Source organism: Methylobacterium adhaesivum (genome assembly GCF_022179065.1).
Lineage (GTDB): Bacteria > Pseudomonadota > Alphaproteobacteria > Rhizobiales > Beijerinckiaceae > Methylobacterium > Methylobacterium adhaesivum.
Map to the genome: position 1 here is coordinate 1 of NZ_BPQD01000017.1, position 56,409 is coordinate 56,409.

The 56,409-nt window shown below is 68.8% G+C and carries 51 protein-coding genes (1 of these 51 only partly in view); 27 read left to right on the forward strand and 24 right to left on the reverse strand.

From position 1 onward, the window contains the following. Positions 1 to 81: 81 nt before the first annotated feature. The 4 genes from MFF01_RS13955 to MFF01_RS13970 all read left to right on the forward strand — a co-directional run bounded on the left by MFF01_RS13955 (position 82) and on the right by MFF01_RS13970 (position 5,446). Positions 82 to 1,134 (forward strand): aliphatic amidase, encoded by a 1,053-nt coding sequence (locus MFF01_RS13955; RefSeq protein WP_238226317.1) that lies wholly within the window; start codon positions 82 to 84, stop codon positions 1,132 to 1,134. A 514-nt stretch (positions 1,135 to 1,648) separates the two neighbouring features. After that, a complete protein-coding gene (locus MFF01_RS13960) occupies positions 1,649 to 3,340 on the forward strand; it encodes a methyl-accepting chemotaxis protein (protein WP_238226319.1) in 1,692 nt (563 codons plus the stop codon). A gap of 729 nt (positions 3,341 to 4,069) precedes the next feature. Continuing rightward, positions 4,070 to 4,744 (forward strand): sensor histidine kinase, encoded by a 675-nt coding sequence (locus MFF01_RS13965; protein WP_238226320.1) that lies wholly within the window; start codon positions 4,070 to 4,072, stop codon positions 4,742 to 4,744. Positions 4,745 to 4,753: 9 nt separating this feature from the next. Next, positions 4,754 to 5,446 (forward strand): response regulator transcription factor, encoded by a 693-nt coding sequence (locus MFF01_RS13970; RefSeq protein ID WP_238226322.1) that lies wholly within the window; start codon positions 4,754 to 4,756, stop codon positions 5,444 to 5,446. Here MFF01_RS13970 and MFF01_RS13975 read toward each other — a convergent pair. Further along, positions 5,410 to 6,021 carry a hypothetical protein gene (locus tag MFF01_RS13975; RefSeq protein ID WP_238226324.1) on the reverse strand — a complete coding sequence of 204 codons (612 nt, stop codon included), beginning with the start codon at positions 6,019 to 6,021 and terminating at the stop codon, positions 5,410 to 5,412. The two genes, MFF01_RS13970 and MFF01_RS13975, sit on opposite strands and share 37 nt — an antisense overlap. A gap of 244 nt (positions 6,022 to 6,265) precedes the next feature. Between MFF01_RS13975 and MFF01_RS13980 the strand changes: the two genes are divergently transcribed. From MFF01_RS13980 to MFF01_RS14000, 5 genes are all read left to right on the forward strand, one after another. Next, positions 6,266 to 6,742, forward strand: coding sequence for a hypothetical protein (locus tag MFF01_RS13980; protein WP_238226326.1), 477 nt, complete (start codon positions 6,266 to 6,268; stop codon positions 6,740 to 6,742). A gap of 335 nt (positions 6,743 to 7,077) precedes the next feature. Next, the gene (locus tag MFF01_RS13985; RefSeq protein ID WP_238226328.1) at positions 7,078 to 7,905 is read left to right on the forward strand and encodes a hypothetical protein; all 828 of its coding nucleotides are present in this window, start codon (positions 7,078 to 7,080) and stop codon (positions 7,903 to 7,905) included. A 112-nt stretch (positions 7,906 to 8,017) separates the two neighbouring features. Further along, positions 8,018 to 9,979: a hypothetical protein gene (locus MFF01_RS13990; RefSeq protein ID WP_238226330.1), complete on the forward strand. Its 1,962-nt coding sequence runs from the start codon at positions 8,018 to 8,020 to the stop codon at positions 9,977 to 9,979. Between the two features lie 92 nt (positions 9,980 to 10,071). Next, entirely contained in the window at positions 10,072 to 12,231 is a 2,160-nt protein-coding gene (locus MFF01_RS13995) for a type I secretion system permease/ATPase (RefSeq protein ID WP_238226331.1), read from the forward strand. 37 nt (positions 12,232 to 12,268) lie between these two features. Continuing rightward, entirely contained in the window at positions 12,269 to 13,624 is a 1,356-nt protein-coding gene (locus tag MFF01_RS14000; RefSeq protein WP_238226333.1) for an HlyD family type I secretion periplasmic adaptor subunit, read from the forward strand. A gap of 11 nt (positions 13,625 to 13,635) precedes the next feature. On the opposite strand, the gene MFF01_RS14005 is transcribed toward MFF01_RS14000, so the two are convergent. Next, complete coding sequence (locus MFF01_RS14005; protein ID WP_238226335.1) at positions 13,636 to 14,817, reverse strand: MFS transporter; 1,182 nt, start codon at positions 14,815 to 14,817, stop codon at positions 13,636 to 13,638. A gap of 280 nt (positions 14,818 to 15,097) precedes the next feature. Continuing rightward, the gene (locus tag MFF01_RS14010; RefSeq protein ID WP_238226337.1) at positions 15,098 to 15,631 is read right to left on the reverse strand and encodes a Ros/MucR family transcriptional regulator; all 534 of its coding nucleotides are present in this window, start codon (positions 15,629 to 15,631) and stop codon (positions 15,098 to 15,100) included. An 824-nt stretch (positions 15,632 to 16,455) separates the two neighbouring features. Between MFF01_RS14010 and flhA the strand changes: the two genes are divergently transcribed. After that, positions 16,456 to 18,564, forward strand: a complete 2,109-nt coding sequence (flhA, locus tag MFF01_RS14015; RefSeq protein WP_238226339.1) for a flagellar biosynthesis protein FlhA — start codon at positions 16,456 to 16,458, stop codon at positions 18,562 to 18,564. 94 nt (positions 18,565 to 18,658) lie between these two features. Here flhA and MFF01_RS14020 read toward each other — a convergent pair whose 3' ends face one another. From MFF01_RS14020 to fliI, 3 genes are all read right to left on the reverse strand, one after another. Further along, positions 18,659 to 19,708, reverse strand: a complete 1,050-nt coding sequence (locus MFF01_RS14020) for a lysylphosphatidylglycerol synthase domain-containing protein (protein WP_238226342.1) — start codon at positions 19,706 to 19,708, stop codon at positions 18,659 to 18,661. Between the two features lie 171 nt (positions 19,709 to 19,879). Then, positions 19,880 to 20,287, reverse strand: a complete 408-nt coding sequence (gene fliJ / locus MFF01_RS14025; protein ID WP_238226344.1) for a flagellar export protein FliJ — start codon at positions 20,285 to 20,287, stop codon at positions 19,880 to 19,882. Positions 20,288 to 20,365: 78 nt separating this feature from the next. Beyond that, complete coding sequence (fliI, locus tag MFF01_RS14030; RefSeq protein ID WP_238226346.1) at positions 20,366 to 21,721, reverse strand: flagellar protein export ATPase FliI; 1,356 nt, start codon at positions 21,719 to 21,721, stop codon at positions 20,366 to 20,368. Positions 21,722 to 22,143: 422 nt separating this feature from the next. Between fliI and ctrA the strand changes: the two genes are divergently transcribed. Then, positions 22,144 to 22,845 carry a response regulator transcription factor CtrA gene (gene ctrA / locus MFF01_RS14035; protein ID WP_019903129.1) on the forward strand — a complete coding sequence of 234 codons (702 nt, stop codon included), beginning with the start codon at positions 22,144 to 22,146 and terminating at the stop codon, positions 22,843 to 22,845. A gap of 266 nt (positions 22,846 to 23,111) precedes the next feature. Here the strand turns inward: ctrA and MFF01_RS14040 are convergent, their stop codons facing one another. The 6 genes from MFF01_RS14040 to chpT form a co-directional block, all read right to left on the reverse strand. Further along, positions 23,112 to 24,002 carry a CheR family methyltransferase gene (locus MFF01_RS14040; RefSeq protein WP_238226348.1) on the reverse strand — a complete coding sequence of 297 codons (891 nt, stop codon included), beginning with the start codon at positions 24,000 to 24,002 and terminating at the stop codon, positions 23,112 to 23,114. Next, positions 23,999 to 25,096: a protein-glutamate methylesterase/protein-glutamine glutaminase gene (locus MFF01_RS14045; protein WP_238226492.1), complete on the reverse strand. Its 1,098-nt coding sequence runs from the start codon at positions 25,094 to 25,096 to the stop codon at positions 23,999 to 24,001. The genes MFF01_RS14040 and MFF01_RS14045 overlap by 4 nt, the downstream gene beginning before the upstream one ends. A gap of 151 nt (positions 25,097 to 25,247) precedes the next feature. Then, a complete protein-coding gene (locus MFF01_RS14050; protein ID WP_238226350.1) occupies positions 25,248 to 25,631 on the reverse strand; it encodes a response regulator in 384 nt (127 codons plus the stop codon). 28 nt (positions 25,632 to 25,659) lie between these two features. After that, entirely contained in the window at positions 25,660 to 26,151 is a 492-nt protein-coding gene (locus MFF01_RS14055; RefSeq protein ID WP_238226494.1) for a chemotaxis protein CheW, read from the reverse strand. 35 nt (positions 26,152 to 26,186) lie between these two features. Next, positions 26,187 to 28,919: a hybrid sensor histidine kinase/response regulator gene (locus MFF01_RS14060; RefSeq protein ID WP_238226352.1), complete on the reverse strand. Its 2,733-nt coding sequence runs from the start codon at positions 28,917 to 28,919 to the stop codon at positions 26,187 to 26,189. A gap of 268 nt (positions 28,920 to 29,187) precedes the next feature. Further along, the gene (gene chpT / locus MFF01_RS14065; RefSeq protein ID WP_238226354.1) at positions 29,188 to 29,901 is read right to left on the reverse strand and encodes a histidine phosphotransferase ChpT; all 714 of its coding nucleotides are present in this window, start codon (positions 29,899 to 29,901) and stop codon (positions 29,188 to 29,190) included. Between the two features lie 199 nt (positions 29,902 to 30,100). Between chpT and MFF01_RS14070 the strand changes: the two genes are divergently transcribed. The 6 genes from MFF01_RS14070 to lysA all read left to right on the forward strand — a co-directional run bounded on the left by MFF01_RS14070 (position 30,101) and on the right by lysA (position 34,989). After that, positions 30,101 to 30,961, forward strand: a complete 861-nt coding sequence (locus tag MFF01_RS14070) for a 3'(2'),5'-bisphosphate nucleotidase CysQ family protein (RefSeq protein ID WP_238226356.1) — start codon at positions 30,101 to 30,103, stop codon at positions 30,959 to 30,961. Between the two features lie 134 nt (positions 30,962 to 31,095). Further along, a complete protein-coding gene (locus MFF01_RS14075) occupies positions 31,096 to 31,743 on the forward strand; it encodes a DUF1134 domain-containing protein (protein ID WP_238226358.1) in 648 nt (215 codons plus the stop codon). Positions 31,744 to 31,901: 158 nt separating this feature from the next. Then, complete coding sequence (locus tag MFF01_RS14080) at positions 31,902 to 32,633, forward strand: hypothetical protein (RefSeq protein WP_238226360.1); 732 nt, start codon at positions 31,902 to 31,904, stop codon at positions 32,631 to 32,633. Positions 32,634 to 32,803: 170 nt separating this feature from the next. After that, a complete protein-coding gene (locus MFF01_RS14085) occupies positions 32,804 to 33,076 on the forward strand; it encodes a 3',5'-cyclic-nucleotide phosphodiesterase (protein WP_238226362.1) in 273 nt (90 codons plus the stop codon). A 187-nt stretch (positions 33,077 to 33,263) separates the two neighbouring features. Continuing rightward, positions 33,264 to 33,626: a hypothetical protein gene (locus tag MFF01_RS14090; protein WP_238226363.1), complete on the forward strand. Its 363-nt coding sequence runs from the start codon at positions 33,264 to 33,266 to the stop codon at positions 33,624 to 33,626. Positions 33,627 to 33,711: 85 nt separating this feature from the next. Next, positions 33,712 to 34,989, forward strand: a complete 1,278-nt coding sequence (gene lysA, locus MFF01_RS14095; RefSeq protein ID WP_238226365.1) for a diaminopimelate decarboxylase — start codon at positions 33,712 to 33,714, stop codon at positions 34,987 to 34,989. Positions 34,990 to 35,059: 70 nt separating this feature from the next. On the opposite strand, the gene MFF01_RS14100 is transcribed toward lysA, so the two are convergent. Then, positions 35,060 to 35,635: a tellurite resistance TerB family protein gene (locus MFF01_RS14100; RefSeq protein ID WP_238226367.1), complete on the reverse strand. Its 576-nt coding sequence runs from the start codon at positions 35,633 to 35,635 to the stop codon at positions 35,060 to 35,062. Between the two features lie 180 nt (positions 35,636 to 35,815). On the opposite strand from MFF01_RS14100, the gene MFF01_RS14105 reads away from it, so the two are divergent. The 7 genes from MFF01_RS14105 (at position 35,816) to MFF01_RS14135 (ending at position 43,152) form a co-directional block, all read left to right on the forward strand. Then, complete coding sequence (locus MFF01_RS14105) at positions 35,816 to 38,434, forward strand: TIGR02302 family protein (protein WP_238226368.1); 2,619 nt, start codon at positions 35,816 to 35,818, stop codon at positions 38,432 to 38,434. Positions 38,435 to 38,547: 113 nt separating this feature from the next. After that, complete coding sequence (locus MFF01_RS14110) at positions 38,548 to 38,733, forward strand: twin transmembrane helix small protein (protein WP_238226495.1); 186 nt, start codon at positions 38,548 to 38,550, stop codon at positions 38,731 to 38,733. 144 nt (positions 38,734 to 38,877) lie between these two features. Then, positions 38,878 to 39,495, forward strand: coding sequence for an acyloxyacyl hydrolase (locus MFF01_RS14115; protein WP_238226370.1), 618 nt, complete (start codon positions 38,878 to 38,880; stop codon positions 39,493 to 39,495). 32 nt (positions 39,496 to 39,527) lie between these two features. After that, positions 39,528 to 40,100, forward strand: coding sequence for a cob(I)yrinic acid a,c-diamide adenosyltransferase (locus MFF01_RS14120; protein WP_238226372.1), 573 nt, complete (start codon positions 39,528 to 39,530; stop codon positions 40,098 to 40,100). 217 nt (positions 40,101 to 40,317) lie between these two features. Next, entirely contained in the window at positions 40,318 to 41,067 is a 750-nt protein-coding gene (locus MFF01_RS14125; RefSeq protein ID WP_238226373.1) for an electron transfer flavoprotein subunit beta/FixA family protein, read from the forward strand. An 80-nt stretch (positions 41,068 to 41,147) separates the two neighbouring features. Then, positions 41,148 to 42,101 carry an electron transfer flavoprotein subunit alpha/FixB family protein gene (locus MFF01_RS14130; protein ID WP_238226375.1) on the forward strand — a complete coding sequence of 318 codons (954 nt, stop codon included), beginning with the start codon at positions 41,148 to 41,150 and terminating at the stop codon, positions 42,099 to 42,101. A 169-nt stretch (positions 42,102 to 42,270) separates the two neighbouring features. Beyond that, a complete protein-coding gene (locus tag MFF01_RS14135) occupies positions 42,271 to 43,152 on the forward strand; it encodes a 3-hydroxybutyryl-CoA dehydrogenase (protein WP_238226377.1) in 882 nt (293 codons plus the stop codon). A gap of 72 nt (positions 43,153 to 43,224) precedes the next feature. On the opposite strand, the gene MFF01_RS14140 is transcribed toward MFF01_RS14135, so the two are convergent. The 8 genes from MFF01_RS14140 to MFF01_RS14175 form a co-directional block, all read right to left on the reverse strand. After that, positions 43,225 to 43,509 (reverse strand): flagellar basal body-associated FliL family protein, encoded by a 285-nt coding sequence (locus MFF01_RS14140; protein WP_238226379.1) that lies wholly within the window; start codon positions 43,507 to 43,509, stop codon positions 43,225 to 43,227. Positions 43,510 to 43,602: 93 nt separating this feature from the next. Beyond that, positions 43,603 to 44,613: an NAD(P)H-quinone oxidoreductase gene (locus tag MFF01_RS14145; RefSeq protein ID WP_238226381.1), complete on the reverse strand. Its 1,011-nt coding sequence runs from the start codon at positions 44,611 to 44,613 to the stop codon at positions 43,603 to 43,605. Positions 44,614 to 44,682: 69 nt separating this feature from the next. After that, on the reverse strand, positions 44,683 to 45,318 hold the full coding sequence (gene upp, locus MFF01_RS14150; RefSeq protein WP_238226383.1) for a uracil phosphoribosyltransferase: 636 nt from the start codon (positions 45,316 to 45,318) through the stop codon (positions 44,683 to 44,685). A gap of 155 nt (positions 45,319 to 45,473) precedes the next feature. Next, on the reverse strand, positions 45,474 to 45,950 hold the full coding sequence (locus tag MFF01_RS14155; protein WP_238226384.1) for a DUF2852 domain-containing protein: 477 nt from the start codon (positions 45,948 to 45,950) through the stop codon (positions 45,474 to 45,476). Positions 45,951 to 46,082: 132 nt separating this feature from the next. After that, entirely contained in the window at positions 46,083 to 46,721 is a 639-nt protein-coding gene (locus tag MFF01_RS14160) for a TetR/AcrR family transcriptional regulator (protein WP_238226386.1), read from the reverse strand. Positions 46,722 to 46,882: 161 nt separating this feature from the next. Beyond that, positions 46,883 to 47,074 carry a DUF1192 domain-containing protein gene (locus MFF01_RS14165; protein WP_238226388.1) on the reverse strand — a complete coding sequence of 64 codons (192 nt, stop codon included), beginning with the start codon at positions 47,072 to 47,074 and terminating at the stop codon, positions 46,883 to 46,885. Positions 47,075 to 47,097: 23 nt separating this feature from the next. Continuing rightward, positions 47,098 to 48,315 (reverse strand): phosphopentomutase, encoded by a 1,218-nt coding sequence (locus MFF01_RS14170; protein WP_238226390.1) that lies wholly within the window; start codon positions 48,313 to 48,315, stop codon positions 47,098 to 47,100. Positions 48,316 to 48,323: 8 nt separating this feature from the next. Then, complete coding sequence (locus MFF01_RS14175; protein WP_238226392.1) at positions 48,324 to 49,952, reverse strand: ABC transporter ATP-binding protein; 1,629 nt, start codon at positions 49,950 to 49,952, stop codon at positions 48,324 to 48,326. 67 nt (positions 49,953 to 50,019) lie between these two features. Between MFF01_RS14175 and MFF01_RS14180 the strand changes: the two genes are divergently transcribed. Further along, complete coding sequence (locus tag MFF01_RS14180; protein WP_373319760.1) at positions 50,020 to 50,973, forward strand: lytic transglycosylase domain-containing protein; 954 nt, start codon at positions 50,020 to 50,022, stop codon at positions 50,971 to 50,973. 94 nt (positions 50,974 to 51,067) lie between these two features. Continuing rightward, a complete protein-coding gene (locus tag MFF01_RS14185) occupies positions 51,068 to 51,976 on the forward strand; it encodes an alpha/beta hydrolase (protein WP_238226394.1) in 909 nt (302 codons plus the stop codon). Positions 51,977 to 51,991: 15 nt separating this feature from the next. Here the strand turns inward: MFF01_RS14185 and MFF01_RS14190 are convergent, their stop codons facing one another. The 3 genes from MFF01_RS14190 to MFF01_RS14200 all read right to left on the reverse strand — a co-directional run bounded on the left by MFF01_RS14190 (position 51,992) and on the right by MFF01_RS14200 (position 55,395). Then, the gene (locus MFF01_RS14190; protein WP_238226396.1) at positions 51,992 to 53,122 is read right to left on the reverse strand and encodes an endo-1,4-beta-xylanase; all 1,131 of its coding nucleotides are present in this window, start codon (positions 53,120 to 53,122) and stop codon (positions 51,992 to 51,994) included. Next, on the reverse strand, positions 53,119 to 53,556 hold the full coding sequence (locus tag MFF01_RS14195) for an acyl-CoA thioesterase (RefSeq protein ID WP_238226398.1): 438 nt from the start codon (positions 53,554 to 53,556) through the stop codon (positions 53,119 to 53,121). The genes MFF01_RS14190 and MFF01_RS14195 overlap by 4 nt, the downstream gene beginning before the upstream one ends. Positions 53,557 to 53,625: 69 nt before the next feature. Continuing rightward, a complete protein-coding gene (locus MFF01_RS14200; protein WP_238226400.1) occupies positions 53,626 to 55,395 on the reverse strand; it encodes a pyrroloquinoline quinone-dependent dehydrogenase in 1,770 nt (589 codons plus the stop codon). Between the two features lie 406 nt (positions 55,396 to 55,801). On the opposite strand from MFF01_RS14200, the gene MFF01_RS14205 reads away from it, so the two are divergent. Further along, positions 55,802 to 56,409: the beginning of a TonB-dependent siderophore receptor gene (locus tag MFF01_RS14205; RefSeq protein WP_373319762.1), read on the forward strand. It continues 1,474 nt past the right edge of the window; only the first 608 of its 2,082 coding nucleotides appear in the window; its start codon is at positions 55,802 to 55,804; its stop codon lies off the right edge, out of view.

The following is a 56,409-nucleotide window of genomic DNA, read 5'->3' on the forward strand; positions in this document are numbered from 1 at the left end:
CCCCTCTCCCGACCCGCTTCGCGGGCCACCCTCTCCCGCAGAGGGGAGAGGGAAGAACCTGAGCCAGGAGGAACCCAAGCCATGATGCACGGAGACATCTCGTCCAGCGCCGACAGCGTCGGCGTCGCGGTGGTGAACTACAAGATGCCCCGCCTTCACACCAAGGCGGAGGTGCTGGAGAACGCGAAGAAGATTGGCGACATGATCGTCGGCATGAAGTCCGGCCTGCCGGGCCTCGACCTCGTGATCTTTCCCGAATACTCGACGCATGGGATCATGTACGACGCGGCCGAGATGTACGAGACCGCCGCCACCGTCCCTGGGGCGGAGACGGAGATCTTCGCCGCTGCCTGCCGCAAGGCGAAGGTCTGGGGTGTGTTCTCGCTGACCGGCGAGCGCCACGAGGAGCACCCTCACAAGGCGCCCTACAACACCCTCATCCTCATGAACGACCAGGGCGAGATCGTTCAGAAGTACCGCAAGATCATGCCCTGGACGCCCATCGAGGGCTGGTATCCGGGCGACCGCACCTACGTATCCGACGGTCCCAAGGGGCTGAAGATCAGCCTCATCATCTGTGACGACGGTAACTATCCCGAGATCTGGCGCGACTGCGCCATGCGGGGCGCCGAACTCATCATCCGCTGCCAGGGCTACATGTATCCGGCGAAAGAACAGCAGATCCTCATGTCGAAGGCGATGGCGTTCGCCAACAACACCTACGTGGCCGTGGCCAACGCCGCCGGGTTCGACGGGGTCTATTCCTACTTCGGCCACTCGGCCATCGTCGGCTTCGACGGGCGCACCCTCGGCGAGTGTGGGGAGGAAGAGATGGGTATCCAGTACGCGGCCCTGTCGAAGTTCCTCATCCGCGATGCGCGTGCCCACGGCCAGTCCGAAAACCACCTCTTCAAGCTGCTCCACCGCGGCTACACCGGCATGATCAACTCGAAGGAAAACCGCCACGGGCTTTCGGAATGCCCCTACGACTTCTACCGCCGCTGGATCGAGGACCCTGATGCCACCCGCGACGCCGTGCGGGCCATCACCCGCCAGGGGGTCGGCACCGAGGAATGCCCCATCGACGGCATCCCTTTCGTCGGCAAGGGCGAAGGACCGCCTGATCCGCGCTGAGGAAACCGTTCGCGGTCATTCTCTTCCTGGCACTCGCCCTTCCTGACACGCGCAAAACGCCCGCGGCGGTGGCGCACGCGAGCGAGAACCGGCCGGGCAGGGAAGTTTAGCGAGGTGCTTCCGCAGAACGGTGGTGGGCGCGCCAGCCCCGGGGCTGGCGCGCCCACCACCGTTCTGCGATTGCCCCGTGTGCCTCGTTCACGCCCGCGAGCCGAATGGGGACGGCAGGGCGAGGGATCCAACTGGCTCTCGCAATACGCACGCTGCGCCGTCGTGCCCGGGAACAAGTGCCGGTTTCGACCGGAAGTTTTGTGGGGCACTCTTGGGATGGCGTTCGAGACAGCGCAGCCGAGTCCGACATGAAACCTGGGCGTCCACTGCCAGGACACGACATCCTCGGGCATATCTTAGTTATGCAGGATCAGGTGGAAATCTAGTTGATCGAGCGCGATATAAAACCGTTCATTAACCATCCAACTGCATAGCGAGCGAACGTCCGTTCCGGGGTTTGCTTATGTCTGTCCTGTCTAATATCAAAATATTACACAAGTTACTTCTCGTCATCGGCATGATCGGCGTTGTGGTTGGAGGCTGTGTTTGGTATTCAACCGTACAGATGGCGGTGATCGATCAGGCCTATACACACTTCATCGAAAAGGATTCCCGCGCCGCCGCCTCCGCGCGTCGTCTGAACCGGCTCGTCTATCAGATGAGCTACACGGCCTACCGGATGGTGGCCGAGACGGATCGCGAGCGCGTTCGCAGCGTCAGCGCCAGTTTCGATGCGTTGCCTCCGGAGGTCGATTCGCTCCTCACGGATATTCGAACCAACGCCCCGTACTTCGCCCCACGCATCGACGACGTCGCCGGCCTTCTCGGGTCCTATGTCCGCAACATCGAACTCATGCGGTCCCTCGTCGCTCAGGACCGCAACGCGCAGGCCCTCGCCCTGGGGCACGAGAAGGTCGATCCCGTGCAGGAGAGGGTCTTCGCGACCGTCCGTACCCTTGGTCGGGACATCGAGGCCAGAATTCATCAGGGATCGAATGATCTGACGATCCAGACCAACACCACGCGCTACACCGCCATGATCTTGTCGGCGTTCGGCGTCGTCTTCGGGGCCGTCCTGGCGATTCTCATCGTGCTTTTCGGGATCACGCGCCCCATCGGCGGGTTGACCCGCGCGCTGGAGCGCATGGCCCGGGGCGACGCCGACGCGCAGATCCCGGAAGCCGGCCGTGGCGACGAGATCGGCGCCATCGGCCGCGCCGTCGACGGCATCAAGGCCCTGGTGGCACGCAAGGCGGCCGAGGAGGCCGAGATGCGCCGGATCACCGATGCAGCGGCGATGATGGAGCGCCGGCGCACCATGATCGAGCTCGCCGACGGCTTCGAGGGCGCGGTGGGCGGCATCGTCGGCCGGCTGTCCTGTGCGGCCACGGAACTCCAGGGCACCGCCCGGACCATGAGCGCGACCGCCAATCAGACCGCGAGCCAGTCCACCACCGTGGCGACGGCGGCCGAGGCGGCGGCGGCCAATGTCGGCACCGTGGCGGCGGCGGCCGAGGAGCTCGGCGCCTCCGTGCAGGAGATCGGCCGCCAGGTCGGCGGCTCCGCCGACCTCGCCCACGGCGCCGTGACGGAGGCAGACCAGACGGCGGTCCTCGTTCAGACCCTCGCCGGGGCGGCCGCCCGCGTCGGCGACGTCGTCGGTCTGATCTCGAGCATCGCCGGCCAGACCAACCTGTTGGCGCTGAACGCCACCATCGAGGCGGCGCGGGCGGGAGAGTCGGGGCGGGGTTTCGCCGTCGTCGCCTCGGAAGTGAAGGAACTCGCCGGCCAGACGGCACGGGCGACGGAAGAAATCGCAAACCAGATCACGCAGATCCAGGGGGCTACGGGGCAGGCTGTGGCCGCCATCGGCAGCATCACCACCCGGATCCGCGAGATCAGCGGGGTCGCGACCTCCATCGCGGCCGCCGTCGAGGAGCAGGGTGCGGCGACCCAGGAGATCGTGCGCAACGTCTCTCAGGCGGCTGTCGGCACGGGTGAGGTCACGGGCAACATCACCGGTGTCGCCCGGGCAGCGGAGGAGACCGGAGCCGCGGCCAGCCAGGTCCTGTCCTCGGCCTCCGAACTCTCGCGCCAAACGGAGCACCTCGGCGTCGAGGTCCGGCGCTTCCTCGCCACCGTCCGCGCGGCCTGATCCGGCACTGACCGAACCTGCTTGGCCTTTGCGGCCCATCGTTCTCCATCAGGTCGCGCCTCACGGCGCGGCCTGATGGCGTTCAGGCGGCCGACACCGGACTTCCGGCATCTACTTGAATGCACGTTCAACGAAGATTCATGCAAGCACTACATACTCATGATTGTATTTGAGTTGTCGAGGGCGATACGAAGTTCAGCGGCGATAGACACGGGGCGTAAGGATTTCACTGACGTAGCTTTCGCGTCGAAAGATTGAATATTTTTATGGCAGTCTTCAAATATCCAGCTTAAGGTTTGCAGGATCGCCGCTTGGGATTTCAGTGTTGGCGGGGAGATTCGCAGTGGGATGAGGAATCCATTCTGCACTCGTTCGTTGTGATGCGACGGTGTCGTCCGGGGGGGCGTACTCGGTTCTGGTTTCGATGTTTGGCCGCCTATCCATCGCGCTTCGATGGAAAATGGCATTCGCCGTCGTAACGACCATTAAGGGGCTGGACATATCGCCATGGCGCAGGTTTCGATCCACTCTAATCCGCTAGGATCTGTCAAAGACGAGGCCGGGTTCTCGTCGCGCTCCAGTTCAGCGTTCAGGATCAAGGGCCATTTTTCGAGTGATGCCCCGGATCACGACATGGAGATACTACTTGCCGACCATCGCCGTACGATAGCGCGAGGAACGATTGCTTCGGAGGTGGTGGACGATACTGGATTGGATCGCGGTCTTTCCGTGCTGCGGTCGGAACAGGCTCGGCCGGGCGGTATCGGCGTAACCACCGATCTGGCGCAGGACCTCCACGATTGCGGTGGGTACCATCTGGCGTTGCTGCAGATCTCCCTCAAGCTCCTCGACGCGTTCGTCCCCGAGGGGCGGGGCCGGGCGCATCTCGACCGGACCAAGGCCCAGCTCGCCCGCTTCGCAGCCGACCTGGGGTCCATCGCGGCGCGGCAGGCGGTCATTGCCCGGGCCGAGACCGATTCCCGCGACCTCGAGGCGTTCCTGGTCGCGACTCCGGACGCGTGGTCCCTGGCCTGCGGGCTCCCCGTCGATTTCCGCTGCAACCGGCCGGGTTTGCGCCTGCCCGTGGCCATCGAGCAACCGCTCCTGCGGGTGCTGCAGGAATCCCTCACCAATGTCCTCAAGCATGCCCGCACGGCGACCCGGGTCACGGTGGATCTGAGCGTGCGGCGCGGGTTCCTCACTCTCACCGTCGCCGACGACGGCTGCGGCTTCGATCCGCCCCCTGCCCTCGCCGCCGGCCGTCGATCGACGCACGCGAAGGCCGTCGGACAGGGACTCCCTGGAATGGCCGCCCGAATGGCGCGGATCGGGGGACGGCTCACCATCGAGTCGGCGCGCGGGCACGGGACGCGAATCCGCGCTCGCCTGCGGCTTCCGGCGTGAGGGGTCACCGTGTTCGAGACCGCTTCCGAGGGAGGCGCGGACGCGATCCGGATCGTCCTGGCCGACGATCACCCCGCCATCCTGGCGGGCCTGCGGGCGCTCATCGACGGCACCGACGGCATGACCGTGGTGGCGGCGGCCAATACCGGCGGACAGGCCCTGCGCCTGATCGAGGAGTTCGCACCCGGCGTCGCGGTGGTGGATATCGCCCTGCCTGACATGACTGGCGTCGTCTTGGCCCGCAAAGCGGCCGCCCTGGCGCTGCCGACGCGGCTCATCGTCCTCACCGCTCACAACGACCGGACCCTGGTGCAGACCGCCTTCGAGGCCGGCGTGCGCGGCTATGTGCTGAAAGGCTCTCCTATCGACCACGTGCTGCACGCGGTGCGGGCGGTGATGACGGAGGGATTCTACCTCGATCCGACCATTGCCGGACAACTGTTCGATCCGCGTGTCGCGCCGGGGCGGCGACGGGCGTCGATGGACCAGGGCGCGATGCAACTCGCCCTGACCCAGCGCGAGAGCGAGGTGATCCGCCTCGTGGCCCTCGGCCACACCAACAAGGAAATCTCGGGACAGATCAACGTCACCACGAAGTCCATCGAGACTTACAAGATGCGCGCCTGCGACAAGCTCGGCATCCGCACCCGGGCGCAGATCGTGCGCTACGCGCGGCTCCAGGGTTGGCTCTGCGAGCCGTGAGCGCGATCGGGCGCGGCTGAAACCCGTGCGTCCAGGCAGGCCGCCAGCACGGGCAGGAACTGCCACAGGTCGCGGTTGAGCCGGGTGAGCTGACGGTTCACGTCCGTGAGTTCCCGTACCCGCGCGTCGTCCATGGGGCGTCGGGTACCGAGGCCGAGGCGTCCGCCGTGCTCGACGATCCGCATGGTGTTGGTATGGGTGATCTCGCCGGCCGCGTTCACCTCCGACATGGCGTGTGTGAGGTCGTTGCGGACCTTGGTGGTGGCGTTGAAGCGGCGGATCAGGCGCTCCAGGGTTTGAGCGACGGCCGGATCGGTGAGCTTCACCGAGGCGAGGCGCCGGATCAGGTCGAGGCGCGCCCGGCTCGTGTTCAGGGTGCCGAAGACGAGGGCCGCCGTGACCTCGTCCGTCCGCAACAGCAGCATCAGGACATAGACGAACAGGCTCTCGTTGTTGGACCAGCTCAAGCCCAGGTTGCCGATGAGGCTCAGGATCTGCGTCTGCCGCAGGGCGGCCTCGCCCTTCGGAGGCTGGATCGCATCGAAGTCCGGGGCGGCCGGCAGGTCCGTTCGCATGGAATTCACTCCTCCGGGCCGGTCCGCCTGAGGCGGTAAGGGCGGGCCTCGGGCATTGAACCCGACGAGGGTACGGACGATCAAGATCATTCGCGCGTTCTGGCAGTGTGAATTCTTTCGGGTCTATGTTTTCCGAGGCGAGATATCAGTTCGTCCTAAGAGATGACTTGAGTCTCCGTCCGTTCGGGGGTCTCGTTGTAACGGGCGACCCGTCGTTGCCCATGGCTTCCGAAGATTGTCCGGGATGGCCCATCTCACAGACCTGTGGTTGGCCCGGCGCGGGCGCCGAGCGGCCCTGCGCTTCGTCCGCCCCTACGTGGAACGGACGCGCTGGCGGCTCGGCTCCGATCCGGGGCAGGCCTGGATGGAGCCCTACGCCCTCGGCTTCCTCTCCGGTTTGATCACCCTCGTCGCCCGGCCGCTCATGGGGCAGGCCCGCGGTGAACTCCTCGGCCTCGTTCAGGTCGAGGTATGGGCGACCCTGACCGGGCTGCCGGACGTCGTGGCCGGCGAGCGCATCCTGACCCTGAGCCTGGGGCAGGACCTCGATTTCGCCCTCGGCTTGCGCGAGGCCCTCGATTTCCACGCCGCCGTGCAGGCGCGCGCGCGGCGGGATGCCCTCGCGGACGAGGCCGGCACGCAGACGATCCACGACCTCTGGGACAGTCTCATCGGTTTCCGCCTCGAGGCCGGTCCCGTCCGGGCGCCCGGTGCGCCGTAGTCATTAACCTGGATTTCGCCTGCCGCCCTCGGTTTTTCGCGTTTCTTGTTGCGGCGCGGCAGAATAGGTCTGTGAAAGATCCGCGCCGGGCATGTCTGCATCGAGCTTTCGGGTTTTCCTGACGAAGATTTACGTTTTTTTAACACTTACGAACCGTGGCCGTTCTGCAAAGTTCGTTTCGCTCCCAAGTGAAGCGCGCCGAACCGGCCCCGCCGGAGAGGTCGAGAGCTTCGGGAGTGCTATCCGGCACAGGTTTTATTCGATCGTCTCGCCGACGTAGAAGATCAGCGAGTCATCGATCCCCCGTGCCTCATCCAACCAACGGGAGAACGATCATGAGCGGCAACAACAACTCCAACAACGGCAACGCCATGGCAGCCCTCTTCGCCAGCCAGGCTCAGGGACAGCTTCAGGCCGAAGCGCAGGGCCAGGGTCAGGGCCAGCTGCAGGCCGCGATCCAGGATCAGGACCAGGGACAAGGGCAGAGTCAGGGCCAGAGCCAGCATTCGTACAACGAATCCGACAACGGAAATCTGAACGGCAACGGCAACCTCAACGGCAGCCTGAACGCCAACGGGAACCTCAACGGAAATCTGAACGGCAACATCAACGATAACATCAACACCGTCGACACGACGGTCACCTCGGCGGTCAACGTCACGGTTGGCGTCAACGGCGAGTGGGCCGCTCCCTCGGAGATGGGCACCATCCACCTCGACAACCTGAATATCGATCACCTCGACGGCAGCTTCTTCGTGATGCCGGACTTCTCGGCCCAGACCCTCCATGGCGATGGGAACATCTTCAACCTCGACCAGGTCAACAGCCTCGTCGACAACGACTACCTGTCCAGCCCGAGCGTCAGCCTCGGTCTCGGCGGGCTCGAGTCCTACTGCGGCCCCGAGGGGACGCTGCCGACCTTCAACTTCACCCAGAACGCGACCGGCACCGGGGGCGACGCCGCCATCAACAACAGCCTCGGCGGCGACCACGGGACCAGCGGGGCCGTCTCGTCGGCGAACGCCGTCACGGCCGAAGCCTTCACCCAGCACATCACGCAGGGGGCCAACATCCAGTACAACTCCATGCCGGTCTCCGTCGTCGGCGGCGATTCCCTCAGCGACATCGGCAGCGGTGACGGCGGCGGCCACCACAATTCCTGAGCCATGATCCCGACCCGCGCCGATGTCCGGCGCGGGTTCTTCCACGCTCACCGATCCCGGCGCGCCGGCCGTTCCCGGCCGGCGCGCGCGGGGTGTGCCGATGGGAACGATCATGCTCGCAGGTGGCCCGACCGAGATCATCGCCCATTTCGCCGGGCATATGCGTCTTCTCGATACGGTGGTGCTCCACCGCGAACTCTACGACGGCGCCCCCGGCCGCGGATCCGCGCAGCCGGCCGAGGCATCGCACGGCGACGTCGCGACGAATATCGACCTCGACGAGATGCCGAGCCGGTCCTACCCGGCCGCCCTCGCAACTCCCGATGCGCTTCGCTTCGGGCACGCGCTCGTCGGGCAAAGCGGGCCGGCACCGCAGACCAAGCTCGCCCCCGCCCCCGTACCCGTCGACGGGCGCCATCCCGTCGGTCCGGGGGGCGGTAGCGGCGGCGGCGGAGCGGGCGGCAGGGCCGAGACCGATCACGATGTGGCGCCGGATCAGGAACTCATCCAGGTTCTCCAGATCAACGAACTCCACGACGATGATCTCCTGATCATGGTCCAGGGGACGGGCGTGGAGCACCTGCACCACCTCGATCCCGACATCGCCCTCGACGGGATGCTGGCCGAGGCACGCGGGAGCCTGCCAACGGATCTCCTGCTCCACGGGACCGGTACGGGCAACCGGATCGCCTTCGTGCACGGGCGCGACGCCGCCACGGTCGCCGAGGCCGGGACGGGATTCCAGGGCTCCACCGATCTCGAGGGCGTCACCATCGATGGGGTACGCCAGCCCACCGGTACGGTGTTGCCAAGTATCTCCGCCCCCGTATCCGCCCACGACGGCGGATCGCACAACGGGCTCCTCGACCCCGGCCTCGCGGCGGTGACGGGGGGCAACCAAAGCTTCAACGTCGCCGGCATCCTCGACAACCACACTCAGCACCACGCGCTGGTCGTCGGCGGCGACGCCTTCACCACCCAGGCGGTCGTTCAGGTCAACGTCCTCGCCAACATCGTGGACATCGCGGTGGGTGGGCGCAGCGGCATCCTCGACCTCGTCACCGGGGGGGATCTCACTCGCAATGCGGCGAAACTCACCCAGCACGACACCGATTCGGGGGTGGTGACGCACCTTTCTGCCGACGCGCGCATGAAGGTCAATGTCATCACGGGCGATTTCTACGACGTGAAGAGCATCACCCAGATCAACATGCTCTCCGACAACGACGTCGTGGTGCAGGGCACGTTCGGCACCTATTACACCGCCGTCGCCGGGGCCAACACACAGGTCAACCTGTTCACCCTGGAGGAGATCGGCTCGCGCTACGACCTCATCGTGGTGCGCGGCGACTATCACACCTTCAACATGATCCAGCAGACCAACGTGCTCCTGAACGATGCCGTGGTGAAAGCCTACACCGCCCGGGCGGATACGCTGAGCCAGACCATCGTGACCGGTAACAACGTGCTGGAGAACTCCGCTGCCCTCGACCACTATGGCACCACGGCCTTCAAGAGCCTGTCTGCCGAGCAGCACGCGGCCCTCGCCGGCCTGGAGGCGGATCACCTCCATCCGGCGCTGGCGGCCCTCCTGCCCCAGGCCGAGTCCGCGACCCTGCACGTGCTTTACGTGACGGGGGACTTCTACAGCATCAACGCCGTCTCCCAGACCAACATCGTCTCGAACGTCGACACGGCGATCCAGCACCTGCCCGATCCGGGCGGCACGACGGGCCCGACGGGCGAGGCCACCCATTCGACGCAGATCGTAACGACGGGGGCCAACCACCTGGCCAACATTGCGGCGATCACCACCGTGGGGACTACGACGGCGGCCCAGTTCGTCGGCGGCGCGCATTACGATGACGCGATCCTCGTCCAGGCCAATTACGTCAGCCAGAGCGCCCGGGTCACCATCGGCGACACCCAGAGTCTTGCCACGGAAGTCGCGGCCTTCACCGGATTGCACGATGTCGCCCTGCCCGACACGGGAACGCAGGATCTGCTGGGCCCGGCCTTCCACGGCGCCACCTCCAGTCTGACCCACGATCTGCTGCACGGAATGATGGCCTGACCCACGATCCGGCCGGCGCAACCGGCCAACGAACACGGTCGGAATACCGGCCGACACGGTCGGAACACCGGCCGCAAAAGGGGGGATGCGATATGGACGATCTCGGCAGTCGCGGTGCATCCGTGGAGGGCGATGCCCCGGAACCCGTTCTCGGGACCCGGTTCGGGGCCTCGAAGACACCATTTCGTCAGGATGCCCGCGGACGCGCCCCCGCCCTGGCGGTGCCCGCCGCCTCGCCCCCTGCGGCGGCGACCGGGACGCCTGGAACGCCCGGGCCATCGGGAGGCGGCGCCGTACCGGCCCGGGATCTTGCAGGGTCTCCGGAGCCGGAGGGACGGTCGGGGTCGGCGCACGCGAAGGCGGGCGCCACGACGACCATCGCGTACGAGGCGGCGGCGCCCGAACCCGCCCCCGCTCCGCCCCGGAAGCAGGAGGGGGGCGGCTCCGGCGGCAGGGACGGCGGAGGATCGGGCGGCGGCGGTGGAGGCGGTGGGAATGGCGGCGGCCCCCTGCAGCAGCGCGCCAGCGACCGGGATTTCCGAGAAGTTCTGACCAAGGGCCTCGCCGGCTGCAGGCGCAAGCTCATCGTCGTCGGGGTCTTCTCGTTCTGGGTGAATCTGCTCGTCCTCGGAATCCCGATCTACCTTTTCAACATTTCCGACCGGGTGCTGACGAGCCGCAGCCTCGACACCCTGATGATGCTCACCCTCGTGATCGCGGGGGCCGTCGTCGCCCACGTGATCCTCGACGTGGTGCGACGGTTCATCCTCATGCGGATCGCCGTTGAGGTGGAGGTGCGCCTCGGCGCCCCCGTCCTGGCGGCGGCGGCCAAGGCCTCGCAGGCGGGCTCGAGCCGCGAGTTCCAGACCCTGGCCGACCTGCAGCAACTCAGGAACTTCATCACCGGCCCGGTGCTGCTCGTGATGTTCGATGCCCCCGTGGCGCCGGTCTATCTCCTCGCCGTGTTCCTCATCCATCCGGATCTCGGCTGGATCGTCACGGTGACGGGCCTGCTGCTGCTGTCCCTCGCCCTCCTCAACCAGAAGCTGACGGCGGTGCCGTTCGCCCAAGCCAGCGCGTACTCGACCCGAGCCAATCTCCAGGCCGACGCCATGGCCCGCAACAGCCAAGTGATCAACGCCATGGGCATGACGCCCGAATGCGTCGCCATCTGGGGCCGCGAGACCGCCGAATCCCTCAAGGCCCAGGTGATCGCACAGGACCGCAACATCGTCATCGCCGGTCTGTCGAAGTGCATCCGCCTCTCGACGCAGATCGGCATGCTCGGCTGGGGGGCGATCCTGGCGCTCGACGGCAAGCTCACGGGCGGCACCATGATCGCCGCCTCCATCGTCGGGGGCCGGGCGCTCGCGCCCGTCGAGGGCGTCATCGACGGCTGGCGCAGCTTCGTCGGCGCCCGCCTCGCCTACGCGCGGGTGAAGTCCCTCCTGCTGAACTCGCCGCTCAACTTCGACCGCCTGCGCCTGCCCCGCCCCCTCGGGCGTCTCACGGTGGAGCGGGTGCTCTACGTGCCGCCGCCGAACAAGAAGGTGATCCTCAATGGCCTCACCTTCCAGCTCGATCCGGGCGAATCGCTCGCCATCGTGGGCGCCTCGGGCACGGGCAAGTCGACCCTCGCGCGCATGCTCGTCGGTTCGATCTCGCCCACCGCCGGAGCCGTGCGCCTCGATATGATGGACCTGCGCAACTGGGACCCGCGCCAGTTCGGCCAGAGCGTCGGCTACCTGCCCCAGGAGGTCCAGCTCTTCCCCGCCAGCATCAAGGCCAATATCGCCCGCATGCAAGACGACGCCTCCGATGCCGACGTGTTCGACGCCGCCGAGATCGCCGACGTCCACGAGCTCATCTCGGGGTTCGCGCAGGGCTACGAGACCCTGGTGGGCATGGACGGCAGCCCCCTCTCGGGCGGCCAGCGCCAGCGCATCGGCCTCGCACGGGCCTTCTTCGGCGACCCTCGCCTCGTGGTCCTCGACGAGCCGAACTCGAACCTCGACACCCCCGGCGAGGTCGCCCTGGCCCGCGCCCTCGTGCGCGCCAAGCAGCGCGGCACCACGGTGGTGGCCATCACCCAGCGCCCGACCCTGCTCAAGAGCGTCGACAAGATCATGATCCTCAAGGATGGCGCCATCCAGGTGTTCGGCCCCCGCGACGAGGTGATCCCGATGATCGTCGGCCGCAGTGCCAACGACGACCGCCCCCTCGCCGGCCGGGGCGGGGCCGGCATCGCCTGATCCCCCGATGGACGAGCCTTGAGGAGCCCCGCGCGCCATGACCGAGATCGCCCCGATCAAGCCCGTCGCCCGCCGCCGCGAATGGTACGACGACATCCCGCAGGATACCCGCTTCCACACGAGCTTCGGTTTCACCTTCCTCGCCGCGATCATCGTAGGCTTCGGGATCTGGGCCAACACTGCCCTCATCGCCGGCGCCATCGTCACGACGGGCGCCTTCGTGGCGACGGGGCAGAACAAGACGGTCCAGCACCTCGAAGGAGGGGTGATCCGCGCGATCCTGGTCAAGGAGGGCGACGTCGTCGAGCCGGGCCAGCCCCTGCTCCAGCTCGACGAGACCGGGCCGAAGGCGGAGCTGCGCCGCCTCGCCCTGCGTCACGACCGCCTCTCGGCCATCGAGGCGCGTCTCCGGGCGGAGGCGCGCGAGGCCCCGGAGGTGACGTTCCCGCAAAGCCTCCTCGCCAAGGCGGGTGACCCCGACATCGACGCCATCGTGGGCAACCAGCTCCTTACCTTCAAGGCGCGGATGACGAGCCTCGCCAGCGACCTCTCCGTCCTCAACAACGGGATCGACGCCATCGAGGAGAAGATCAAGGGTAGCCAGATTCAGCTCAGGGCGACGCGGCGCCAGCTCGAACTGTTCGATCAGGAGATCGCCTCGAAATCGATCCTGCTCAAGAGCGGGATGATCCGCGTCTCGGAGGTTCTCGCCCTGCAGCGTTCCCAGGCGAGCGCCCAAGGGGAGATCGGGCGCCTCGACGGCGAGATCGGCGATGCCCGCGAGCGCATCGCCCGCATCCGCGAGCAGATCACGGGCGCGCGCAACACCGCCGTCAAGACGGCGATGGAGCAGCTGCACGAGACCCTGGCCGACCAGAACGACGTCCGCGAGCGGATGCGGGCGGCGCGCAGCCTCCTCGACCGCATCGTCATCACCGCCCCCGTGCGCGGGATCGTGGTGAAGCTGCGCTACCACACGGATGGCGGCGTGGTGGAACCAGGTAAGAGCATCATGGAACTCGTGCCGCTCCACGACGAACTCGTCATCGAGGCCCGGATCAAGCCGCAGGACATCGATCACGTGCGGCGGGGCCAATCCGCCGCCATCCGCCTCACGGCCCTGAGCCAGCGCATCGTGCCCATGGTCTCGGGCGAGGTGGTCTACCTCTCGGCCGATGCCCTGCCGGACGACCGCCGCAACCAGGCGGTGTCGAGCGATCTTTACGTCGCCCGCATCCGTCTCGATCCCAAGAGCCTCGCCGAGGTGCACAACTTCTCGCCGACCCCCGGCATGCCGGCCGAGGTCTATATGCGCACCACCGACCGGACCTTCTTCGAGTACATCTTCAAGCCGCTCAAGGACAGCATGACGCGGGCGTTCCGCGAGATCTGAAGGCGTCGCCCTCAGCCGGCGCGTGTCGACCCGGCCGGCATCGCCAGGGAAGCGGCGCTCCCCCTGCGGGCGGTGAGGACGAGACCGAGGGCCAGGGCGGCGATGCCGGCGCCGAGCCAGGGCAGGCTGGCGTAGCCCATCCCGAGCGTGAGGGCGCCGCCGCCGAGCGCCGCGCCGCTGGCGTTACCGAGGTTGAACGCCCCCTGGTTCAGGGTGGAGGCGAGATTGGGCGCATCGGTGGCCGCCTCCACCACCCAGACCTGCAGGGGCGAGACGAGGGCGAAGACGAGAGCGCCCCAGACCGGAAGGGTCAGGACCGCGGGGATTGCCGCGTGGCTGGTGAAGGCGAACAGCACCAGGATGGCAACGAGGGCGGCAAAGCTGCCGACCACCGTCGCCATGAGGTGCCGGTCGGCCAGGCGCCCGCCCGCGAGGTTGCCGAGGGTGAGGCCGACGCCGAACAGCAGCAGCGCCCCCGTCACCGCGTGCGGGGAGAGGCCGCTCACCGTCACGAGGAGCGGGGCGATGTAGGTGAAGACCGTGAACAGGCTCACGGAGGCGAGCGTGCTGACCAGCATCGGCAGCAGCACGCTCCAGCGGCGCAGGGAGCGGAACTCACCGGCAAGTCCACCGCGCGAGCCCGGCAGGCCGCCGGGTACGAAGGCCGCGATGGCGGCGGCCGCTACGAGGCCGAGGCCGAGCACCGCCCAGAAGGTCGCCCGCCAGCCCGCGGCTTGGCCGAGCGCCGTCCCGAACGGCACCCCGAGGACGTTGGCGAGGGTGAGGCCGGTGAACATCAGGGCCACCGCCTGCGCCCGCTGCGCGCGGGGGACGAGGCCGCTCGCCACCACCGCGCCGATTCCGAAGAAGGCGCCATGGGCGAATGCCGTCACGATCCGCGCCAGCATCAGGACGCCGTAGGTCGGCGCCAGGGCACAGCCGAGGTTGCCCAGCAGAAAGACCCCCATGAGGATGAGAAGCGCGGCCTTGCGTGGCAGCCGGGCGGTCGCGATGGCGACGAGGGGCGCGCCAATGGTGACGCCCATCGCGTAACCGGAGACCAGGAGGCCCGCCCTCGGCACGCTGACGCCGAAACTCTCGGCCACCTCGGGCAACAGTCCCATGATCACGAATTCGGTGGTGCCGATGCCGAAGGCTGCGGCCGCCAGGGCTAGGATCGGACGGGACAACATGCGGACGCTCGCGCTCGACGCCCCGGCCCGAACGGCGCGAGGTCATTACGCTGCATTGCAGCATGAGCGCGGGCCTAGCACGCGTGCGTGACATTCCCGATGCGTCTGCCTCGCGGGACGCGTGCATGCTGGGCATGGAACATCGCGATGGCCGATGTCCAGCAATGGTCGATCGACAGCATCCGATCCCGTCGACACAACAACGAAAGCCACCCCCGTCACGCGGGAATGGCTTTCGTCGTCATCGCATCAGGAATGCCGGGGGGCGAACCCTCGCGTCTCAGGCGTCGACCTTCTTGCGAGGACCGCGACGCTTCTTCTCGGGCGCGGCGGGCGCTTCCTCTTCCTGCGGCTCCGGCTCGACGCTCACCACCTCTTCCGGAGCGGATTTGGTGAGGCCCTTGCGGCGCTGCTGGCCGAGGCCGAGGGCGCGGGCGAGTTCGGAGCGCTGTTCGGAATAGCTTGCCGAGGTCATCGGATAGTCGGGCGCGAGGCCCCACTTGGCGCGGTACTGCTCGGGGGTGAGACCGCGCAGGGTAAGGTGCCGGCGCAGGGTCTTGTACTGCTTTCCGTCCTCGAAGCTGATCAAGTAATCCGCCGTGACGGAGCGACGGATTTCCTGGGGCGTCGCCTTGGGCGGGCCTGTCTCGGCAGCCGGCGTCCCGCTGGCCGTGACGCCGCGGATCGCCTCATGGACGTCGCTGAGCAGCTTCGGCAATTCGGCGCTCTGGACGTGGTTGTTACTGACATAGGCGGAGACGATATCCGCCGCCAGGGTGATTAGACGAGCGGCATCGGATTCTGTTTCGTTCATGAGGCTGGCACCATTCTTAACTTAAGTCACAACTCGACATGAGCCTATGCTCAGTTCTTGCCGCGATCAATGTTTTGTTGCACCGGCTTGAGATTTTTTGAGCAGTAGTTGTGGATTCGTGATCAATTTCTCTCGCTTCACACGTAGGCGATCACGTTGTCCCGCATGGGTTGCTGGAGGTCACGGCGATGAAAGGTCCCTGCTTCACCAAGGCCGATCTCGCGCGCGGTCTGTGGTGTCGATCGCCCTCGCGGACGACGGTTCGGTGTGTTGGAGCGGCCCGCCGGTGGTGGTCCCGGACAGGCCCGATTTCGGTTCGACTTCGAGGCAGCCATCGGATTCCATGATCCTCCGGCAAAAAAACCGCCTTGCGCCCATCATTGAATGAATATGCCGCGCGGAATTTTCAATACTGGCAGTGGCACGATCGAAATCTCTTTGCAACGGCGTTCAGGTGCAAGCACAGGTCCGAGTCGAAGATCAGCGGTGATGAATTTCATCGGTGCTTTGATGATCGTGCGCGATACAATCGTGAAGTTGTTTCAAGATGATCGGTGCACGCGTGCGGATAGCCTCCGGGTTCGCACCGGTTGCCTCCCTGCGCGGACGAAAGCCTGTCGCTGGCCCCACGGAGGTCGGGCGGTGGCGGTGATGTGGCGCGGTCACCATCGCGCACATCCTTCCAGGGGGAGCAGCCTGTTAACGATCCGCTAACCATGAGGGCGGCAAATCTTGCCGGGTCCCAGTCCGGGGCATCGAGGATAGCTATGAGTGAGGCCGCCGTGCCGGTTTCGGGGCAAGGATCGGGGCTGCCAGGCTCCGGGATGAGCCTTGGTCAGTTCGCGAGTTTCGCGAGGCCCAACCGAGCCAATCTCCAGGCGCTGTCGAAGCGCACCGACCTGTTCTTCGCCACCGCCGTGATGGGCATCCTCACGGTGCTCATCTTTCCCCTGCCGGCCTTCCTCCTCGATCTGCTGCTCGCCGTCTCGATCATCATCTCGGTGCTGATCATGATGACCGGGCTGTTCATCGACAACCCGCTCGAATTCACCGTCTTCCCGACCCTGCTGCTCGTGGCGACGCTACTGCGGCTGGCGCTCAACCTCGCCTCGACCCGTCTCATCCTCGGCCACGGCCACGAAGGGACGGCGGCGGCCGGTCACGTCATCGAGGCGTTCGGCCATTTCGTCATGGGCGGCAACTTCATCATCGGAATCATCGTCTTCGCGATTCTGATCATCGTGAACTTCGTCGTCATCACCAAGGGCTCGGGCCGTATCGCCGAAGTCGCGGCGCGCTTCAGCCTCGACGCCATGCCGGGCAAGCAGATGGCCATCGATGCCGATCTTTCGGCCGGGCTCATCGACGAGAAGGTGGCCAAGGCCCGCCGTGCAGCCCTGGAGGAGGAATCGTCGTTCTTCGGCGCCATGGACGGTGCCTCGAAGTTCGTGCGCGGAGACGCCATCGCGGCGCTCCTCATCACGTTCATCAACGTGATCGGCGGCATCATCATCGGCGTCGCCCAACAGGGCATGCCGTTCATGGGGGCGGCCCAGACCTACACCCTGCTCACCATCGGCGACGGCCTCGCGAGCCAGGTTCCCGCCCTCATCGTCTCGACGGCGGCCGGTATCCTCGTCTCGAAGGCGGGCGTGAAGGGCTCGGCCGACAAGGCGCTCGGCAAGCAGCTCGCGAACTACCCGAAGGCGCTGGGCATGTCGGCCGGCGTCATGGTGCTCATCTCGTTCCTGCCCGGCATGCCGATGCTGCCGTTCCTCGGCCTCGCGGCGGCTTCCGGCTACGCCGCCTGGCACTTTGCCAAGGTCGCCCGCGAGGCCCTGCCCCGCGACGCCGACGGCGTGCCCATGGACGCCACGGCCGTCGCGGCGGCCAAGGAGGAGACGGTCACGGACCTGCTCAAGCTCGACGACCTCAAGCTCGAGATGGGCTACGCCCTCCTCGCCCTCGTCAACGGCCCCGAGGGGCAGGACCGGCTGACCGACCAGATCAAGGCCCTGCGCCGCCAGCTCGCCGCCGAACTCGGCTTCGTGATGCCGTCCGTGCGCATCCTCGACAACGTCCAGCTCGACGCCAACGCCTACGTGGTGCGGGTGAAAGAGATTGAAGCTGGCACGGGTCAGATCTTCCCCGGCCTCTACATGGCGATGGACCCGATGGGCGGGCAGGTGCAGCTGCCCGGCCAGCACATGATGGAGCCGACTTTCGGCCTACCCGCCACCTGGATCGACGCGTCCCTGCGCGATCAGGCTCAGCTCAAGGGCTACACGGTGGTGGACGCCGCCACCGTGGTGTCGACGCACCTCACCGAGATCATCAAGGCCCACGTCTCGGAGCTTCTCAGCCACGTCGAGGTGCAGAAGCTCCTGCGCGAGGCGTCGAAGGAGCACGGCGAACTCCTCAAGGAGGTGATGCCGAGTCAGATCGCCTCGACGGGGATCCAGCGTGTGCTCCAGTTCCTCCTCGCCGAGCGCGTCTCGATCCGCGACATGGGGTCGATCATCGAGGGCGTGGCCGAAGTCGCCGGTCACCTCAAGAACCCGCGCGACATCGTCGAGCACGTGCGCGCCCGCCTCGGCCGTCAGATCTGCGCTCAGTATCAGGGGCCGGACGGCATGCTGCCGATCATCACCCTGTCGCCCGCCTGGGAGCAGGCCTTCCTCGACTCCATCGCGGGCGAGCGCGACGAGCGCTACCTGGCCATGCAGCCGTCCAAGCTGTCGGAATTCGTCAACGCCGTCCGGGACCAGTTCGAGACGGCCGCGCGCATGGGCGAGATGCCGGTGCTCGTCACTTCCGTCCAGACCCGCCCGTTCGTGCGCTCGATCATCGAACGCTTCCGCCGCGAGACTCCGGTGATGAGCCAGGCGGAAATCCATCCGCGCGCCCGCCTGCGGACGGTGGGATCGGTGTGATCCGGTCCCACGCCCTCCCCTCCGTTCGCCGCAAGGCCCTCCTCCCCGCGTCCCCGGAGGGATCCGTTGGGAAGACGGCCTCCCGCGCGGGCTGTCACACGGGCGTCTTGCGGATGCGTGCGTCGAGAGCCTCTGGGTTGATGCCGGGGGCGGTCAGCGGCGGGCCGGGGGTCGCTTCCACGGTGGGGCCACCCTTGATGGCGCTGGCGAGGCGGTTGCGCTCGTAGAGCAGCACGACCACGACGGAGATGAGGAACGGCAGCCAGAAGTAGAACATCCGAAACACGAGCAGCGCGGCGATGATGGACGGACGCGGCACGTCTGGCATCGCCACCACGAAGACGAGCTCGAACACGCCGAGGCCCCCCGGCGCGTTCGACACCAGGGCGGCCGAGAACGAGGCGAGGAACACGGCGAGCACCACGAGGAAGCCCGGGTTCCCGGCCTCCGGCAGGGCGAAGTAGATGATGCCGGCCGCGCCCAGGAGCTCCAGGGGGGCGGCGATCACCTGCCGAAGCATGATGCGCGGGCGCGGGTATTCGAGCTTGAACTTGCGGATCGTCAGGGGCTTCAGGTGTAGGAGCGAGCCGACGACGTAGAGGGCGACGAAGCCCAGCAACGCCGCGCCGAGGATGCGGGCGGTGGCCGGATCGGTGAGCACCGAGGGCAGGTAGCCGTTGAGCCGGGTCAGGGTGTCGGGGAGGGCCACGAGGACGAAACCGCCCAGCAGGATCGTGCCGAGTCCGAAGGTGAACGAGCACAGGGCAACGAGCACGGCGACCTGGGCCGCCGACAGGCCCTTGGCAGTGTAGGCCCGGTAGCGCACCACGGCGCCCGAGAACACCGAGGCGCCGATGTTGTGCGACAGGGCGTAGGTGGTGAACGAGCAGACCGAGACGAAGAACCACGAGATGTGACTCACGCCGAGGTGCAGCAGGGCGATGCGGTCGTACCAGGCGAGCGCCGCGTAGGCGACAAGGGTCGCGAGCCCCGCCAGCAGGAAGCGGTGGACCGGGATCTCGGCGAAGCTGCTCTTGATCTCCGCCACGGAGATGCCAGCGAGCTCGCGATAGAGCAGGTAGCCGGACACCACGACGGCGGCGAGGCCGATGAGCGGCCAGATGAAATCGCTGATCTTCTTCATGATCGACAGGTGAGCCCCACTAAGCGGGCCCTCCCTGCACGACGTGACCCCGCACCGCAAGCGAACGGCGCCGGTGAGCGAAGCCGGGAGGAGGCCGGCACGAAGGGCTGATGGCACCCGATCATGACGGTTTCGTGCCGGCCCGCCCCCTCGGGGCGCGGGCGCTTCGCCTCAGGCGCGGATGCGCGACAGGCCGATCCCGTCCATGACCGCCTGATCGCGGGCGGCTTCGCTAGCGCGCTCGGCGCTGCGTTCGCGGTCGTCCAGGATCTCGATCTTCTTCAGCTCCTCGAAGGCCTCGCCGAGTTCGGCCTTGGCCTCGGCGAGCTGCCCCTCGAGGGCGGCCGCCGACTGGCGCATGTTGTCCCGGCGCGTGGCCGCCGCGCGGGCATAGGTCGGGTAGGCGAAGTGACCGACGTCGGTGATGCCGGCGCGGCCCTCCTCATGGGCGACTTCGCGATCGAGTTCGAGGGCCATGCGGGTGAAGTCGGCCATCATCATCTCGATCTGCGTCACGCGCCGACGCTTCTCGTCGACCTGGAAACGCCGCAGCCGGATCAGCGTGTCACGCGATTTCATCTGATGGGTCCACTCCACGCAACGCACGCCCATTCCGGGACGTCCCATCCGCGGCCCGTGGACCGTGAGGACGCCGTTTTAGGAAACGCCGACGATCTCGGCGAGGCGTGAGTAACCCTCACCGATCGAAGTTGCTTCTTCCTTACCCTGACCCAGAAAAGCCTCGATATCGGGCATCAAAGCGATCGCCTCGTCGACCTCGGCCGACGCGCCGGCCCGGTAGGCCCCCAGCCGGATGAGTTCCTCCATGTCGGCATAGGTCGAGAGCACCCGGCGCGCCCGCTTGACGGTGGGCAGGTGCGCCGGGTCGCAGGCCTTCGGCATGGTGCGGGAGACCGAACGCAGGACGTTGATGGCCGGGTAGCGCCCGCGCTCGGCGATGCCACGCTCCATCACGATGTGCCCGTCGAGGATGCCGCGCACGGCGTCGGCCACGGGCTCGTTGTGGTCGTCGCCCTCCACCAGAACGGTGAACAGCCCCGAGATCGCCCCCTCGCCCGTGCCGGGGCCGGCCCGCTCGAGGAGGCGCGGCAGCTCGGAGAACACCGTCGGGGTGTAGCCCTTGGCCGTCGGTGGCTCGCCGGCCGCGAGGCCGATATCGCGCTGGGCCATGGCGAAGCGCGTGATCGAGTCGATCATGCACAGGACCTGCGCGCCCTGATCGCGAAAGTACTCGGCCACCGCCAGGGTCACGTAGGCTGCGTTGCGGCGCATGAGGGCCGGCTCGTCGGACGTCGCCACCACCACCACGGAGCGGCTGAGCCCGGCCGCGCCGAGGTCGTCCTGCAGGAATTCCTGCACCTCGCGGCCGCGCTCACCCACGAGGCCGATCACCGCGACGTCGGCGGCGGTGTAGCGGGCGAGCATGGACAGGAGCACGGACTTGCCGACGCCCGAACCGGCAAAGATGCCCATGCGCTGGCCGGTGCACATGGTGAGGAAAGTGTTGATGCAGCGGATGCCCAGGTCCAGGGGAGGCCCGACCCGCCTGCGGGCGTGGGCGGGCGGCGGATCGGCCCGAAGCGGATAGATCGCTGGGCCCGTTTCCAGGGGGCCGAGGCCGTCGATGGGTCGCCCGAGGGCGTCGATGGTGCGCCCGAGCCAAGCGGCCGAGGGCCGGATGGCGCCGGCGGCCTCGTCTCGGACATAGGCCGGGCAGCCCCGGCGCACGCCCTCGAGGGAGCCGAACGGCATGGCCAACGCCCGTTCTCCCTGGAAACCGATAATTTCGCAGGGCACGGCCCCGGCACCCGTCTCCACGGCGATGTCGAGGCGGCCGCCGAGGCGCATGGCAGCTACGGGGCCAGCGACCTCGACGAGGAGGCCCCGGATGGCCACGACGCGGCCGTAGACCTCCAGCGGCTCGATCCCCGCGAGGACGGCGCCCGCACCGGCGAGGCGCACCCGCGCGTCATGGGGAGGTCGGTCGGTCATCGGCGTCTCTCTCAACCCTTCGTTTACCTCCCTCCTTAACACTGCGGCTATCGGGCTGGTAGCAAGCCCCGCGTCCTCGGGACGGGGGATCGTTTTTTTCGGGGCGCGGCCGCATCATCGCGGCAACGTGTTTCGGAAGTGACAGCTCACGGCCCGATACGGCGGGTACGACGCTTGAGGGTGGATCTTCAGGTGATGCATGAAGCGGATCGCGGGCCTGTGGAGAACAGACCGCCAACCGTTGCGCGCATCGCTGGACAGACGTCCAAAACGCCGCTTGGCCGCTGAATCAGGTTTTGTTAACGATTAACCACTAGTGTTTTACGTCAGTGACGAGGGAGCGTCCGCCGCGGGCCGGTAGCGGACGAAGGCGGGGGTGTGCCCGTACGCTTGCACACGACCGGCTGGGCTGGGGACCGACGATGCGGGTACTTCTGATCGAGGACGACAGCGCAACCGCGCAGAGCATCGAATTGATGCTCAAGTCCGAGAGCTTCAACACCTACACCACCGATCTTGGTGAGGAAGGAATCGATCTCGGTAAGCTCTACGACTACGATATCATCCTGCTCGACCTGAACCTGCCCGACATGTCGGGTTACGAGGTGCTGCGGAACCTCCGCGTCGCCAAGGTGAAGACCCCGATTCTAATTCTCTCCGGCATGGCCGGCATTGAGGACAAGGTGAAGGGCCTCGGTTTCGGCGCCGACGACTATCTGACGAAGCCATTCCACAAGGACGAGCTCGTCGCCCGCATCCACGCCATCGTGCGCCGCTCGAAGGGCCACGCTCAGTCGGTGATCACCACCGGCGACCTGATCGTGAACCTCGACCAGAAGACCGTCGAGGTCTCCGGTTCTCGGGTCCACCTCACGGGCAAGGAGTACCAGATGCTGGAACTCCTCTCGCTCCGGAAGGGCACGACGCTCACGAAGGAGATGTTCCTCAACCATCTCTACGGTGGCATGGACGAGCCCGAGTTGAAGATCATCGACGTGTTCATCTGCAAGCTGCGCAAGAAGCTCGCCAATGCCTCGTCGGGCAAGAACTACATCGAGACTGTATGGGGACGCGGCTACGTTCTGCGCGAGCCGAACGAGGGCGAGGAGCGCATCGCCGTCTGATGAAGTGTCGGCCGAGCCGACGCTTCATCCCTCGGGGTGGGGTTTCCATAAGCCGACCACGAAAAAAGCCCCGCTCACGCGGGGCTTTTTTCGTGGTCGCTGTCCGTCGGGCTCTGGCGGTACCGTGCGGGACTGGTTGACGGAACGGGCGGAGATCGGTCGACGACCGCCGCGTCATACCGGCCCTCCGCCGCGATCAAGCGGTCGAGGGCGGCGAACGGCCCTCGGAAACGCTAACGGGTGCGTCGGCCTGCGACGGGACGAGCCTACAAGCCCACGACGCGCCGCAGCTGCGGCGCCGCGAGGGCGGCGGAGGCGACGGCCGCCGGCACAGCGGCCGCTCGCGCCGGGGCTGGGTTGTAGAGGCCGCGGTGGCGGGCATTCGGCACCAGGCGGTCGGTCAGGCCGATCACCGTCTCGGCCGCGCCGAGGAGGAGTGCACCATCAGGCGCGAGGCTGGCGCCGATTCGGGCCAGGACGTCGCCCTTGGTCGCCGCATCGAAATAGATGAGGACGTTGCGGCAGTAGACGATGTCGAAAGTACCGAGCCCATCGAACGGCTGAAGCAGATTGAGGGGCCGGAAATCCACCATCTGGCGCAGGTTGGCCGCGATGCGCCACTGCTCGCCCACCTGCTCGAAATGTTTGATCAGCAGCTGCACCGGCAGGCCGCGCTGCACCTCGAAATGGCTGTAGAGGCCGGCCTTCGCCTTCTCGAGAACCTCCGTGGACAGGTCCGTGGCAACGAGGTCGACGGACCAGCCGGCCAGACGCGGCGCGGCTTCGTGGAGCAGCATCGCGAGGGAATACGGCTCCTGGCCCGTGGACGCTGCCGCGCACCAGATGCGCAAGCGGCGCTGGGCGGCGCGCCGAGCCATGGCCTCGGGCAGCAGCACGTCGCGGAATAGGTCGAAGGGCGCCTGATCCCGGAAAAAGAACGTCTCGTTGGTGGTCATCGCCTCGACCACCGCCTTCTCCATAGCGACGTCGCGTCCGTTCTTAAGTGCGTTCGCGAGGTCGTGGAGAGTCGCGAGGTTGAAGCGGCGGCAGACGGGGCCGAGGCGGCTCTCGATGAGGTACCGCTTTTCGCCGCTGAGGGCTAAACCCGATCGGGTCTTGAGGTAGCTGCGCAGGAAATCGAACTCGACGTCGGTCATGCGCTCTTCCCCGTCAGTAGATTGCGCAGCGCGCCGCCGATCTCGCCCAGGGGCAGGATCGCCTGGGCGAGGCCGGCCTTGGCGATGCTGCCTGGCATGCCCCATACGGTGCTCGTCGCCTCGTCCTGGGCCAGCACGGCCGCCCCTGCCTCCGTCAGTGCCCGCGCACCGCCGGTTCCGTCCGAGCCCATGCCCGTGAGGACCACGGCGAGGGCCGAGGCGCCGAAGATCGCCGCGGCGTCCTGGAACAGCACGTCGACGGCCGGCCTGCAGAAGTTGACGAGGGGGCCGTCATGGAGACGGATCGCGACGTCGGGGCGGCCGGCCGCGCCGGATAGGCCCATGTGGCGCCCGCCCGGGGCGACATAGATCCGCCCTGGCTGAAGCCGCTCGTCGGCTTTGCCCTCGGCGGCCGGTAGACCGGTGCGCGCCCCGAGATGCTCGGCGAACACCGCCGTGAACACTGGCGGCATGTGCTGCACGATGAGGACGGGGAATTGGCGCAGGGTCGCGGCGCCGATCTTCTCGAGAACCTCGCCGACGGCGCGGGGGCCGCCCGTGGACGCGCCGATGAGGAGGACGCGCGGGGAGACTGAGGCCCGTGCCTTGGGGCGCAGCGTGATCGGGGTGGTGGCCTTGGGGGCTGCGGTGGCGGCCGGCACGGTCGCCGCGCCGGCGAGGCTGAGGACCGGGCCGCGCTTGCGGGCACGGGCGCTGCCGAACAGGCGCACCCGCTCAATGAGTTCGGTGCGGAAGGCGTCCGACGTGGTGACGCCCCGGTTGCTCTCGGGCTTGGCGAGGTAATCGACGGCTCCAAGCGACAGGCAGCGCAGCGAGATATCCGCGTTCCGGGTGGTGAGGGTGGACATCATCACCACCTGGACACCGGGGCTCTTGGCGAGGAGCAGCGGCAGGGCCTGGGTGCCGTCGAGTTCCGGCATGTCGATGTCGAGGAGGATCACGTCGGGGTCGTGGCGCGCCATGGATTCCACGGCGATGCGCCCGTTGGAGGCCGTAGCGACCACGTCGAAGCCGGCCTCCGCGATCCACCGGGCGACGAGGCCGCGCACCACGGCCGAATCATCGGCGATCATCACGCGGATTCGCGCGCCCGTGGCGGCGCCCGATCCGTGGGACGGGGCGGCGTAGAGTGTGTTCAATGCCGGCATGGATCCTGACGCCTCGATGGGGCGGAACGGAGAGCGGTCGTATCCGGCCGGGTGGAACGCCCGGCGCAACCCGGCGTCAGAAGGCGCCGATCTCGCTGGCGAAGCCGACCTGTGCGAGCTTGGCCGTCACGATCTCGCGATCGAACGGCTTCATGATGTACTCGTCGGCCCCCGCATGCAGGGCGCGGGCGATGGCGCCGACGTCGTTCTCCGTGGTGCAGAACAGCACCTTGGGCTTCTCGCCGCCGGGGGTCTGCCGGAGGGCCTTCAGGAAGTCGTAGCCGTCCATGGTCGGCATGTTCCAGTCGAGGAGGATGGCGTCCGGCATCGTCTCGCCACAGGCGGCCAGCGCCATCTGTCCGTCCTCCGCTTCCCCGACCCGGAAGTTCATGGTCTCGAAGATCCGGCGTGCCACCTTTCGGATCACGGCGGAATCGTCGACGACGAGACAGGTCTTCATCGGAATATCCCCGTGGGAGGCTGCAGGATCAGGCGGCACCGGCCGCAAGGTGCGGGGTGCCGAAGGCCAAGAGGGCATCGACGTCGAGGATCACGAGGAGGTGCCCTTCGAGGCGGTGCACCCCGAGCGACAGGTCGCGCCAGCGCGCGTCGAGGTTGATCGGCACCGGCTCGTGGGTGTCAGCCCCGAGCTTCAGCACCTCACCGACCCCGTCGACGATGAGGGCGAAGGTTTCGCCGCCCTGCTCGAGGCCGATGGCCATGCGTCCGGCATCGCCCTCCCGGTCCGGCAGGCTGAGCCGACGGCGCAGGCACAGAGCCGTCACCACCCGGCCACGCAGGTTGAGCAGGCCGACGATCTCCGGCGGGGAGAGCGGGACCGGCGTCACACCGGCGGGGATGAAGACGTCGTGAACCCGGTTGATGGCGAGGCCGAACATGGTCTCGCCGACGAACACCGTGACGTAGTCGGTGGTGGTGCCAGCCTCGGCGCGCGTGGCGTTGCTGTTTGCGGCCTGCATCATGATAGGGCTCCGATCGTGCGCGAGGGCCGGCGTCAGGCGGCGTTGGAGAGGGTCTGGACGTCGATCTCGGCTAGGGCCGCGATGAGACCGCTGCGGTCGAACTTCGCCACGAGGTCGATGATCGAGAGCGACCGGGCCCGGGCGATGGCGTCCGGTCCGATGGTGCCCGAGAGGCCGATCACCGGCAGGCCCGCGACGCGTCCCTCGACCTTGCGCATGGCGCCGACGAGGTCGAAGCCGTTGCGGCCGGGCATCTCGAGATCGCAGACCACCATGTCGATGCGACCATTGGAGAGCAGGATCGCCACGGCCTCGTCGGCGCTGGCCGCCGTGACGACCCCGTAGCCCGCCGCCTTGAGCACCGGGGACAGCATGTCCCGGAAGAAGGCGGAGTCGTCCACCAGCAGCACCGTCGAGGATTGCTTGACCGCCTTCTTCGAACCGCGCGCCCAGTCGTCGTAGGCGAGCGGGAGGAAGTGAGCGATGTTGATGATCTCGGTGGCGCGGCCCCGCAGGACCGCCGAACCGATGAGGTCGGAGCGCTCAGCCGAGATCTCGACGTCGAGGCGCTCCTCGACGATGTCGACGATCTCATCGACCACGAGGCCCATGGCCCGTTCGCCGTCCGAGAACACCACCAGGGCCTGCGTGCCGGTCTCGCGGATTGTGATGGAGGTGTCCGCGGGGACGAGGGGCATGAGTCGGCCGCGATACTGGATCAGCGGGCGCCCGCCGACCCACTCGACCTTCGAGGCTTCGATCTCTTCGAGGCGCGTGACGAGGGAGAGGGGAACCGCCTTGTAGCTGCCCGCTCCGCCCTTGAAGACCAGTAGGGTCGCCTTGGCATCGGCGGCCTCCGCCTCGTCGGCCTCGGCCTCGACGGGGATCGCACCGGACTGCGCGCTCTGGCTGACCTGCTGGGCGATGCCGTTGGGATCGACGATCAGCACTACGGCGCCGTCGCCGAGGATCGTATTGCCGGCGAAGAGCGGCAGGTGGCGCAGCTTCGAGGACATCGGCTTCACGACGATCTCCTCCGTGTGGAAGACTTCATCCACGAGGATGCCGAAGCGCTGGCGCCCGACTTGGGCGACCACCACGAAGCCCGAATCGATGGTGCTGGCCGGCGCCGCCTGTCCGAGGACGCCCGTGAGGGTGACGATGGGCAGAAGGCGCTCGCGCAGCCGCAGGACCGGCGAACCGTTGATGCGCTCGACCTGTTGGGCCGTGGACTTGTCGACCCGCACGAGTTCCAGCACCGCCACCTGCGGCACGGCGAAGCGCTGCTCGCCGGCCTTGACGATGAGAGCAGCGATAATCGCCAGGGTCAGCGGGATCTTGATGGTGAAAGTGGTGCCGCGCCCGAGCTGGGTGTTGATGTCGATGACACCGCCGATGAGTTCGATGTTCGTCTTCACCACGTCCATGCCGACGCCGCGGCCCGAGACCGAGGTGACGGCGGCGGCCGTCGAGAAGCCCGGATGGAAGATGAACTTCGCCACCTGGGCGTCGGTCATCCGCTCGATCTCGGCCTGACTCGCGATCTTGCGCTCCACGGCCTTGCGGCGGATGGCGGCGAGGTCGAGGCCCTTGCCGTCGTCGGCGATCTCGATGGTGATGGTGCCGCCCTCGTGATAGGCGGACAGGCGGATGGTGCCCCGCGCCGGCTTGCCGGCGGATTTACGACCGGCCGCGTCCTCGATGCCGTGGTCGGCCGAGTTGCGCACCATGTGGGTCAGGGGGTCCTTGATGACCTCGAGCACCTGACGGTCGAGTTCTGTCTCGGCGCCGCTCATGATGAGCTCGATCTGCTTGCCGAGTTCCGACGAGAGATCGCGCACCACGCGCGGCAGCTTCTGCCAGGCGTTGCCGATGGGCTGCATGCGCGTCTTCATGACGCCTTCCTGCAGCTCGGCCGTTACGTGCGAGAGGCGCTGCAGGGGAACCTTGTAGGTGGAATCGTCGTGACGGCGGGCGATCTCGAGGAGCTGGTTGCGGGTCAGCACCAGCTCGGACACCATCGTCATGAGGTGTTCGAGGGTATCGACGTTGACGCGGATCGTCTGAACCTTGGCGACGCCGCCTTCCCCGCCCTCGGCGGCGGGCGCCTCCTTGGCTGGAGCCTTGGCGGGCTCATCCTGCACGACGGCCTTGGGGGCCGGCGTCGGGGCCGGGGCGGGTGCCGCGACGGCAGCCGGAACGGCGGGCAGGGACGGCAAGGGCGGCAGCGGAGGGAGTTCGTCGAACGAATCAGGACCTTCCGCCTCCATGAAGGCGCGCTCGAGGTCGTCCAAGCTGACCTCGCCGGGTTTCAGCTCGCGCGAGACGGGCTCGGGCAGCTTGATCTCGGGGGGCGGTGCCACTACCGGAGCGGGGGCCGGAGCCTCCATCGGACCGGCGGACATGACGTCAAGGGCGTCGATGAGGTCGCTGTCGCTACCTGTCGGCTCGGTGCCGGTGTTCTCAAGATCGGCGAGGATCGACTTCAGACGATCGAGGGTGACGAGGATGAGGCTCACGGCGGGGCCGGTCACCGGCATACCGTCGCGGAACTGTCCCATCAAGGTTTCGGCAGCATGCGCCAGCGCTTCCAGGCGCGGTAGGCCGAGGAACCCGCAGGTGCCCTTGATGGTGTGGACGAGCCGGAAGATGTTCCGAAGGATCGTCTGGTTGTTCGGATCCTGTTCGAAACGCACGAGTTCGGCATCGACCGTGTCGAGATGCTCGGCGCTCTCGGTCAGGAACTCACGCAACAAGTCGTCCATGACGGGCACTCAGTCCAGAAACGCACTACGGTTTGTGCAATCCGACCCTGTGCCCGAATGGGTTAGTGAAGGGTTTCCTTGTCCCGATTCCGTCTAGACAAACTGAGCAATAGTCGCCGTCGCGCCCCTCGGGGGTCATACATGGTGAATGGATCATTGCGCCGGTCCGCCCCCGGTGGCCGATCGGTCCAATGACCGCTCGTGCCGAAGGCGCGAGGGGCGTTCGACGTCCGGTGATCCGCACCGGGAGGCTGCCCCGGCGGGGGCCTCAGGCGAGGGCGGTTTCCGGCGGCTCGTCGTCGGAGGACGCGGGCTCGATCGACGGTTCCACGGGTGGCTCCGGCATCGGCACGGCTTCGATGGTCACGGTGTCGCCGGAGATCGCGAAGTGTACGTCCATCCGGGCAGCCCGTGCCACGAGGCCGGCATAGAACGGCAGGATCGCGTGGGCGTCCACGACGCCGCCCTCGGGCGTGCCGGCGATGAGGGCCTCGACATGGGGCGGGATCCGCGCATGCGAACCCTTCGCCGTGAGGACAATGCTCGGTGCCTCGCCGTCCCCCTTCACGGTAACGTCGATGAGACCACCGCGCGGGATCGCGCTCTGGGCGATCACCACGAGGTTGAGGATGAGCTTGACCTTGTTCTTCGGGTAGAGCGCCTGCGGTGCGGACCAGGCGAGCTGGGTCTTGTCGTCGGCGAACATGCCGCGCGAGACCTTCTCGGCGTCGGCGAGATCGATGGACGCGCCGGCCGACCCCGCCGCCCCGAAGGCGATCCGGGCGAACTGCAGCCGGGCCGAGGCTTGGCGCGCGCTCTTGGCGATGAGCTCGAGGGCGAACTCGCGCATTGAGGTGTCGGACTCGTCCTCGAGCACCTCGAGGCCGTTCACGATGGCGCCCACCGGGCTGATCACGTCGTGGCAGACCCGGGAGCACAGCAGTGCCGACAGGTCGAGGGCATCGAGTTGAACGAGGGTCATCTTGCGCTCCGCGCGAGGCACTTTAAAGGGGCCGCGGGCGATCCAGCCGGATGGGCGCGGCCAATCGCCGAAGGCACCGATAGACGGCGCCCGTTGCTTTGAAAAGCCGGCGCACCGGCGATCCGTCGGTCGGAAAAGCGTCGGACGGGCCGCGCGCCGGGTCGACAACCCGCCCGCGCCGGGGCATGACGGGGCCATCATGAACCTCGACGCGCCGACGCGCGACCGTATCGCGGCAACATTGATGGAGATCGCCTGCGAGGCGGGCGAGATCCTCCGGGGGTATCACGGCGGGGATTGCCCGCACGTGCTGAAGCGCGACGGCTCCCCGGCGAGCCTCGCCGATACGGCCTCCGAAGCTCTGATTCTCGCCGCTCTGAAGCGGCATTGGCCCGACATCCCGGTCGTCGCCGAGGAAACCGCCTACGACCGCCCGCCCGCCGAGCTGTTCTTCCTCGTCGATCCCCTCGACGGAACCAAGGACTTCCTCGCGGGCAACTGCGAATACAGCGTCAATATCGGCCTCGTTCAGGGTGACCGCCCGGTGGCGGCGGCGCTAGCCGCCCCCGGCCTCGGCCGGGTCTGGGGTGGGGGCGCCACGGCGTTCGAGGCCGCCATCGTCGCCGGTCGTCCGGGCCTGCACAGGGCCATCGCCGTGCGTCCCGTGCCCGCCGACGGCCTCGTCGCCCTCGTGAGCAACCGCCACGGAGACGCCGAGACGGAGGCCTGCCTGTCCGCCCTGCCCCTGGGCGGCCGGCGCGGCGCCGCCTCCGCCCTCAAGTTCTGCCTCATCGCCTCGGGCGAGGCCGACATCTACGTCCGCTGCGGACCGACCATGGAATGGGACACGGCGGCCGGCGACCATGTGCTCACGAGCGCCGGCGGCTGCGTCGTGGTGCCCTCGGGCCAGCCGATCACCTACGGCCACCACGCCCGCCACTACCGCAACGGCCCCTTCGCGGCCCTGGGCGACTGCTCCTACGCCAGCCGCCTCGCGCTGCCGGAACGCTGTGGTGCCCCGCGTCGGTCGCTCGGCGCCACCGCTGGTCATCGCGCCTGACCGGGTGGTCGCGTTAACCATATATTGACCGTCTTTCACGTCATGATCGTCGCGGGTCGGGCGGGCGCGCGGTTTCGCGCCACGGTTCGAGGCCTTGCCGGGACGCCGCCCGGCACCGCACGCGACGAGGCACCATGCTGACATCCCCCTCCCCTTCCAGCGCCCTGGCCCGACTCGGCGCCGGCCTCGCCCTGGCTGCGTCGCTGTCCGCTGGGGTCGCGACGGTCTGTGCGACCCTCAGCCCGGCCCTCGCGCTTCCGGGCCGGACGGCTCCGCCCGCCCCGGATGAGGCCGGCCCCGGCACCTTCCGGCCCGCCGAGATCATCGACAACGGCCACCGGTTCTTCGGTTCGATGTCGCGGGGGCTCGCCCTCACCGTCGAGGAGGCGACCCGGCGCTGGGGCGAGCCCAACGGCTACATCCTCGGCCAGGAAGCCTCCGGCGCCATCGTCGGCGGCGTGCGCTACGGCGAAGGCACCCTCTACACCCGCAACGCCGGCAAGCGCCGCATCTACTGGCAGGGTCCGTCCATCGGCTTCGATGTCGGGGGGGACGGCGATCGGACGATGATGCTCGTCTACAACCTGCCGGCAGTACAGGGCCTCTACCGCCGCTTCGTCGGCGTCGATGGCTCGGCCTATTTCATCGGCGGCTTCGGCATGACGGCGGTGACGGCGGACGAGGTGGTGGTGGTGCCGATTCGCACGGGCGTCGGAGCACGCCTGGGCATCAATGTCGGCTACCTGAAATTTACGGATCGCCCGACTTGGAACCCGTTCTGAGGCGGGTGTGGCACGCGCACCCTCGCGCCGCGCGGTGAGGGTGGGTTAAGCCTTTCGTGGATGCCGGCTCCCAAGGGTCGCCCGCGCCCCCTTCCGGTCTCTCGCTCCGGTCTCTCGCTCCGGTCTCTCGCCCCGGTTCAACACATGAGCGTGTCCGCGTGATCGAAACCGTCATGATCTTCGCGCTCGGCTTTCTCGCCGCCGCCCTGTGCGCCCTGCTCCTGCTGCCGGCGGTGAACGCGCGGGCCATCCGCCTGTCCCGGCGCCGGATCGAAGCGCGCCTGCCCTTGTCGGTGGCCGAGGTCGCGGCCGAGAAGGATCACCTGCGGGCCGAATTCGCCGTGACGCGCCGTCGCCTGGAGCGCCGGGTCGAGGCGGTGCAGGCGGCGCGTCACGCCGATCTCGCAACCATCGGCGCCCGTACCCTGGAAGCCGCCGCCCTCGCCCGCCAAGTCGAGACCGGGACCGCGACACTCCAGACGCGCGAGGCCGAGATCGTCGAAACCCGGACCGCCCTCGCGGGCGTGGAGCGCGACCTCGTCACCGCGCGGGCCGAGGGTGAAGTCGGCCTCGCCACCCTACAGGTTCTCGAGGGGGCGCATCGCGAACTCCTCGACGACCTCGTGCGTCGTCACCACGCCGCGCCGGGGCCGATCGATCTCACGGCGCGATGTGCGGCTCTCGCCGCCGAACGCGAAACCCTGCGGGCGAGCCTCGCCGCCGCCGAGGAGGCCCTGGCCCAGGCCGTGGCCCGCACGGCGCCCCAGGCGGCGACGGGTCAGGACAGCGACACCGCCGCCCTGCGGCTCCGGATCACGGAAGTCGCCGACAGCCTCATGCGGCGCGAGCGCCTGCCCGCCGTCGAGGCCTACCCCCTCATGCGCTCCTAGGGTCGAATCCCCTGAACGCTCGCCCAGGTCCGCCGTTGCGTCCCGTTCAGGCCACGGCGTAGATAAACGAACTTTCCCATGCGCTGCCGCGCCTGTGCCTTGTTTCGACCACGCAAGCGCATCATCCGGTCGCGCATTCCCTCCTGATCTGAAGACGGACCGCGCCCCTTATGGCCAAGACCCTGACCTCGCTCGCCCTCGCCCTGACGGTGACCGCATCCCTGGCCGCTGCCCCTGCCCTGGCGCAGCCGGCGCCGCAGACCAAGCGCGGCAACGAGACCCTGAAGAAGTACTGCACCGGCGATTATCTGACCTATTGCGGCAATCTCTCGCCTGACGATCCGGCCATGGACAAGTGCTTCCAGACCAACTGGACCAAACTGTCGGAAAATTGCCGCCGGGCCATCGACGCCTACGAGAAGAACCCCGGCAACAAGAAGTGATCCTGTCTCGCGGGGCGCTCGCTCACTGCCGGTTCTCGCTTTGAGCGCGGCGGCGCAGCGAGGGCTTCGCGAGAGACGTCGAGCCGCCCCGGGTCACTCCCCGGGATAAGCGGAGCCGTTTCCCTCGCGTCGCGGCTCGGCAGACGCTATGGTGTCGGGTACCCGCGTGCCGGACTCCCAAGCCCAGATGCCCTTTCGCCTGCACTCCCTCACGACCCTCGCGGCCCTCGGCCTCGTGGCCCTCGCGGCCTCCGGCTGCGGCCGGCGCGGTGGCCTCGAGCCGCCACCCGGCAGTGCCGCGCCCGCACCTCCTGCGTCGCGGAGTTCGACGGGCGTCACCGCACCGGCGAGTCCCCGCGCCCTGCCCCAGAGCGTGGGGCTCGGTGGCGGCGGCGCCACGCCCGATCCGGATGCCGTGCGCGCGGGCGACGAACTCGATCCGGCCGCCGTGGCGGGTGGGAGCAGCGAAACGCCGATTCTGACCACGCGCGGGGCCAAGCGCGGCTACGTCGTGCCCGAGCAGCCCTTCTTCCTCGATCCGATCCTCTGAGGCCCGCGTTCGCTGGCTGCGAGGCCGGTCGTTCGAGGTTCGTCGTCCAAGGCCGGCACCCAAGGCCGGTGTCCAAGGCACACCGATGCACCACTTCCATTATCGCGACGGTCGTCTCACCGCTGAGGATGTCGATCTCACGGCGCTCGCGGCTGAGGTCGGCACGCCCTTCTACTGCTATGCCACCGCCACCCTGGAGCGGCATTACCGGGTGTTCGCGGATGCGTTCGCGGGCGACGACGCCCTCGTCTGCTACGCGATGAAGGCGAACTCCAACCAGGCGGTTCTCACCACCCTCGCCCACCAGGGCGCCGGCATGGACATCGTCTCGGAGGGCGAGTTGCGCCGGGCGCTGGCCGCCGGGGTCGACCCGAAGAAAATCGTGTTCTCGGGCGTCGGCAAGACCCCCGACGAGATGGCCGCCGCGTTGAAGGCCGGCATCTACTGCTTCAACGTCGAGAGCGAGCCGGAACTCGTCGTGCTGTCGCAGGTGGCCACAAGCCTCGGCCTCACGGCACCCGTCTCGATCCGGGTGAACCCGGACGTGGACGCGGGCACGCACGCGAAGATCTCCACGGGAAAATCCGAGAACAAGTTCGGCATCCCCATCGGTCGGGCACGGGCGGTTTATGCCCAGGCCGCGACCCTCCCGGGGCTCGCCGTGTCGGGCGTCGACATGCACATCGGCAGCCAGATCACCGATCTCGCGCCCTTCGACCATGCGGCGCGTCTGCTCGCCGGCCTCGCGCGCGATCTCCTCTCGGACGGCCACGCCCTCCACCACATCGATTTCGGCGGCGGCCTCGGCATTCCCTATCGTGACGACAATGCGCCCCCGCCCGATCCTGCTGCCCTCGCGGCGATCCTGCGCCCGCATTTCTCGGGGCTCGGCCTGCGTCCGGTGTTCGAGATCGGCCGGATGATCGCCGGCAATGCGGGCATCCTCGTCACCCGCGTGCTCTACGTGAAACGGACCGAGGGGCGGACCTTCGTCATCGTCGACGCGGCCATGAACGATCTCATCCGCCCGACCCTGTACGACGCCTTCCACGGCCTGCGGCCCGTCGTCGAGGCCGGCCCCGAGACCCCCCGATTCGTCGCCGACGTTGTCGGCCCCGTCTGCGAGAGCGGCGATTACATCGCGCTCGGCCGGGACATGCCCGAAGTGGTGCCGGGCGACCTCGTCGCGGTGATGAGCGCTGGGGCCTATGGCGCCGTTCAGGCCGGCACCTACAACACCCGCCGCCTCGTGCCCGAGGTGCTGGTGCGCGGCACCGACTGGGCCGTGGTGCGCGCGCGCCAGAGCTACGAGGAACTCATCGGGCTCGACCACGTGCCGGGCTGGCTGTCGGAGACGGCCTAATCCGGCCCCCGCGCGTTCCACCAGGATCGCGCGGGAGACCCCTTCGCGTCGTCTGCGGTCGCCGAAAGGCTCAGGCGGCCAGCTCCGTCTCCAGCCGGGCCACGGCGTCGCCGGGCAGATCGAGGGCGTCCGCCAGATCCTTGAGGAACGTCCGCTCCTGCAGGGTGTCGGGATCGATGGCGAGGCGCGCCGCCGTGTAGATGCGGGCCGCCTGTTCGGGCGTCGTCACGCGCTCGGCGATATCGTCGACATCGGCCGGATCGGCGAGCTCCGTCTCGAGCCAGCGACGGCCGTCGTCTCCGATGCCCGCCGCCGCCAGGGCGTTGTCGAGGCGCTTGCGCTCGCCCGCATCCACGAGGCCATCCGCCAGGGTCGCCGCCGCCATGGCGCGCAGCATGGTCCGGGCTTCATCCTCGCCAACGGTGACGTGATCGAACGGTGTGGCGCCGGCGGGCTCGACGGCGCTCGAAGGCGCAGGCGCCGTCGCTGCGTCCTTCGCCTCGGGAGCGTTGCGAAGGGCCTTGGCGGCGAGGCCCACCACGAGGGCGAGGCCGCCCAGGGCCGCCGTGGCGGCAAGACCGGTGCGGCGGGTGCGCACCAGCGCATCGACCATGTTCTGGGCGTCTGATTGCGGTGCGTCGGACATCGGATCGGGTCTCCCCCTGGGTGAAGCGTGAATCGTTGCCCCAACCGCCCACGGGGCGGGTCGGTTCGGATGGGCGCACGATTCCGGTCCACCATGGGCTGATTTGACCCGATCGACCCCGGCGGCCACCATGCTAGCTTGCCCGCCCGGCGCCGCAGGGCGCCAGAGGAGCCAGACACGATGGCCGAGGCCGACCCGGCGACTTCCGGAACGACGCGCGAGGACGACGCGGGCGAGGCGTCCGCCATGCGCGGACGCCTCGACCGTCTCGTGTCCCGGTCCCGAGCCGCCCTCCTGTGGGAAGGGGCTTGGCCGATCCTGTGGCGCGGCCTCGGCGTCGGGCTCGCGTTCCTCGTCGCCTCCTGGCTCGGCCTGTGGCTCGACCTCTCGCCGTTCTGGCGCCAGGTGGGCCTCGCGGCCTTCGCCCTCGCCCTCGCCGCCGCGCTCCTGCCTCTCGCGACTCTGCGTCGCCCGAGCCGGCGCGCCGCCCTGGCGCGGATCGACCGCGAGGCTGCCGGCGGCGACCGCAGCCTCGCCCACGGCCCGGCTTCCGCCATTGAGGACACCCTGGCTCTCGGCGTCGGCGATCCGGCGACCCGGGCGCTCTGGGCCTTGCATCAGCGCCGGTCGGCCGAGGCCGTGGCGGGCCTGAAAGCGGCTCCGCCCCGGCCCGATATGCCCCGGCGCGACCCCCTCGCCCTGCGCGCCGCCCTGGTGGTCGCCGCCGTGGCGAGCTTGTTCGTTGCCGGGTCCGAATGGCGCCAGCGCATTGCCGGCGCCTTCGACTGGACCCTGCCGCCGCCGCCCGGCCCGACCTTCCGGATCGATGGCTGGATCGATCCGCCTCTCTACACCCGCCTGCCGCCCCTGGTCGTGACCATGGACGGCGCCGAGCAGCGCCTGCGCGCGCCCGTGAACGCGACCCTCATCGTCCGGATCGCCGGGCGCGGCGAGGCGACCCTCGACGCCCGTGCCGGCCTCAAGGCCCTGCCGGGCAAGCCGCCCCATGCCGACCTGCGCGAGGACCGCTTCCAGCTCACCGGCGGCACCGCCGACCTCACCATCGCGGCGGCCGGCGCACCGCCGCGACACCTCGTGATCGAGACGATTCCCGACCTTCCCCCCGAGGTCCGCCGCATCGGGGCCCTGGAGGTCAACAGCCGTGGCACCTTCAACCTGACCTACCGCGCCAAGGATGATTACGGCATCGCCTCGGCCGAGGGGATCGTCGAACCCCTGGCCGGGACCCGCGCCCTGGTGCCGCCGCCCCGCATCGCCCTCGCCCTGCCGGGGGACGCCAGCGGCGAGGCCGATACGAAGACCCTCGTCGACCTCACCGACAACCCATGGTCCGGCGCGCGCGTGCGCCTCACCCTCGTGGTGAAGGACGAGGCCGGCCAGGAGGGGCGCACGGAGCCGGCCGAGGTCACCCTGCCGGCCCGCGTGTTCACGCAAGCCCTGGCCCGGTCCCTGGCGGAAGAGCGCCGCCGCCTCATCACCGCCCCCGACGAGAGCCGGGGCCGGGTGCAGACGGCGCTGGACGCCCTCCTCATCTCGCCCGAGCGGTTCACGCCGGAGCCGAGCGTGTTCCTTGGCCTGAAGACCGCCACGCGGCGCCTGCGGGCCGCCCGGAGCGACGCGGCGCTTATGGAGGTCGCCGACCTCCTGTGGGAAATGGCCCTCAAGATCGAGGACGGCGACCTGTCGGACGCCGAGAAGAGCTTGCGCGCGGCCCAGGACAACCTCAAGCAGGCCATCGAGCGGAACGCCCCCGACGAGGAGATCCAGAAGCTCACCGAAGACCTGAAGAAGGCCCTCGACGCCTTCATGAAGAACATGGCCGAGCGCCAGAGGGAGAAGAGCGCAAAGCCAAAGGCGGACGGGCAACCGCAGAACCAGGGGGGCAAGACCGTCACCCCCGACGACCTCAACAAGATGCTCAAGGACATGGCCGACGCCATGAAGCGCGGCGACACGGCGGAAGCCCAGCGCCTCCTCGAACAGCTGCGCGAGATCCTCGAGAACCTCCAGACCGCCGAGCCCGGCGGCAAGTCCGATCCGAGCGCCCGCGAGATGGCGAAGCAGGCGGACGAGCTCGACAAGCTTTCGCGCGAGCAGCAGGAGCTGCGCGACCAGACCTTCAAGGAAGGCCAGGACAAGGACGGCCAATCGGGCGAGCCGCGCCCGGGCCAGCGTCCCCAGCGCGGTCAGCCGCAGCGTGGCCAGAAGGGACAGCCCGGCCAGGGCCAGCAAGGTGAGCAGGGCCAGGGCCAGAAGGGGCAAACTGGCGAGGGGCAGGCCGGCCAGGGCGAGCGCCAGCAGGCCCTGCGCGAGCGCCTTCAGGATCTCCAGCGTCGGATGAAGGATCTCGGCATGGAGGGTGAGGAGGGCCTGTCCGAGGCGGAAGAGGCCATGCGCGAGGCCGAAGGGGCCCTCGGTCAGGGCCGCGAGGAGGACGCCGTCGATGCCCAGGGCCGGGCCCTTGACGGCCTGAAGCGCGGCGCCGAGGGCATGCAGAAGCAGATGCAGGAGATGGCCCAGGGCGAAGGCGAGGGCCAGCAGGAGGGCGGCAAGGACCCGAGCCAGCAGGGCCAGACCGGAAGCTCCGAGAACGATCCCCTCGGACGCCCCAACAAGGGCCGCGACATGACGGGCGGCAACGCCCGCGTGCCGACGGCCGACGAGTCCGCGGTCCAGCGTACCCGACGGATCATGGAGGAGCTGCGACGCAAGCTCGGTGACCCGAGCCGCCCGCGCGAGGAACTCGACTACTTCGAGCGCCTGCTGCGCCGGAACTGACGCAGGTTCCGGCCCGCACCTGGGCGGGGGCGGGCCCAAGCCACATATGCAAGACATCTTGTGCAAGACACCTCGGAACGCCCTGCCTCGAGCCGCGAGACCCTTACGCCGTGATCTCCTCCAACACCCTCGTCCTCCTCGCCTGCGTGGCGGTGGCCGTCGTTCTCCTGCTCGGCCTCGTCAACATGATGCGGGGCGGCAGCGCCAACGTCTCGCAGAAGCTCATGCGCCTGCGCGTCCTCCTCCAGTTCCTCGCCATCGTGCTCATCATGGGCGTGGTGTGGTGGCGCTCGGCCTGAGGCGTCCAGGCGTCTGCCCGGTGTGGCGAGGAGGCCGCACCGCCGATCTATCGCGGCCCGGGGCGTGGATTACGCGGTGGGCGGCCTGACACGCTTCGGGGAGCGCATGCTAGACCGGACCGGTACAACCGGATCGGTTCCTCGATGCTTTCCATCTCGTCCCGCCTGTTCGCCGGCGTTCTTGCCTTGGCGGCCGTCGCCCCGGTCGAGGCCGCCGACTTGCGCGGTCCGGCCCTGCCCGCCGCCTACGCGGCCCCGGCCCAGCCCTTGAGCATCGTCTCGGAGGTTCGCATCGGCGGTGCGGTTCAGGATCCCGGCAGCGCCGAGCACAACACCAACAACATCAACGGCGAGATTCTGTTCGCCAAGCCCCTGGTGAGCCTCGATCCGTTCTGGCAGGCCTTCGTGCCGCGTCCGACCGTTGGCGGCAGCTACAATTTCGGCGGCCGCACGAGTTACGCCTATATCGGCGCCACCTGGAGCGTCGACCTCTTCCCGCAGACCCTCGGCAATAGGGTCTTCCTCGAGGGCTTCTTCGGCGCCGGCGCCCATAACGGCCATACGGGTCCGAAGTCCACCACGCCATTCGGCTTCAACTCGCTCGGCTGCAACCCCCTGTTCCGTGAGGCCGCCGCCCTCGGCTTCCGCTTGACGGAGCATTGGAGCATCATGGCAACCGTCGAGCACATGTCGAATGCGGGTCTGTGCGTGAACAATCGCGGCCTGACCAACTTCGGCGGCAAGCTCGGCTATACGTTCTGACCTGATCCAATCCCCCTAGATCGGACGCCCCCTTGGTCACGCTCAACCGCATCTACACCCGCACGGGCGACAAGGGATCGACGGCTTTGGCCAGCGGCGAGCGTCGCTCGAAGGCGGACCTACGCATCGAGACCTACGGGACGGTGGACGAGACCAATGCCTGCCTCGGCCTCGTGCGGCTCCATGCCGATCCGGCCCTGGATGCGATGCTAAGTCTGATCCAGAACGACCTGTTCGATCTCGGCGCCGATCTCGCAACTCCCGAGACCGAAACACCCCTGCCCTACGAGCCCCTGCGCATGGTCGACGCCCAGGTGAAGCGGCTCGAGGCTGATATCGACGCCCTGAACGCCAATCTGTCCCCCCTCAAGTCCTTCGTGCTGCCGGGCGGTTCTCCGGCAGCGGCGGCCCTGCATCTCGCCCGCACGGTCTGCCGCCGAGCCGAGCGCCTCGCCGTCGCCCTGGCGGCGACCGACGGGGAGGTGGTGTCGGCGCCGGCCCTGCAATACCTCAACCGCCTGTCGGATTTCCTGTTCGTGGCGAGCCGCGCGGCCAACGCCAACGGGGCCGACGATGTGCTCTGGGTGCCAGGCAAGAACCGCTGATCCAACCTCCGATCCGCGTCCTGAGCTAACTCCGGCCGGTATCCCCGCGCGCTTCGACCGGGGTGCGTCCGCGCACCTGCGTTGACAAGGCGGAAAGCTCGTCGTTACGGTCCGCCGCCTCAATCGAGAGGGTTCTGGATCACCGGGCGTGCCGGGGATCCTCCGCGCGCCGCGCCGGCCCTCCCCAAAAATATCCGCGCGGAGGATAGTGACCGCCATGAAGGTTCTGGTGCCCGTCAAGCGGGTCGTCGATTACAACGTCAAGATCCGCGTCAAGGCCGACGGCTCGGGGGTCGATCTCGCCAACGTCAAGATGTCGATGAACCCCTTCGACGAGATCGCTGTCGAGGAGGCGATCCGCCTGAAGGAGAAGGGCAAGGTCACGGAGATCGTCGCCGTGTCCATCGGTCCGCAGCAGGCGCAGGAGACCCTGCGCACGGCGCTCGCCATGGGAGCCGACCGCGCGATCCTGGTGAAGACCGACGGCCTCGTGGAGCCGCTGGCCGTCGCCAAGATCCTCAAGGCCCTCGTTGCCAAGGAATCCCCGGAGCTCGTCATCCTCGGCAAGCAGGCCATCGACGACGATTCCAACCAGACCGGCCAGATGCTGGCGGCGCTGCTCGATTGGCCCCAGGGCACCTTCGCGTTCAAGCTCGAATTCGGGGACGGCGCCATCGACGTGACCCGCGAGGTCGACGGCGGCCTCCAGACCGTGAGCCTCAAGCTCCCGGCCATCGTCACGACGGACCTGCGACTCAACGAGCCGCGCTATGCGTCGCTGCCCAACATCATGAAGGCGAAGAAGAAGCCCCTCGAGGAGCTGACTCCGGACGCGCTCGGCGTCGACGTCACCCCCCGGATCAAGGTGCTCAAGACCGTCGAGCCGGCCGGCCGCAAGGCGGGCGTGAAGGTCGAGTCCGCCCGGGTCCTCGTCGAGAAGCTCAAGGTCGACGCCGGGGTCATCTGACGCCCGGTCCATCCCGTGCGTGACCCGGCGCCGTGATGGCGACGGGTCCCCGGCCCCCGATTTCCGAGGATTCACCCTGAATGGCCACCCTCCTCTACATCGAACACGACAACGGTGCGGTTCGCGATGCGAGCCTGAAGGCGCTCACGGCCGCTACCCAGCTCGGCGCCCCCGTCCACGCCCTGGTCCTGGGCAGCGGCAGCCGCCCCGCGGCGGACGCCGCCGCCCAGCTCGACGGCATCGAGAAGGTGCTCCTCTCCGAGGACGCCGTCTATGACCACGCCCTGGCCGAACCGACCGCCGCCGGGATCGCGGCCATCGCCGCGGGATACGACGTGGTGATCGCTGCCGCCTCCACCACGGGCAAGAACGTGCTGCCGCGCGTGGCCGCGCTGCTCGACGTCGCCCAGATCTCCGACATCATCACGGTGGTCTCGCCCGACACGTTCGAGCGGCCGATCTACGCCGGCAACGCGATCCAGACCGTGCAGGCGACGGAGGCCAAGAAGGTCATCACCGTGCGCACGGCAGCCTTCAAGGCGGCCGTGTCGGGTGGCTCGGCCGCGCCCGTCGAGCCCGTCTCGGCCGCCGCCCCGGCCTCCGGCGCCTCGACCTTCAAGGGCGAGGAGATCGCGAAGTCCGATCGTCCCGAACTCGCCGCCGCGCGGATCATCGTCTCGGGCGGCCGGTCGCTCGGTTCGGCGGAGAAATTCAAGGAGCTCATCGAGCCCCTGGCCGACGCACTCGGCGCTGCGGTCGGCGCCTCGCGGGCGGCCGTGGATGCGGGCTACGCCCCGAACGACTGGCAGGTGGGCCAGACCGGCAAGGTGGTCGCCCCCGACCTCTACGTGGCGGTGGGCATCTCCGGCGCGATCCAGCATCTCGCCGGCATGAAGGACTCGAAGGTGATCGTCGCCATCAACAAGGACGAGGACGCGCCGATCTTCCAGGTGGCGGATTACGGCCTCGTCGGCGACCTGTTCCAGATCGTCCCCGAGTTCCAAGCCGAAGTCGCCAAGGCCAAGGGACAGTAATCTCCGGAGTTCGGGGCGCCCACCGGGAGAATCTCCCGCGCCGGGCTGCCCCGAGACGGGAAATGGTCTAAGATTCTGGTGCGACGCGCGTTTTGACGGCCGCGGACCCGCCCCCGCTGGAAGCCTCCGGCGACGGGCAGGGAGCGCTTCGGAGGTTTGGATTTACCGCATGGGCATCGATATCAGGACCGTCGGGATTGTCGGCGCCGGGCAAATGGGCAGCGGCATCGCCCATGTCTGCGCCATGGCGGGTCTCGACGTCCGGCTGAACGACCGTGATCCCGCTCGCATCCGCAACGGGTTGGCGACCATCGACGGCAACCTCGCCCGGCAGGTCGCCAAAGGCACGATCATCGAGGAGCAGCGCCGCGGCGCCGTGGGCCGCATCGTCGCGGCCGAATCCTTCGACGACCTTGGCGGCTGCGATCTCGTCATCGAGGCGGCGACGGAGGACGAGGCGACCAAGCGCCAGATCTTCAGCGCCCTGTGCGGCTCGCTGCGCCCCGACGCCCTCGTCGCCACCAACACCTCGTCGATCTCGATCACCCGGCTCGCGGCGTCCACGGACCGGCCCGAGCGGTTCATCGGCATCCACTTCATGAACCCCGTGCCGGTGATGCAGCTCGTGGAACTCATCCGCGGCATCGCCACGGAGGACCCGACCTACGAGTCTGCCAAAGCGTTCATCGCCAAGCTCGGCAAGACCTCGACCATGTCGGAGGATTTCCCGGCCTTCATCGTCAACCGCATCCTGCTGCCGATGATCAACGAGGCGATCTATACCCTCTACGAGGGTGTCGGCTCTGTGGAATCCATCGACACCGCGATGAAGCTCGGCGCCAACCATCCCATGGGGCCGCTGCAGCTCGCCGACTTCATCGGCTTGGACACCTGCCTGTCGGTGATGCAGGTGCTCTACGAGGGCCTAGCGGATTCGAAGTACCGCCCCTGCCCGCTCCTCGTAAAGTATGTCGAGGCCGGTTGGCTCGGACGCAAGGTGAAGCGCGGCTTCTACGATTATCGCGGCGAGACACCGGTCCCGACCCGCTGAACTCTATAGGTCTCAAGAAAAAGCCCGGCCCCGCATGACGCGGGACCGGGCTTTTTCGTGCGCGCCCTACGATCAGCGACCCGAGGTCGTCGACGGCTGGGTATTGGCCGGGACGGTGCTGCCGGTGCTGGCCGGCATCTCGGACTTCAGGCCGTTGTTCGGCTGGGAGGCGGCGCCCGGGTTCTGGGTCCCGGCGCTGGTCTGGCTGGCGTAGTCCGGTCCCGACTTCGAGCCCTGCCAGGACATCAGGCCGACGATGGCCACCGCCAGGAGGGCGAGGCTCCCCAGGAGGACGAAGAGGACCGGCTTGCCCCGCTTACCCTGGCGGGATTCCTGTCCGTGAAGCTGCTCTACCATTCTGTCCCCTCGTCGCTGGCCCCGGCGATGGAACCGGGACACGTTACTCTCGATGGGGGGCAAACGCCGGGTCGGATCGGAGAGTTCCTGAGCTCAGCGACCCGTCACCAGCATGATCTTGCCGAGATGGGCGCTCGACTCCATCAATTCGTGGGCTTTGGCCGCCTGCTCTAGGGGGAACGTGGCGTGGATGATGGGTCGGATCGTCCCGGCTTCGAGGAGCGGCCACACCTCCCGACTGAGCCCCCGCGCGATGGCGGCCTTCTCGGTTTTCGGTCGGGCGCGCAGGGTGGCACCCGTGAAGGTGAGGCGCTTCATCATGATCGGTGTCATGCTGAACGACTCCACCTTGTAGCCCTGCATGAAGGCGATCTGGACGAGGCGGCCCTCGATGGCGAGGGCCGAAAGGTTCTTTGCCAGATACGGCGCCCCCACCATGTCGAGGATCACGTCGACGCCGTTGCCGTCGGTGAGGGCCTTCACCCGCTCGACGAAATCCTCCTCGCGGTAGTTGATGGCGGCGTCGGCGCCGAGGTCTCGGCAAAACGCGCACTTTTCCGCCGAACCGGCCGTGGCGAAGACCCGGGCGCCGTGGTGCTTGGCGATCTGGATCGCCGTCGAGCCGATGCCGCTCGATCCGCCATGGACGAGAAAGGTCTCGCCGGGCTGGAGGCGGCCGCGTTCGATCACGTTGGAATAGACGGTGAAGTAGGTCTCCGGAATGCCGGCGGCCTCGACGAGGGACAGGGGCGCGGGGCGCGGCAGGCACTGGCCGGCTTCCGCCACGGCGAACTCGGCGTAGCCGCCGCTGATCGTGAGCGCGCAGACCTCGTCGCCGAGCGAAAGACCCTCCACGCCCTCGCCCAGGGCAACGATGCGGCCGGCGACTTCGAGGCCGGGGATCTCGGTGGCGCCCTTCGGCGGGGGATACTTGCCTTCACGCTGCTGGATGTCCGGCCGGTTGACGCCCGCCGCCACCACCTCGATGAGCACCTGACCGGGGCCGGCCACCGGCAGGGGCGCCGTCTCGATGGCCAGAACCTCCGGTCCGCCGGCGGCGGTGAACCGGATCTGACGCATGGTCTCGGGCAGGCTGGCGGTCATGGGCGATCTCCTACGGGACACGCCGTCATGAGCGGCCGCGATGCCCCTTGGCAAGGGTATGGGCGATGGTCAGCGGGTGCCGTACATCCGGTCTCCGGCGTCGCCGAGGCCGGGGACGATGTAGCCGTGGTCGTTGAGGTGACTGTCGATGGCCGCCGTCCAGATCGGCACGTCGGGATGCGCCTCCTGAACATGGGCGATGCCCTCGGGGGCGGCGAGCAGGCAGACGAAGCGCAGATCCTGGGCGCCGCGCGCCTTGAGGAGGGCGATGGCCGCCGCCGCCGAGTTGCCCGTGGCCAGCATTGGATCGAGGACGAGCACCGTGCGGTCGGCGAGGTCGGACGGGGCCTTGAAGTAGTATTCCACCGCCTCCAGGCTCTCCGGGTCGCGGTAGAGGCCGATATGGGCGACGCGGGCCGAGGGCATCAGCGACAGCATCCCGTCGAGGAATCCGGTGCCGGCCCGCAGGATCGGCGCCAGCACGAGCTTCTTGCCTGCGATCTGGGGCGCCTGCATCGCCTGGATCGGGGTCTCGATGGTCACCGTTTCGAGGGGCAGGTCGCGGGTGACTTCGTAGGCCAGCAGCATCCCGATCTCGTTCAGGATCTGCCGGAACCCCTTGGTGGAGCGGGCGCGGTCGCGCAGGAGCGTCAGCTTGTGCTGAACGAGGGGGTGATCGACCACCCGGACCGCCGCGTTCGCCATCGCCCGCCTTCTCCGCGCATCGGTTCGGCGAAGGGCCGACCGGACAGGACTTGCATAGATCATCGCGGCGCCGCCCGCGACGGCCGATCCGACGAAAGAAGGCCCCCGATCATCGACCGGGGGCCTTCCTCGCATTGGGACGCGGCGGTGAGCGCTCAGACCGAGCGGGTTGTGTCGGCGGCGCGCTTCTGGGCCATGTAGGCGTCGAATTCCTCGCGGTCCTTGGCCCGCTTTAGACCCTCGACATACTCGGAGAACGCGCGGCTCTCCTCGGCGAGCGCCCGGCGCTGGGCATCGAGCCGGTCGAGCTCGGCCCGGCGATACTCGTCGAAGGCGCGGTTGCCGGTGCTGCCGACACCGTTGGCCGCCTCGTACGCGGCGGCGAAGCGCGAACGCCCCGTCGTGCCGGCGGAGTTCCAAGCCGAACCCCAGGCGCTGCTGCGGTTCGCCAGACCCCGCAATTCGCCGAGGGCCGGGTAGCCGGCGATCTTCCAGGCCACGTAGGCCGCGGCGAGGGGCCACCAGTAGAGGAAGCCGACGACGATGGCGCCGATCTCGAAGGAGCGTTTGGGAAACGGGCCGCTGCGGCAGGTCTTGCCCGAGGCCCAGGGGGAGGTGGAGGAAAGACTCACGGCTCACGGCTCCAATGTTAATGTGAACGACATTTACTTGCGGATGCAGAGTCGGGCTTTCAAGGGGCGGGCGCCGGCCTTTCGCCGGCCGGTGTGCGGATGCGGAGCCCGTTCCGTCGCGCGACGTCCCGATCAGGCGCGCGGGGACGGTCCCCCAGCGCCATGCACGAGGGCGAGGACGCCGGCGCGGAGAAGCTCGTACTTGTCGGGCACCCCCGGTCCCCGGGGCAGGTGTCCGGAGGCGGCCAGGGTGGCGAGACCGTGGGAGAGGGCCCAGACCTCGAGGGCCACGAAGCGGGGGGCGACGCCGCCGAACCCGTCTGGGAAGGTTGCCTGCAGGGCGTCCACGAGGAGATCGAACGGGCTCGGGCGGGGGCCGGCTTCGGAATTCGGCACGCCGGCCGGCAGACCCCGCGTCTCGAAGATGGCCGCGTAGTAGCCGGGCTCTTCCTCGGCGAAGGCGAGGTAGGCCTCCCCCATGCGGGTAAAGCGCTCCAGCGGCGTGCCACGGGCGGCGAGCGCCCGGGCGAGGCGTTCGGCGAGGTCGGTGAATCCGCGCCCCGCCACCTCCTCCAGCAGAGCTTCGCGGCCCCGGAAATGGCGGTAGAGCGCGGCCGGCGTCACGCCGACGAGGCGGGCCGCGTCGACGAGGGTGAACCCGCCGACCCCGCGCTCAGCGATGAAGCGGCGCGCGGCCTCGATCAGGGCTTCCTTGAGGTTGCCGTGGTGGTAGTTGCGCCGGTCGTCGGGGCCTTCGCGCCAGGGTCGCACGCCGTTGTCCTCGTGGGGGCCACCCCGTTACGACGGGTGAGCGGTCCTTCGGGTGGGGACCGCACCCCACCCCTACCACGCGCACGGGGTTTATCGATCCCGTTCTGTCGATCAGTAGACAAAGCGTGCCGCGTCGACGCAGGCGCGCAACAGGTCTCGGGTCAGAGCCGGAACAGGGAGCCGGCCGCGTCGCGGGCGGCGGATTTGGCGTCCCGCGCGGCTTCGAGGCGTACGATCTCCCGCTGCAGGAGCACGATGCGCTCCGAGAGCTCCGCCACCGAGAGGGTGTCGAGGGGTTCGCCCACCCGGTGTGCCGGGGCTGGGGTCGGGCGGGACTCGTCGTCGTCGCGCATGGGACCGCTCCTTTCGTCTGACGTTACCACGCTTGCCCGGCGTCGAGGGGGGCGAGGCCGAGATGGCGCGCCACCGTGGCGCCGATATCGGCGAAGGTCGCTCGGCCCCCGAGGGCGCGGGGGACGATCCCGGGGCCGAAGGCGAGGATCGGCACCTGCTCGCGGGTGTGCTCGGTGCCGGTCCAGGTCGGATCGTTGCCGTGGTCGGCGGTGACGATGCAGAGATCCCCGGCCCGCAGCACGGCCTCGATCTCTGGCAGGCGGGCGTCGAAGGCTTCGAGCTCGGCGGCATAGCCCGGCACGTCGCGGCGATGGCCGTGCTCCGTGTCGAAATCCACGAGGTTGAGAAAGACGAGGCCGCCATCGGGCAGGTCGCGGAACGCGCCGAGCGCCGCATCGAGGCAGGCGGCGTTGCCGGCGGGCTTGATCTCGTGGCCCGTGGCGCGGTGGGCGAAGATGTCGCCGATCTTGCCGACGCTGACCACGGCCCGTCCCTGCGCGTCGAGGCGATCCAGCAGGGTCTCGCCCGGTGGCTCGACGGCGTAGTCCTTCCGATTGGCCGTGCGGCGGAACCCCGTCTCGGGTGAGCCGAGGAAGGGCCGGGCGATCACCCGGCCGACACGGTAGGCGTCGCACAGGTCGCGGGCGATGCGGCAGGTGGCGTAGAGGCGCTCTAGGCCGAATGCCGTCTCGTGGGCGGCGATCTGAAACACGCTGTCGGCCGAGGTGTAGCAGATCGGCTTGCCCGTGCGGAGGTGCTCGGCCCCGTAGCGCTCGACGATGGTGGTGCCGGCGGCGTGGCAATCGCCGAGGATGCCGGGCAACCGCGCCTGCGCCACGAGAGCCGCCACGAGAGCGGGTGGAAACGCCGGCACCGTGTCGGGAAAGTGGCCCCACGGCTCCCGCACGGGCACGCCGGCGATCTCCCAATGGCCCGAGGGGGTATCCTTGCCGGCGGCGGTCTCGACGGCGTGGCCGTAGGCGCCCGCGACCGGGCCGGCGGGTGCGAGGTTCGGCGGGATGCGCCCCGTTGCGCCCTCCGCAGCGAGGCCGAGGCCGAGGCCCGTGAGATGCGGCAGGCGCAAGGCCCCCCGGCGCAGGCCCGCCCGGTCGCCGCGTCCCGCCGCGCAGGCCTCGGCGATGTGGCCGAGGGTGTCCGAACCCGAATCGCCGTAGGCGCCGGCATCGGGGGCGCCGCCGATGCCGACGGAATCGAGGACGATGAGGAGGGCGCGCGGCATCGGGCGCCTCAGGCCGGGACCGGATCGGCGATCGCGTCGCTGCGCAGGTCGAAGGCGGCGGCGAACAGGGCCTGGGTGTAGGGATGGCGTGGATTGGCGAAGATCGCCTCGGCGGGGCCTTCCTCGACCACGTGGCCGTTCTGCATGACGAGGACGTGGTTGGCGAGCGCCCGCACCACCTTGAGGTCGTGGGAGATGAACAGATACGCGAGGCCGCGCTCGCGCTGGAGGTCGCGCAGGAGGGTGACGATCTGCGCCTGCACCGAGCGGTCGAGGGCCGAGGTCGGCTCGTCGAGGACCACGAATTTGGGCTTGAGCACGATGGCGCGCGCGATGGCGATGCGCTGCCGCTGACCGCCGGAGAATTCGTGGGGGTAGCGGTCCATGGTCGCCGGATCGAGGCCCACATCCGCGAGGGCGCCCGCCACCACCGCCTGGCGCTCGGCTCGGCTCCTGACCGCGCCCTGCACCGCGAGGCCCTCGGCGACGATGTCGCCCACGGTCATGCGCGGCGACAGGGATCCGTAGGGATCCTGGAACACCACCTGCATGTCGCGCCGGACCGGCCGCATGGCCGCCGGAGCCAATCCGGCGATGGAGCGGCCGAGGAAGACGATTGGGCCGTCGCAGTCCGTGAGCCTGAGGAGAGCGAGGCCGAGCGTGGTCTTGCCAGAGCCCGATTCGCCGACCACGCCCACGGTTTCGCCGGCCCGCACCGTCAGGGACACGCCGTCGACGGCCTTCACGTGGCCGGTCGTGCGCCGCAGGAGGCCCTGGCGGATGGGAAACCACACCTTGAGGGGGCCGGCGGCGAGGAGTTCGGCGGCGCCCGCCGGGACGGGGTTGGCCCGGCCCGCGGGCTCGGCGGCCAGAAGCCGCTGTGTGTAGGCGTGCCGGGGCTGCGCGAAGACCTCGGCCGTCGCCCCCGCCTCGACGATGCGCCCTTGAAGCATGACGCAGACCGAGGTGGCGATGCGCTGCACGATGCCGAGGTCGTGGGTGATGAACAGCATCGCCATGCCGAGGCGCTTCTGCAGGTCGGCCAGCAGGGTGAGGATCTGCGCCTGCACGGTCACGTCGAGGGCCGTGGTCGGCTCGTCGGCCACGAGGAGATCGGGTTCGCAGGCCAGGGCCATGGCGATCATCACCCGCTGGCGCTGGCCGCCGGAGAGTTCATGAGGATAGGCGGTGAGGCGCCGCGCGGCATCGCGCAGGCCGACGAGGTCGAGCAGTTCGAGGATTCTTTCGCGCGCTCTCTTGCCTCTCAAGCCGCGATGCACCTCCAGCACCTCGCCGATCTGGCGCTCTATGCTGTGGAGTGGATTGAGCGAGGTCATGGGTTCCTGGAACACCATGGTGATGTCGGCGCCCCGAACCTGGCGCAGATCGCGCTCGGGCAACGTCAGCAGGTCCCGCCCCCGGAACAGGATGCGGCCGCCCGGATGGTAGGCGCTGCCGTCGAGGAGGCGCAGGATCGACAGGGCGGTGACCGACTTGCCGGAGCCGGACTCGCCCACCAGGGCGAGGGTCTCGCCCGGCGCGATGGTGAAACTCACACCGTCCACCGCCAGGGTCTCGCGCTCGCGGGAACGGAAGGCCACGGACAGGTCCTGGACGTCGAGGAGCATGTCGGTCATCGGGCGGACGTCATGGGGCGGACCGGGGTGAGACGTGAGAGATCGGGTTATAGCGCGCGACACCGCGATGGGCGAACGCCGAACCGTGATTGATCGCGGCCGCCGGTGCCCTACAACCCATGGGGTGATCGTCCCGCGTGCCGCCCTTCCCGCCCTCCTCCTGTGTCTCCTCGGCTCCGCCCCCGCGCTCGCCGTGGCGGCGGAGGGCGGCGAGACCGTGGAGCAGGCCTTGTGCCGCCTCATCGAATCCTCTGCCCATGCCCGCGCCCTGCCCGTCCCGTTCCTCACCCGGCTGATCTGGCGCGAGAGTGCGTTCCGGGTCGGCGCGGTGAGTCCCGTGGGCGCGCAGGGGGTGGCTCAGTTCATGCCCGGCACGGCGCGCGAGCGCGGGCTGACCGATCCGTTCGACCCGGAGCAGGCGATCCCGCACGCGGCTCATCTCCTGGCGGACCTCAACCGCCAGTTCGGCAATCTCGGCCTCGCGGCGGCGGCCTATAACGGCGGCCCTGGCCGGGTCTCGGCCTGGCTCGCCGGCACCGGCGGCCTGCCGGCCGAGACGCGCAACTACGTCCTGGCTATCACCGGCGCCCCGGCGGAGGATTGGCGCGGGGGGGCGGGGGTCGAGATGCCGCCCGAGGAGGGCGAGGCGGGCCAGACCAAGAAGACCGAGGCCCCGAAATCCGAAAAAACCTGCCTTCAGGTGACGGCGGCCCTGCGCATTCCGTCGCGCGGCGACCGCTTCGCGCTCGGCGGCAACGAGGGGCCGGCGGCGCCCTGGGGCATCCAGCTCGCGGGCAACTTCTCCAAGGCCCTGGCCCTTCAGAGCTTTTCCCGGGCGAGAAAGCTCTACACGAGCGTGATCGGCGAGGTTCGGCCGATGATCATCGGCACGCGCCTGCGCAGCCGCGGTACCCGGGCGTTCTACCGCATCCGGATTCCGGCCCAGAGTCGCGAGGCCGCCGACAGCCTGTGCGGTCGGATTCGCGGCGCCGGCGGTGCCTGCCTTGTCCTGCGCACCTGATGGGATCGATACGACTCCGATTCGGCGTCCGCGCGCCATGAAACCGCCGTGTGCACCCTGTCACAGGAGGGCAACGCTGCCTTCAGAGAGATGCATGATCCGGGTTCTCGCCGTCCTTGCCAGCCTCATCGGTCTCGCTCTCATCGCCGCTGGCATTACGGCCTGTTCGCCGCTCGCCCTGTTCGACGCCATTGGGCCGCGTGACCAGGGCGGTCGGCTGGCCCTGCACAACGCGCCGTTCGGCTCCCATGCCCGCCAGCGCCTCGACGTGTTCACCCCCGTGGCCGCCACCGGCGGCGCGCCCGTGCTGGTGTTCTTCTACGGCGGCTCCTGGAAGAACGGCACGAAGGAGGATTACGCCTTCGTTGGTCAGGCGCTGGCCGCCCAGGGCTTCGTGACGGTCCTGCCCGATTACCGGCTCTACCCGGAGGTGCGCTTCCCCGACTTCCTCGACGACGGTGCCGCGGCCATCGCCTGGGTGCGGGACAACATCGCGCAGTATGGCGGCGATCCGCGCCGGATCGTGCTCGCCGGCCATTCGGCGGGCGCCTACAACGCCGTGATGCTGGGGCTCGATCCGCGCTATCTGCGCCGGGCGGGCGTCGATCCGAAGGTCGTGCGCGCCGTCGCCGGCCTCTCCGGCCCCTACGATTTCCTGCCCTTCGACGCCGGTACGGCCTCGGAGGTGTTCGGCGCGGCCCCCGACGCCGCTGCGACTCAGCCGGTGACCTTCGCCGGATCGCACTCGCCCCCGGCCTACCTCGCCACCGGCGACACCGACACCCTCGTGCGCCCGAGCAACACCCGCAGCCTCGCCGCGCGCCTGCGCGAGGCCCGCGTACCCGTGCAGGAGCGCGTCTATGCCGGACTCGACCATTCCGACACCCTGCTCGCCCTCTCGGTGACGTTCCGCTCGAAGGCCCCGGTGCTGGCCGAGATGGCCGCCTTCCTGCGCCAGTATTCGGGCGGCGAGCGCGTGCCCGCTCGCACGGTCAACCGCTGAGGCGGGGGCCGACCGCTATCTCCGCCGGAGCCGGTCCCGCGCGGCCTTGTGGTTCGGCGCATCGGAGAACGCCCGGTGCATCGCACGCCACAGGGGCGTGCGGGCCAGCGCCTCGTCGAGGGGCAGCGCCCGCTGGATCAGCCCGTCGGCGCGGCGGCGCTGGGGGTTGGTGTTGAGCCAAGTGTTGGCGTTGGTGATGTCCCAGGTCAGCACGTTCAGGGTGGCCGGTTCGTCGAGGAGCACGTCGAGGAAGCGCCGCGCGAGGTCCGACACCGCCCGGTCCCGTGTCGCGAGGTCGGCGGGAAAGTCGCGGTCGTTGACGTCGAGTTCGGTGACCTCGATGGCGAGGCCCAGGCCGGCCACCTCGCGCAGGAATCGGCGCAGCGTGTCCTGGTCGAGGGGATACTTGGCGTAGAGGTGGCCTTGAAGGCCGAGGCGTCGGATCGGGACGCCGCGCCGGACCATGCCCTCCAGGGTCTTGAGCACCATGGCGCGGCGCGGGGCGATCCAGTCGGCGTCGAGTTCGAGGTCGTTCTCGTTCCAGACCCCGGCCGCCGCCGGATCCGCCTCGTGCAGGAGCGTGAAGGCGAGGTCCACGTACCGGGGGCCGAGGGCGGCGAGCCAGGGGGTGACCCTGAGGCCATCGGCGCGGGCATCGCCCGGGCCGCAGATCTCGTTGACCACGTCCCAGGCCTCGATCCGCCCGCGGTAGCGCCCCGCCATGGCGCCGATCCATTCCCGCATGAACCCTTCCGCCTCCCGGGCGATGCGGGGCAGTACCCAGGCCGGCAGACCTTCGTGCCAGACCAGGGTGTGGCCGCGCAGGCGCTGGCCGTTGGCGTCCGCGAAGGCGGCGGTCTCGTCGGCGAAGGAGAAATCGATTGGGCCGGGCGTGCGCCACGCATAGGCGAGCTTCATGGCGTTCTCCGGCACCAGGATGCCGCATTCCCGGGCAAGGGCGCGTCCATAGGCGGGGTTCTGGCGCAGGGGCGTACTGTTCACGGCCGAGCCGTAGGCGAGGCCTTTCTTCGCCGCCGCTGCGTTGAGGCTATCGGCCGCCCAGGATCCAGACGGCTTGGCCAGCGAGGGCCCGCCGGCGAGGGTCGCCGCGCCGCCTGCGAGGAGGTCGCGCCGCGTCGGCATCATCCATCCTCCTGCGGGCTCGCCACCTCCGACGGGATCGGGCGCGGGCGCCGGTCCGCCCCGATGGCTACGAAGGTGAACAAGCCTTCGGTCACCTTCCGGGTCGCCTCGCTCTCGCGCTCACGGCGCCAGACTTCGACCTGAATGCGCAGCGAGGTGCGGCCCACCCGCACGATCCAGGCGTAGATGCTGACCTCGTCGCCGACGAAGACCGGGCTGTGGAACGTCATCGCCTCCACCGAGATGGTGGCGCAGCGCCCCCGCGCGCGCCGCGCCGCGACGTTGCCGGCGGCCAGATCCATCTGGCCCATGAGCCAGCCGCCGAAGATGTCGCCGGCCGGATTGGTGTCGGACGGCATCGCGATGGTCCGCACCACGGGCGGTCCCCGGTCGGTCGGCTGCTCGGTGGGGGTGGGCGGGGGCGTGTCGGCGGTCATGGGTCGTTCCGGTGGCGAGAGGGTGCAACCTATCCCAAACCGCGCGCCGATCGGGCCCGCCGGGTGACATCACTCGGGAAGCGTGAACACCACGAGGGCGTCCCCCGTGCCGAAGCCCGCGCCCTTCGTGAAGGAGGCCCCGCCCGCCGCGACGGCGACGTACTGGCGGCCGTCGAGGGCGTAGGTGATGGGCGGGCCGCCGATGCCGGCGCCGCACTGGAACCGCCACAGCACCGCGCCGGTCTTCGCATCGTGGGCATCGAGGTGCCCATCCTCCTCACCGGAGAACACAAGGCCGCCGGCCGTCGCCAGGGTGCCGCCCGACAGGCGGCTGCCGGCCTTGACCGACCATGCGATCGCCCCGCCCCGCGCGAGGTCGACGGCCGTGAGGGTGCTGAACGACGGCTCGCCCGGTGCCTCCCCGGTCTCGGTGTAGCGGATCGCCGGGCGGTTACCCGAAGCCGGTACCGTCTTCACCCGGTAGGTCGTGGCCCCATGCCGGACCTGGGCGTACGCGATGGCGGCGCCGGGATCGTAGGCCACGGGGTGCCACGAGATGGCGCCGAGCGGCCCGGGACTCACGACGGTCCCGGCGGTGGTCGGTGGCGCGTGAGGGTTCTTGTGTTCGATGAGGGGCGCCGAGCGGGCGAGCAGCCGGCCGTCCGTGCGGTCATGCACGTAGAGCCAGCCGGTCTTCGAGGCCTGCGCCACCGCCTTCACCGGCCCCTGCGGGGTCGCCTGGTCGAGGAGGAAGGGCGGGCTGGCGACGTCGTAGCCCCACTCGTCGTGGGGTACCTGCTGGTAGTACCAGCGCAGGGCGCCGGTCTTCACGTCGAGGGCGACGAGGCTCATGGTGTAGAGGTTGTCGCCCGGCCGCGAGAGGCCGAAGTTCTGCGGCGCCGGATTGCCGGTGCCGACATAGAGCAGGCCGAGATCGGCGTCGTAGGCCGGGGTCATCCACAGGGAGCCGCCGCCGACCTTCCAGGCGTCGCGATGGGCCGGGGCGGCGGCTTTCTCGGCGGCGATATCGCGGTGGAGCGGCACCCCGTCGGGGGTCTTGTCGACGAACCCGCCCTCCCAGCCGTCCTGCTTCGTGACGTACCAGCGCCAGCGCTCCGCCCCCGTCTTCGCGTCGTAGGCGGCGAGCCACCCGCGCCGGCCGTAGCCGCCCTCGATGCCGACGACGGCGCCGCCATCGAGGCCGCCCGCCGCGTCCTCGACGTGCAGGCCGTAGCCCGCGCCCGCGACACCGACGATGACGAGGCCGTCGGCCACGAGGGGCGGCATCTTGAAGCCGAGGCGGCTCGAGCCCTGGACGGTGCCGGCGCCGAGCGTGTCGGCCAGGGCCGAAGCGGTCTCCGACTCCCCCTCCTCGGGGCGCACGGCCTCGTGGTCCCACACCACCCGGCCGGTCTTGGCGTCGAGGGCGATCACCCGCCCGTCCATGGTCGCCTCGAACACGAGACCGTCCGAGACGGCGACTCCCCGGTTCGAGGGCGGCCCGAAGATTTTTTCCGTGCGGGCCTTGTGGGTGTAGGTCCAGCGCACGGCGCCGGTTCGCCCGTCGAGGGCGGCGACATGGTTCTGCGTCGTCGAGACGTAGAGGGTGCCGTCCACCATCACGGGCTCGGCCTGGAAGTAGCCGGTGATGCCCGTCTGGAAGAGCCAGGCCGGGCGCAGGCGCGCCACGTTGCCGGCGTCGATGGCGGTGAGGGGCGAGAAATGCCGGTTGGTGTGGTCGCCGCCGAACATCGGCCAGTCTTGCGCCGCGCAGGGGCCGAGGCCCACCAGGGCGAGGGCCGAGCCGGCGAGCAGGCCCCGGGTGGTGCGGCGAACCATGGCGTTCTCCTCGGCCGGTCTCGTTGGGGGCAGCCTCGCTGTGGGGCACCCCTAATCGGTTCTGGTTAGGCGAGGCGGGTCCCATGAGGCAATCCGACGAAGGCACGCAGGCCTTCCGTGCTCAAAACACCAGAAACATATGTTGCAGGAAAGGTACGGCCGGCGAATAGACGCCACTGTTCTGGAATGAGTCGAGCTTGGCCGTAGAGGTCTCTGGAAGACTTCGAAACTGGGTAGGTCTCGACGATCGGCCGACCTATTGACCGAGACGATCGGCTCCTCCTAGCGCGGCGTATCCCGTCTTGAATGGTATGCGTTCGTGGCACACGTGATCGATCCCCTGAAGAATTCGGTTCCCTTCGGCACGCCGACGGCGCTTCTCTCCGCCGTACTCTTCGGGGCGACCCTGGGGGCGGGCACCGGTCCGGCGGCGGCGCAGTCTGCGACGGACGCGACCCAGGAGGTACACCTCGACGAACTCGCCATCGCGGGAAACGGCATCCCCTCGCGCAAGGCCGACGGCTACCTCGTCCGTGACAGTGTGAGCGCGACGCGTACCGACACCCCCTTGCGCGACGTGCCCCAGACCGTCGTGGTGGTGCCGGCCCAGGCCCTTCAGGACGCCGCCGCCACCCGTGTCGACACGGCCCTCGACCTTGCGGGCGTCGGCCGCGCGAATAATTTCGGTGGCCTCGGACTCACCGAGTTCACGATCCGTGGGTTCCCCACGGGCGAGTATTACCGCAACGGTTTTCCAATCAATCGCGGTTACCCCAATTCTCCCGACATCGTGTCCATCGAGCGCATCGAGGTTCTGAAGGGTCCCTCCGCCTTTCTCTACGGACGCGGCGACCCGGGCGGGACCTTCAACATCGTCACCAAGCAGCCCTTGGCTGAGCGCTCCTTCGCCCTCGGAACCCAGTACGGCAGCTATAACATGAAGCGCAGCACCTTCGACGCGACGGGGGCGCTCGACGAGAACGGACAGATTCTCGCCCGCATCACGGGTGCGGT

Excerpts from the sequence above, each read along its gene's own strand:
- MFF01_RS13955 (WP_238226317.1), top strand. The coding sequence starts at position 82 with ATGATGCACGGAGACATCTCGTCCAGCGCCGACAGCGTCGGCGTCGCG.
- MFF01_RS13960 (WP_238226319.1), top strand. The coding sequence starts at position 1,649 with ATGTCTGTCCTGTCTAATATCAAAATATTACACAAGTTACTTCTCGTC.
- MFF01_RS13975 (WP_238226324.1), bottom strand. The coding sequence starts at position 6,021 with ATGCGAACGGACCTGCCGGCCGCCCCGGACTTCGATGCGATCCAGCCT.
- MFF01_RS13980 (WP_238226326.1), top strand. The coding sequence starts at position 6,266 with ATGGCCCATCTCACAGACCTGTGGTTGGCCCGGCGCGGGCGCCGAGCG.
- MFF01_RS13985 (WP_238226328.1), top strand. The coding sequence starts at position 7,078 with ATGAGCGGCAACAACAACTCCAACAACGGCAACGCCATGGCAGCCCTC.
- MFF01_RS13990 (WP_238226330.1), top strand. The coding sequence starts at position 8,018 with ATGCTCGCAGGTGGCCCGACCGAGATCATCGCCCATTTCGCCGGGCAT.
- MFF01_RS13995 (WP_238226331.1), top strand. The coding sequence starts at position 10,072 with ATGGACGATCTCGGCAGTCGCGGTGCATCCGTGGAGGGCGATGCCCCG.
- MFF01_RS14000 (WP_238226333.1), top strand. The coding sequence starts at position 12,269 with ATGACCGAGATCGCCCCGATCAAGCCCGTCGCCCGCCGCCGCGAATGG.
- MFF01_RS14005 (WP_238226335.1), bottom strand. The coding sequence starts at position 14,817 with ATGTTGTCCCGTCCGATCCTAGCCCTGGCGGCCGCAGCCTTCGGCATC.
- MFF01_RS14010 (WP_238226337.1), bottom strand. The coding sequence starts at position 15,631 with ATGAACGAAACAGAATCCGATGCCGCTCGTCTAATCACCCTGGCGGCG.
- flhA (WP_238226339.1), top strand. The coding sequence starts at position 16,456 with ATGAGCCTTGGTCAGTTCGCGAGTTTCGCGAGGCCCAACCGAGCCAAT.
- MFF01_RS14020 (WP_238226342.1), bottom strand. The coding sequence starts at position 19,708 with ATGAAGAAGATCAGCGATTTCATCTGGCCGCTCATCGGCCTCGCCGCC.
- fliJ (WP_238226344.1), bottom strand. The coding sequence starts at position 20,287 with ATGAAATCGCGTGACACGCTGATCCGGCTGCGGCGTTTCCAGGTCGAC.
- fliI (WP_238226346.1), bottom strand. The coding sequence starts at position 21,721 with ATGACCGACCGACCTCCCCATGACGCGCGGGTGCGCCTCGCCGGTGCG.
- ctrA (WP_019903129.1), top strand. The coding sequence starts at position 22,144 with ATGCGGGTACTTCTGATCGAGGACGACAGCGCAACCGCGCAGAGCATC.
- MFF01_RS14040 (WP_238226348.1), bottom strand. The coding sequence starts at position 24,002 with ATGACCGACGTCGAGTTCGATTTCCTGCGCAGCTACCTCAAGACCCGA.
- MFF01_RS14045 (WP_238226492.1), bottom strand. The coding sequence starts at position 25,096 with ATGATCGCCGATGATTCGGCCGTGGTGCGCGGCCTCGTCGCCCGGTGG.
- MFF01_RS14050 (WP_238226350.1), bottom strand. The coding sequence starts at position 25,631 with ATGAAGACCTGTCTCGTCGTCGACGATTCCGCCGTGATCCGAAAGGTG.
- MFF01_RS14055 (WP_238226494.1), bottom strand. The coding sequence starts at position 26,151 with ATGCAGGCCGCAAACAGCAACGCCACGCGCGCCGAGGCTGGCACCACC.
- MFF01_RS14060 (WP_238226352.1), bottom strand. The coding sequence starts at position 28,919 with ATGGACGACTTGTTGCGTGAGTTCCTGACCGAGAGCGCCGAGCATCTC.
- chpT (WP_238226354.1), bottom strand. The coding sequence starts at position 29,901 with ATGACCCTCGTTCAACTCGATGCCCTCGACCTGTCGGCACTGCTGTGC.
- MFF01_RS14070 (WP_238226356.1), top strand. The coding sequence starts at position 30,101 with ATGAACCTCGACGCGCCGACGCGCGACCGTATCGCGGCAACATTGATG.
- MFF01_RS14075 (WP_238226358.1), top strand. The coding sequence starts at position 31,096 with ATGCTGACATCCCCCTCCCCTTCCAGCGCCCTGGCCCGACTCGGCGCC.
- MFF01_RS14085 (WP_238226362.1), top strand. The coding sequence starts at position 32,804 with ATGGCCAAGACCCTGACCTCGCTCGCCCTCGCCCTGACGGTGACCGCA.
- MFF01_RS14090 (WP_238226363.1), top strand. The coding sequence starts at position 33,264 with ATGCCCTTTCGCCTGCACTCCCTCACGACCCTCGCGGCCCTCGGCCTC.
- lysA (WP_238226365.1), top strand. The coding sequence starts at position 33,712 with ATGCACCACTTCCATTATCGCGACGGTCGTCTCACCGCTGAGGATGTC.
- MFF01_RS14100 (WP_238226367.1), bottom strand. The coding sequence starts at position 35,635 with ATGTCCGACGCACCGCAATCAGACGCCCAGAACATGGTCGATGCGCTG.
- MFF01_RS14105 (WP_238226368.1), top strand. The coding sequence starts at position 35,816 with ATGGCCGAGGCCGACCCGGCGACTTCCGGAACGACGCGCGAGGACGAC.
- MFF01_RS14115 (WP_238226370.1), top strand. The coding sequence starts at position 38,878 with ATGCTTTCCATCTCGTCCCGCCTGTTCGCCGGCGTTCTTGCCTTGGCG.
- MFF01_RS14125 (WP_238226373.1), top strand. The coding sequence starts at position 40,318 with ATGAAGGTTCTGGTGCCCGTCAAGCGGGTCGTCGATTACAACGTCAAG.
- MFF01_RS14130 (WP_238226375.1), top strand. The coding sequence starts at position 41,148 with ATGGCCACCCTCCTCTACATCGAACACGACAACGGTGCGGTTCGCGAT.
- MFF01_RS14135 (WP_238226377.1), top strand. The coding sequence starts at position 42,271 with ATGGGCATCGATATCAGGACCGTCGGGATTGTCGGCGCCGGGCAAATG.
- MFF01_RS14140 (WP_238226379.1), bottom strand. The coding sequence starts at position 43,509 with ATGGTAGAGCAGCTTCACGGACAGGAATCCCGCCAGGGTAAGCGGGGC.
- MFF01_RS14145 (WP_238226381.1), bottom strand. The coding sequence starts at position 44,613 with ATGACCGCCAGCCTGCCCGAGACCATGCGTCAGATCCGGTTCACCGCC.
- upp (WP_238226383.1), bottom strand. The coding sequence starts at position 45,318 with ATGGCGAACGCGGCGGTCCGGGTGGTCGATCACCCCCTCGTTCAGCAC.
- MFF01_RS14165 (WP_238226388.1), bottom strand. The coding sequence starts at position 47,074 with ATGCGCGACGACGACGAGTCCCGCCCGACCCCAGCCCCGGCACACCGG.
- MFF01_RS14170 (WP_238226390.1), bottom strand. The coding sequence starts at position 48,315 with ATGCCGCGCGCCCTCCTCATCGTCCTCGATTCCGTCGGCATCGGCGGC.
- MFF01_RS14175 (WP_238226392.1), bottom strand. The coding sequence starts at position 49,952 with ATGACCGACATGCTCCTCGACGTCCAGGACCTGTCCGTGGCCTTCCGT.
- MFF01_RS14180 (WP_373319760.1), top strand. The coding sequence starts at position 50,020 with ATGGGCGAACGCCGAACCGTGATTGATCGCGGCCGCCGGTGCCCTACA.
- MFF01_RS14185 (WP_238226394.1), top strand. The coding sequence starts at position 51,068 with ATGATCCGGGTTCTCGCCGTCCTTGCCAGCCTCATCGGTCTCGCTCTC.
- MFF01_RS14190 (WP_238226396.1), bottom strand. The coding sequence starts at position 53,122 with ATGATGCCGACGCGGCGCGACCTCCTCGCAGGCGGCGCGGCGACCCTC.
- MFF01_RS14195 (WP_238226398.1), bottom strand. The coding sequence starts at position 53,556 with ATGACCGCCGACACGCCCCCGCCCACCCCCACCGAGCAGCCGACCGAC.
- MFF01_RS14200 (WP_238226400.1), bottom strand. The coding sequence starts at position 55,395 with ATGGTTCGCCGCACCACCCGGGGCCTGCTCGCCGGCTCGGCCCTCGCC.